The organism is Actinacidiphila epipremni, assembly GCF_012034175.1.
Classification (GTDB): Bacteria; Actinomycetota; Actinomycetes; order Streptomycetales; family Streptomycetaceae; genus Actinacidiphila; species Actinacidiphila epipremni.
The window spans coordinates 229,637-286,494 of sequence record NZ_JAATEJ010000005.1 but is presented as its reverse complement, the minus strand read 5'-3'; the positions used below and the strand labels follow the sequence as shown (position 1 = coordinate 286,494).

Genomic DNA, 56,858 nt, shown 5'->3' with positions numbered 1-56,858 from the left:
CTGGTACTGCGGCATGTCGTCGACCAGGTCGCCGCGGGCGCGCACGGCCCGCTCGGCTGGTGGATCGCGCTGCTCGCCGGCCTCGGCGCGGTGCGCTTCCTGGCCGGCTTCACCCGCCGCTACCGCGCCGGCCGGCTGTCGCTCGGCGTGCAGTACGACCTGCGGGGCGACGCCTTCGCCGCACTGCTGCGGCTCGGCGGCCGGCAGCAGGACGACCTGCGCACCGGGCAGATCGTCAGCCGCTCCATCTCCGACATCACCCTCATCCAGACCCTGCTGCAGTTCCTGCCGAACATGACCGGCAACGCCCTGATGTTCGTGGTCTCGCTGGTCTTCATGGCGCTGCTGTCGCCGCTGCTGACGCTGGTGGCGCTGGTCGTCGGCCCGCTGCTGTGGCTGATCGCCCGGCGCAGCCGCAAGCACCTGTTCCCGGCGAACTGGCACGCCCAGCAGGAGGCCGCCGAGGTCGCCTCCACCGTCGAGGCGGCCGTCACCGGCGTACGCGTCGTCAAGGGCTTCGGGCAGGAGCAGCGCGAGCTGACCGGCCTGGAGGGGCGCGCCCGCAGGCTGTTCGCCTCCCGGCTGCGGGTCGTGCGCTACACCAGCCGCTACACCCCGGCGCTCCAGGCCGTGCCCGCGCTCGGCCAGGTCGCGGTGCTGGCGCTCGGCGGCTGGCTGGCGCTGCACGGCGAGATCTCCCTCGGCACGTTCCTGGCCTTCACCAGCTACCTCGGCTCCTTCGTCACTCCCGTCCGGCAGGTCGCCACCCTGCTGACGGTGTGGCAGCAGGCCAGGGCCGGCACCGAGCGGGTCCTGGAGGTCATCGACGAGGCCCCCGCCATCACCGACGCCCCCACCGCCCTCGACCTGCCGCCCGGCCCGCCCGCGCTGAGCTGGCGCGATGTCACCTTCGGCTACGGCGACGGCGGCACGCCGCTGCTGCGCGGCTTCAGCCTCGACATCGCCCCCGGCGAGACCGTCGCGCTCATCGGCCCGGCCGGCTCCGGCAAGTCCACCGCCGCGGCCCTGCTGCCGCGCTTCTACGACGCCGGCGCCGGCTCGGTGTCCGTCGGCGGCATCGACGTACGGGACCTGCGGCTGGCGTCGCTGCGCTCGGCCATCGGCTACGTCTTCGAGGAGAGCCTGCTGCTGTCCGACAGCGTGCGGGCCAACATCGCCTACGGCGCCCCCGGCACCCCCGAGGAGCGGATCCGCGAAGTCGCCGCGATCGCCCGCGCCGACGAGTTCGTCAGCCGGCTGCCGCAGGGCTACGACACCGTCGTCGGCGAGCAGGGCCTGACCCTGTCCGGCGGGCAGCGGCAGCGCATCGCCCTGGCCCGGGCGCTGCTCGGCGACCCGGCGGTGCTGGTCCTCGACGACGCCACGTCCGCGATCGACGCCCGCGTGGAGTCCGAGATCCACCGCGCGCTGCACGCCGCGACCCGCCGCCCCACCACGCTGATCATCGCCCACCGCAGGTCCACCCTGGAACTCGCCGACCGCATCGCGGTCCTCGACGGCGGCCGGGTCGTCGACACCGGCACCATGGACGAACTGCGCTCCCGCTCCGCCCTCTTCCGCACCCTGCTGTCCGCCACCGACGTCACCGACACCGGCGAGCCCGCGCAGCCGCCCGCCGACCGCCCCGCCGAGGACGTCCCCGCCGCCGAGGACGACACCGCGCCGCCCGCCGTCACCGCGCACCTGTGGCGGCGCAGCCCGCAGGCCGCCGCCCCGCGCTCCGGCAGCGCCGACCTCAAGGCCGCCCAGGCCCTCGCGCTCAACGCCGCGACCGCCGGGCCCGGGCGCGGCCCCGGCGGCGGGGTGCTCGGCGCGGCGCCGCCCACCCCCGAGCTGCTCGACGGCCTGGCCCGGATGCCGCTGCCCGACGCCGACCCCGAGGTCCCCGCCGACCGCGCCCGCGCCGCCGACCCGCACTTCGGGCTGCGCGCCCTCATCCGGCCCTTCCGGCTGCCGCTGCTGCTCGGGCTGCTGCTGGTCGCCGCCGACGCCGTCGCGCAGATCGCGGTGCCGATCCTGGTCCGGCACGGCGTCGACAACGGCGTGGCCCGGCACTCGGCCGCCGCGCTGATGCTCGCCGCCGCCCTGGCCGCCGCCGTCGTCGGCACCGACTGGCTCGTCGGCGTCGCCCAGACCCGGGTCACCGGCCGCACCGGCGAACGCCTGCTCTACACCCTGCGGGTGAAGACGTACGCCCAGCTCCAGCGGCTCGGCCTGGACTACTACGAGCGCGAGCAGGCCGGCCGGATCATGACCCGGATGACCACCGACGTCGACGCCCTGTCGAACTTCCTGCAGACCGGCCTGATCACCGCGGTCGTCAGCCTGCTGACCGTACTCGGCGTGCTGGTCACCCTGCTGGTCGTCGACGCCGGGCTCGCCGTGGTCCTGCTGTGCGCGCTGCCGCTGCTGGTCGCCGGCACCGTCCTGTTCCGCCGCTCCTCGGTGCCCGCCTACCACGAGGCCCGCGAGCGGGTCAGCGCCGTCAACGCGTGCCTGCAGGAGAACGTCAGCGCCATCCGGGTCACCCAGGCGTTCCGCCGCGAGGAGCGCAACGCCCGCGACTTCGCCGCCCTGGCCTGGGCCTTCCGCGACTCCCGGCTGCGCGCCCAGCGCAACATCGCCGTGTTCTTCCCCTTCGTGGAACTGCTCGGCGTGCTGTCCACCGCGGCGGTCCTGGCGGTCGGCGCAGGTCACGTGCGCTCCGGCACGCTGACCGCCGGCACGCTCATCGCCTTCCTGCTCTACATCGACCTGTTCTTCTCACCCATCCAGCAGCTCTCCCAGGTCTTCGACGGCTACCAGCAGGCCGTCGTCGGCCTGTCCCGGCTGCGCACCCTCATGCGCACCCCCACCGGCACCCCCGCCGCCGCCGACCCGCTGCCGGTCGGCGCGCTGCGCGGCGAGATCGTCTTCGACCGGGTGTCCTTCGGCTACGCGGGCGGCGGCGGCCAGGAGGTCCTGCACGGGGTGCAGCTGCGGATCGCCCCCGGCGAGACCGTCGCCCTGGTCGGCGCGACCGGCGCCGGCAAGTCCACCGTCATGAAGCTCATCGCCCGCTTCTACGACCCCACCTCCGGCGCCGTCCTCGTCGACGGCCGGAACCTGCGCGACCTGGACCTGGCCGGCTACCGCGCCCGGCTCGGCGTCGTCCCGCAGGAGGCGCACCTGTTCAGCGGCACCGTACGGGACGCCATCGCGTACGGCCGCCCGGACGCCGGCGACGCCGAGGTCGAGGCCGCCGCCCGCGCGGTCGGCGCGCACGAGATGGTCGCCGCCCTGCCGCTGGGCTACCTCCAGCCGGTCGGCGAGCGCGGCCGGAACCTCTCGGCGGGGCAGCGGCAGCTGCTGGCGCTCGCCCGCGCCGAACTCGTCGACCCCGACGTGCTGCTGCTCGACGAGGCCACCGCCTCGCTGGACCTCGCCACCGAGAGCCGGGTCGCCGCCGCCACCGAGGCGCTCAGCCGGCGCCGTACCACCCTGGTCGTCGCCCACCGGCTGACCACCGCCGCGCGCGCCGACCGGATCGTGGTCCTGGACCGCGGCAGCGTCGTCGAGACCGGCACCCACACCGCGCTGCTGGCCGCCGCGGGACCGTACCGCCGGCTGTGGGACGCCTTCCGGCAGGCCGGCGCCGCCGCGACCGTCGACCAGCTGGCCCCCGCGGCCGGCACCCACCCCGACCCCACCCCCGACCACCTCGTCAACGGGAGAGCACGATGACGCAGTACCGCCCCTTCGGCCGCACCGGCGTGCAGGTCAGCCCGCTGTGCCTGGGCGCCATGATGTTCGGGCCGCGCGGCAACGCCGACCATGCCGACGCCGTGCGGATCATCCACCACGCCCTGGACTCCGGCATCAACTTCGTCGACACCGCCGACGTCTACTCCGCCGGCGAGTCCGAGACCATCGTCGGCAAGGCGCTGGCCGGCGGGCGCCGCGACAACGTCGTGCTGGCCACCAAATTCCACGGCAGCCTCGGCGACGACGTCAACGAGAAGGGCAACTCGCGCCGCTGGATCATCCGCGAGGTCGAGGCCAGCCTGCGCCGGCTCGGCACCGACTGGATCGACCTCTACCAGGTGCACCGCCCCGAGCCCGGCACCGACTTCGACGAGACGCTGGGCGCGCTGACCGACCTCGTCCGGCAGGGCAAGATCCGCTACATCGGCACCTCCACCTTCGAGCCGTCCGCGATCGTCGAGGGCCAGTGGATCGCCGAGCGGCGCGGCCGTGAGCGCGTGGTGGCCGAGCAGCCGCCGTACTCGCTGCTCGCCCGCGGCATCGAGCGCGAGGTGCTGCCGGTGGCGCAGCGCTACGGGCTCGCCGTGCTGTCCTGGAGCCCGCTGGCCGGCGGCTGGCTGTCCGGCCGCTACCGCAAGGGCGCCGAGCAGCCCACCTCCAGCCGCGCCGACCGGCAGACCGCCCGCTTCGACATCGGCTCGGACGAGAACGCCGCCAAGCTCGCCGCCGCCGACGCCCTCGCGCAGCTCGCCGACGAGGCCGGGCTCACCCTGGTGCAGCTCGCGCTCGCCTTCGTCCTGGAGCACCCGGCGATCACCTCGGCGATCATCGGCCCGCGCACCTTCGAGCAGCTGGAGGGCGCGCTCGGCGCCGACAAGATCACCCTGGACCGCGACGTGCTGGACCGTATCGACGAGATCGTGCCGCCCGGGGTGAACCTGGTGGCCCGCGACGGCGGCTACACCCCGCCCGCGCTCACCGACCCCGCGCTGCGCCGCCGCTCGCACCGGTAGCCCCGCCCTTCCGCCCTTCCCGGAGCCGTCCCCGCCCCCGGGCGTGTCACAGCCGGCCACGGCTGTCTCGTCTCGGGGGTGCGGGGCGACAATGGAGATCCGGGAAGGTGTGAGGACATGCGGGTGTTCGTGGCAGGCGGGTCCGGAGTGCTCGGGCGGCGGCTGGTGCCGCAACTGGTGGCCCGGGGGCACCAGGTCACCGCGACGACGACGAGCCCGGCCAAGCTCGGCCTGCTGGCGGAGCTGGGCGCCGAGGGCGTCGTCATGGACGGCCTGGACGCGGCCTCGGTACGCGAGGCGGTCGCCGGCGCCCGGCCCGACACGGTCGTGCACCAGATGACGGCGATCTCGGTCGCGCACGCCGGCAAGCCCGACATCAAGCACCCGGACAAATGGTTCGCCACCACCAACCGGCTGCGCGCCGAGGGCACCGACCACCTGCTCGCCGCGGCGGAGGCGGCCGGCGCCCATGTCGTCGCGCAGGGCTACGCCAGCTGGAACGGGCGCCGCGAGGGCGGCTGGGTCAAGACCGAGCAGGACCCGCTGGACCTGATGACCGGCACCGCCGCGCAGCACGGCATGGAGGTGCTGGCCCGCGTCGAGCGGCTGGTGCTCGCGGCCGGCGGCGCGGTCCTGCGCTACGGCGCCTTCTACGGGCCCGGCGCGATCGACGACCAGGTCACGCTGCTGCGCAAGCGGCAGTACCCGCTGGTCGGCAAGGGCCAGGGGTACAGCTCGTGGATCCACCTCGACGACGCGGCGAGCGCGACGGTGCTGGCGGTGGAGCGCACGGCGCGCGGGGTGTTCAACATCGTCGACGACGAGCCGGCGCCGGCCGCCCAGTGGCTGCCGTACCTGGCGCGGTGCGCGGGCGCCAGGCCCCCGCTGCGGGTGCCGGTGTGGCTGGCCCGGATCCTCGCCGGCGACCAGGCGGTGGTGATGATGACCGAGGGCCGCGGGTTCTCCAACGCCAAGGCGCGGCGCGAACTCGGCTGGGAGCCGCGGTACGCCTCCTGGCGGCAGGGCTTCGCGGCGGAGCTGGCATGAGCTCCCCGGACGGCTTCCCGGACGGCTCCTCGGACGACGCTGCGGACGGCCCCGCGGACCGGGCTGCGGAGGGTTTCCCGGACGACGCTGCCGACCGGGTCGCGGAGTTCGAGGAGCTACGGCCGCTGCTGTTCTCCATCGCCTACCGCATCCTCGGCAGCGTCAGCGAGGCCGAGGACGCCGTGCAGGAGGCATGGCTGCGGCACCAGGCGTCACCCGTCCGCCCGCGCTCGCCCAAGGCGTTCCTGTCCGCGGTGGTGACCCGGGTCGCGGTCGACGTGCTGCGCTCGGCGCGGGTGCGCCGGGAGGCGTACGTCGGGCCGTGGTTCCCCGAGCCGCTGCTGGAGGACCCCTACCAGGACCCGGCGCGCTCGGCGGAGCTGGCGGACTCCGTGTCGATGGCGGCGCTGCTGCTGCTGGAGCGGCTCAGCCCGCTGGAGCGCGCGGTGTTCGTGCTGCACGAGGTCTTCGGCTTCGGCTTCCCGGAGATCGCCGCGGCGGTGGGCCGCTCGGAACCGGCCTGCCGGCAGCTCGCGGTGCGCGCCCGGCGGCACATGGAGGCCGGCCGGCCGCGTTTCGAGGCCGACCGCAGGGAGCGCGAGGAGCTGGCCGGGCGCTTCCTGGAGGCGTTCCGCGAGGGCGACGTCGCGGGCCTGCGGGAGCTGCTGGCCGCGGATGTGCAGCTGGTCGCGGACGGCGGCGGCAAGGGCCCGGTCTTCTTCGGCCCCGTCGCCGGTGTCGCGAAGGTCTCCCGGGTGCTGGGCGCGCTCGCCGCCGCCTTCGTCGCCGCCGGCGCAGAACTGGAGCCGCACCGGCTCAACGGCGAGCCCGGGGCGATCTTCCGGGACGGCGACGGCAGGGTCATCAACACCTGGACCCTCGACGTGCGGGACGGGCGGATCCAGACCGTCGCCACGGTCGTCAACCCCGACAAGCTCGGCCACGTCGGCCCGGTCGCCGACGCGTGGGCGCTGGTCCGGCTGTCCTTCCCCGGCGCCGCCACCCGCCCCGGCCCGCGCCCGGGCGGCGCGGGCTGACGGCCCTGCCACCGGCCGCGCCGCCGGGGGAGCCCGGCGGCGTCAGCCGACCGTGAGCGCGATCTTGCCGCGGACGTGCCCGTCCTCGATCGCCCGCAGCGCCTTGCCCGCGTCGGCCAGCGGGAAGACCTGGGTGACGTACGGGTCGAGGGCGCCGGCCACCACCAGGGCGGCCACCGCGTCCAGCACCGCCCCCGTGCGCTCACGCACGATGGCGGCGCCGCCCAGCTCGATGGCGCCGTCCTTGTCCGCGCCGCTGACCAGCCGGGAGCGGTCGGCCAGCAGCGCGGCGACCTCGCGCAGCGGCTCACCGCCCACCAGGTCCACCACGCCGTCCACGCCGTCGGGGGCCGCCGCGCGAATCCGCAGGGCCACCCCCTCGCCGGAGGGGACGTGCACCGCGCCGAGCGACTCGACGAACTCCCGCTTGCCCGAGCCGGCCGTGCCGACGACCTTCAGGCCCCGGTGCCGGGCGATCTGCACGGTGGCCGCCCCGACCCCGCCGCCGGCCCCGTTGACCAGCAGCGTCGCGCCCGGCGGGAGGGCGAGCTGGACCAGCGCGTCGTACGCGGTGCCGGCCGCGACCGGCAGCGTCGCCGCGTCGGTCCACGACAGCGCGGCCGGCTTGTGCGCGGTGCCTTCCGCGGGCAGCAGCGCCAGCTCGGCGAAGCCGCCCCGGTCGGCGTGCCCGAAGACCTCGTCGCCCACCGCGAAGCCCTCGACTCCCGGGCCGACCTCCTCGACGACGCCCGCGGCCTCGCTGCCGAAGACCGCCGGCAGCTCGGTCGGCGGGCCGCCCGCCCTGCGGTAGCCCTGCCGCCGCTTGAAGTCGACGGGGTTCACGCCGGCCGCCCGTACGGCGACCAGCAGCCGCCCGGGGCCGGGCACCGGGCGGGGCAGGTCGAGGAACGACTCGGTCTCGGGGCCGCCGAAGGCGGTGTGGACGTACGCGGTGGGCATGCGGCTGCTCCGAAGGTCAGTTGTGGGCGCGGTCGGTGGAAGGCGCGGCGGCGGGCCCGGCGGTTTCGGCCGGGACCTGGAGGAAGTGGAAGAGCACCCGGCGGCGCAGGGTGAAGCCCAGCGACTCGTACAGCCGGATCGCGCCGGTGTTGGCCGCCGCCGCGTGCAGGAACGGCGTGTCGCCGCGCGCGGCGATCCCGGCCGCCGTGTGCAGCACCAGCCGGGTGGCCAGGCCCTGGCCGCGGTGGTCCTCGTCGGTGCACACCGCGCTGATCTCCGTGTAGCCCGGCGGTCGTACCCGCTCGCCGGCCATCGCGACCAGCCGGCCCTCCCGGTGGATGCCGTAGTACGCGCCCATCTCCACCGTGCGCGGCATGAACGGGCCCGGCTTGGTCCGCGCCACCAGGTCCAGCATCTCGGGGACGTCGTCCGGGCCGAGCCGCCGGGCCTGCGGGTCCTCGCGGCCCTCGACGGCGGTCCCGACGAGCTGCACGCCCGCCGCGGACTGGCCCGTCGACCAGCCCTCGGGCAGCGTCTCGGGCCCGGCGAGCGCGAAGGAGTTGCCCGCGCCCACCAGCACCGCGAGGTCAGCCCAGCAGCGCGGGTCGGCCAGGTCGGCGACCGCCACGAACGGCGACACCTGCGGCTGGTAGCGGGCGGCGGATCCGGTGAATTCGGCGAAGCGGCGGTGCGGGCCGGTCAGCGCGGCCCACCCGGGGTTGTCCAGCGGGTGCGGTACGGCTGACGGCGCGGGGGATCCCTGCGCGGGCGACGGTGCGGGCTGCTGCCCTGCCGGCTCGGTGCTGGTCGACATGGTGACGGTGCTGCTCCGTTTCTGCGCCGGCCTGCTCGGCGCTCACCGTAGCCAACCCGATCGGCGCGCGGGATCATCCCGTACCGTCGGCGCCCGCGCGTGTCACAGCCGCAGGCCCGCGGCCAGCTGCGCGAACTGGCGGTCGTAGAGCGGGACGAGGTCCACCTTCCCGTCGTGCTCCACCCAGTACCGCACGACCGCCGTGGACACCGCGATGAGCGCGGCGGCGGCGCAGTGCGCGTCCAGGTCGCCGGGGTCGCGGCCGGTGCGCTCGCAGATCAGCGCGGCCACCACGTCCTGGCTGCGCTGCATCTCGTCCCATGAACGGGCCCGCAGCGCGGGGTCGGTGAAGCCCAGCCGGGTGCGCAGCAGCAGGTCCTCGCGGTCGGCCTCCAGCTGCCGGCCCAGGGAGTCGGCCAGGCCGTGCCGCAGCGACTCGATGACCGGTTCGCCCGGCGGGCGGGAGCGCAGGGCCGCCGCGAGCGTGTCGTCGTAGTCGTCGTCGAGGACGACGTCCTCCTTCGTGGGGAAGTAGCGGAAGAAGGTGCTGGGGGAGACCTCGGCGGCGTCGGCGATCTGGTCCACCGTGGTGGCCTCGTAGCCCTGCGCGGCGAACAGGCGGTAGGCCTCGCGCCTGATGGTCTCCATCGTGCGCAGCTTCTTGCGTTCCCGCAGGCCCATCTCGGGGGCGGCCGGGGTCTCCTTCGCGTTCATGCCGGTGATTGTCCGTGCCCGGGGGCCGCCGTGGCCAACTCCGGCGCGCGCCGCGCGCCGGTGCCGGCGGACCGGGCGGGCAGGAAGAGCGCGGCGAGCACCGCGCCGGCCACCGCGATGGCGCAGCACACCAGCAGCGCCAGGCCCATGCCGTGCAGGAAGGCCCGGTGCGCGGTGTCCGTCAGGTCGGGGCGGGCCAGCCGCGCGGCGACCTCGTCGGCGCCGCTGACCGAGTCGCGGGCCTGCCCGGCGTCCGGCCCGGACAGGCCCGTCAGGCGCAGCCGCGCCAGGTAGCCGGCGCTCAGCAGGCTGCCCAGACCGGCGACGCCGAGCACGCCGCCGACCTGCTGCACGGTCTCCAGCAGGCTCGTGCCGCGCCCCGAGCCCTCGGCCGGCAGCGAGGCCATCACCAGGCTCGTCGCGGGGACGACCGCGAGCCCGAAGCCGAGGCCGGTCACGGCGAGCCACACCGCCGCGTAGCCGTATCCGTCGCCGCTGCCGGTGGCCGCGCCCAGCAGCGTGCCGGCGGCGAGCACCAGCAGCCCGGCCGGCACCACCACCCGGGCGCCGAGCCGCGGGACCAGCTGCTCGCTGAGCCCGGCGGCGGCCATCAGCCCGGCGATCAGCGGCAGCACTCGCAGCCCGGTGCCGAAGGCGTCGTGCCCGAGGACGGCCTGGAGGTACTGCGGGACGACGAAGAGGATGCCCATCACGGCGAAGTTCACGAAGACCGCCACGAGGGTGCCCCAGCCGAAGCGCGGGTCGGCGAACAGCCGGATGTCGACCAGCGGGTGCGGGTGCCGCCGCTGGTGGGCGAGGAACAGCCCGAGCAGCAGGGCGCCGCCGAGCACCCCGGCGAGCACCTTCGGGTCGCCCCAGCCGTCGCCGGGCACCAGGATCGTGCCGTAGACCAGGCCGGTGATGCCCAGTGCGCTCAGCAGGGTGCCGAGGACGTCGAAAGGCGCGGCGGGCGCGGCGCCGCGCGGCGGGTCGGCGGGCAGCAGCAGGAGGCAGGCGGCCAGCGCCACGGCGAACAGCGGCACGTTGAACAGGAAGACCGAGCCCCACCAGAAGTGGCTCAGCAGCCAGCCGCCGACCAGCGGCCCGACCGGCATGCCGAGCGCGGTGGCGGCCGTCCACACGCCGATCGCCTTGGGCACCTCGTCGGCGTCGAAGACCCGCGGCAGCACCGCCATCGACACCGGCACGATCATCGCGGCGGCGAGCCCCAGCACGGTGCGCACCGCGATGAGCTGCCCCGGGCTGCCCGCCTGCGTGCCGGCCAGCGACGCCAGGCCGAACAGCGAGACGCCCGCGAGCAGCGTGCGGCGGTGGCCGTAGCGGTCGCCGAGCAGCCCGATCGGGAGCATCGCCACCGACAGCGCCAGCAGATAGCCGCCGTTGATCCACTGGAGCTGGGCGCTGTCGGCGCCCAGGTCCCCGGCGAGCGTCGGCAGCGCCACGCTCACGACGGTGCTGTCGAGCGCGACGGTCAGCACGCTGAGCGTCAGCGCGGCCAGCACCCACCAGCGGCGCGGCGAGCGGGCGGGCGGGGGAGGGGTGGGCGCGGACACGGCGGCCTCCATGGGAGTCGACTGGATAATGACAGTAGACTCCCATGAGGGAGGGCGATGTCAAATGAGGGTTGGCTTCCGCTTTTCTGCCCGGGTCTCAGTTCGCCTTGCGCTGCCGGCCCGTCGTCTTCTTCGCGGCGGTCTTCTTCGCCGTCTTCTTGGCCGGGGTCTTCTTCGCCGCCGTCTTCTTGGCGGTGCGCTTGCCGGTGCCCGTGCCGCCGCCGGACCTGCCGGAGCGGCCGATGTCGTGGACGGTCGCGTCCCGGTCCCCGCCGCCGCGGCCCTCCTGGGCCTGGTCCACCGACGCCTGGAGGGCGGCCATCAGGTCCACCACCTGGCCGCCGCCCGCCTCACGGCCGGCCGCGGGCGGCTCGGCGCCCTCCAGCTTGGCGGTGACCAGCGCCTCGACGGCCGCCGCGTACTCGTCGTGGTAGGCCGTCAGATCCGCCTCGCCGAGCGCCTCGATGAGGGTGTCGGCGAGCTGCAGCTCGTTGTCGCTGATGTTGACCTTGCCGCGCGGCGCCGCGTCGGCGGCCGAGTTGAGCTCGTCCGGCCAGCGCAGCGTCTGGAGCAGCAGGATGTCGTCGCGCGCGGTGATCAGCGCCAGGTGCTCGGAGTTGCGCATCGCGAACTTGCCGACCGCCGCCTTGCCCGAGCGGGCCAGCGCGTCGCGCATCAGGACGTACGGCTTGTTCGCGGTCGGCGAGGAGGGCGCCAGGAAGTAGGGGGTGTCCAGCTGCATCCGGTCGACCTTGGCGGTCTCGACGAAGCCGCTCACCTCGATGGTCTTGGCGGTCGGCAGCGGCAGTGCCTGCAGGTCGGCGTCGGTGATCTCGACCAGCCGGTCGTCCGGGGTCTCGAAGGCCCGGCCGATGTCGGCGGAGGTCAGCACCTCCTCGTCCAGCTCGCAGGTCTTCTGGTAGCGGACCCGGCCTTGATCGGCCAGATGGATCTGGCGGAAGCTGATCTTGTGGCTGGACACCGCAGAGCCCAGCTTCACCGGGATGGAGACCAGGCCGAAGGCCAGGTTCCCGCTCCAGACACTGCGCATGGCATGTCCCTTTTGTCGGACTATGGGATCTTTATGGTATGCCGATCACCGAGGTCGAGGGCCGCCGGATCACCCTCAGCCACCTCGACCGGGTCCTGTGGCCGGACACCGGCACCACCAAGGGCGAGCTGCTCCACTACTACGCGATCATGGCCGACGCCCTCATCCCGTACTGCGCGGGCCGGCCGGTCAGCTTCGTGCGCACCCCCGACGGTGTGCAGGGGCAGCGCTTCTTCCAGAAACGCCCGCCCGCCGGTACGCCCGACTGGGTGAGGACGTCCGAGACGCCGCGCAAGAGCGGTGAGCTGATGCCGCAGGTCCAGGTCAACGACCTGGCGACGCTCATGTGGGCGGCCAACCTCGCCTGCGTGGAGATCCACACCCCGCAGTGGCTCGCCGCCGACCCCGGCACCGCCGACCGGCTCGTCGTCGACCTCGACCCGGGGCCGGGGCGCACCGTCGTGGACTGCTGCCGGGTCGCGCTGCTGCTGCGCGACCGGCTCGCCGCCGACGGCCTGCACGCCTGGGCCAAGACCAGCGGCTCCAAGGGCCTGCACCTGTACGCCCCGCTGCGGGGCGCCGACTCCGAAGGGGCCTCCCGCTACGCCCGCCGCGTCGCCCAGGAGCTGGAGCGCGCCCACCCCGGCGAGGTCGTCTCCACGATGGCCAAGGCCGCCCGCGAGGACCGGGTCTTCCTGGACTGGTCGCAGAACTCCCGCAAGAAGACGACGGCGACCCCCTACACCGTACGGGCCAGGTCCGCGCCCACCGTCTCCACGCCGCTGGCCTGGGACGAGGTGGAGTCCGCGGCCTCCCCCGCCGACCTGGACTTCACGATCGCCGACGTCCCCGGCCGGCTGGCCGCCCACGGCGACCTGCTCGCCCCGCTCCTGGACCCCGCCGCGGCGGCCCCGCTGCCCTGAGCCGCACCGGGCGGCACCCGGCTCACCGGCCGCGCGGCTCCCCGTACCAGCGCCACTTCTCCTGCCGCGCCCGGCCCGGCAGGGCCACCCGGCCCGCCGACCACAGCAGCGCCGGCCACGGCTCGGCCTCGGCGGGCGCGCCGGGGAAGAGGCGGTGCAGGGTCCGCGCGCACAGGTCCGCGGGCGGGTCCAGCGGCGGCAGGCCGAGCCCTGCGGCGAGGTCATGGGTGTGGACGAGCGTCTCGACGACGCCCATCGCGCCGAAGCCCTCGGGATCGGCGGCGCCGAAGACATGGTGGGAGCGCACCTGCGGCGGGGTCACCCGCACCATCGCCGCCAGCAGCGCGCCGCAGCCGTCCAGCACCTGGAGCAGCCCCGCCGTGCCCTCCGTGCGCTCGACGAAGATCGTGCCCGGCGGGCCGTCCGGCGTCGCGCGCCGCCAGCTGACCGGCACATGCGTCGTCAGCGGCGGGCGCCGCGGGCCGATCTGCACGGCGTACGCGAACAGGTCGTCGGCCAGGTGCTCGGCGGTCTGCCAGCACGTCCAGGCCAGATCGCCGGCCGGCGCGTCCCACGCCCCGTCGGGCACGCCCTCCAGGGCCGCCACCGCCAGCCGTACGGCCTCGGTGACGTCGTCGGCGGTGACCGGGCCCGGGGCGGATGCTGCTGCTGAGGTCATGCCCGGCACCGTACCGCCCGGGCCGTGGGCGGCCGTACTGGATGGCGCGTTGGAATCTGTTGACCATGGAGGGAAAAGCGCTCTAGATTCACCACAATCGAACGAGAGGATGCCGTCATGCCCCGCACCCACGCCCGCACCCTCACCCTGCGGGCGGCCGGCACCGCCTTCGTCGTGGAGCTGACCGAGCCGGTGCCGCGGGTCCTGCACTGGGGCGCCGACCTGGGCGATCCGGCCGAGGCCGCCGCCGCGCTCGCCCTGACCGCCGACGCCGCGGTGCTCGACAACGCCCTCGACGAGCCCCGCCGCTTCACCGTCTGGCCCACCGAGCGCGACGGCTGGTCCGGCACCCCCGCCCAGGAGGGCCACGTGGCCGGCGGCGGCGCCGCGCCCGGCCCGCTGCTCACCGGCAGCCGCCACGAGGAATTCCCCGGCGGCGGCGGCGAGATCGGCCTCACCCTCACCGACCCCGGCACCGGCCTGGACGTGGAGCTCACCTACCACCTGGAGCCCTCCGGCGTCCTCGCCGCCGGCGCCGCCCTCACCCGCGCCGCCGGCGCCGGACCGCAGCCGTACGACCTCGCCCGGACCACCACCCTGCTGCCGCTGCCGGGCCGGGCCACCGAACTGCTCGACTTCACCGGCAAGTGGAGCCGCGAGCGCCAGCCGCAGCGCCGCCCGCTCGGCCACGGCGGGCACGTCCGCGAGGTGCGGCGCGGCAAGCCCGGCCTCGACTCGCCCTACCTGCTGGTCGCCGGCGTCCCCGGCTTCGGCTTCCGCGGCGGCGAGGTGTGGGCCGTGCACATCGCCTGGAGCGGCGACCAGCGCTACCTCGCCGAGCGGCTGCCCGAGGGCGCGGGCGCGCACGCCGCCGTCCTGGGCGGCGGCGAACTGCTGCGGCCCGGCGAGATCCGGCTCGCCCCCGGCGACACCTACCGCACCCCCGTATGCCACTTCGCCTGGTCCGACGCCGGGCTCGACGGCCTCGCCGACCGCTTCCACGCCCTGCTGCGCGCCCGCCCCGGCCACCCGCGCACCCCCCGGCCGGTCGTCCTCAACAGCTGGGAGGCGGTCTACTTCGACCACGACCTCGACCGGCTGCGCCGCCTCGCCGAACGCGCGGCCGAGGTCGGCGCCGAGCGCTTCGTCCTGGACGACGGCTGGTTCACCGGTCGCCGCGCCGACACCGCCGGGCTCGGCGACTGGTACGTCGACGCGGACGTGTGGCCGCGGGGGCTCGGCCCGCTCGCCGACCACGTCCGCTCCCTCGGCATGGACTTCGGGCTGTGGTTCGAACCGGAGATGGTCAACCCCGACTCCCGGCTCGCCCGCGCCCACCCCGACTGGATCCTCGGCCCCGCCCGCGGTCGCGGCCCCACCTCCCGCCACCAGTACGTCCTCGACATCGCCCACCCGGACGCGTGGGCGTACCTGCTGGAGCGGATCGACACCCTCGTCGGCGAGTACGGCATCGCGTACCTGAAGTGGGACCACAACCGCGAGCTGCACGAAGCGGTGCACGGCCCGCACGACCGGCCCGCCGGCCACGCCCAGGTCGACGCCCTCTACCGGCTGCTCGACGAACTGCGGGCCCGCCGGCCCGGCCTGGAGATCGAGAGCTGCGCCTCCGGCGGCGGCCGGATCGACCTGGGCATCCTGCAGCGCACCGACCGGGTGTGGACCTCGGACTGCAACGACCCGGTCGAGCGGCAGGCCATCCAGCGCTGGACCGGCCAGCTGCTGCCGCCCGAGCTGATGGGCACCCACGTCGGGGACGCCGAGAGCCACACCACCGGGCGCGTCACCGACGCCGGATTCCGGCTGGCCACCAGCCTGTTCGGGCACGCCGGCATCGAGCAGGACCTGACCCGCTGCACCCCGCAGGAGCTGGCGCGGATCACCGCGTGGACCGCGCTGCACCGCGAGCTGCGCCCGCTGCTGCACTCCGGGCGGCAGGTCCGCGCCGACCTGCCGGACGACGCGGCGCTGCTGCACGGGGTGGTCGCCGCCGACACCCGCGCCGCGCTCTACTGCTGGGCCCGGGTCGCGACCTCGCCCGACGCCCAGTCCGGCCGCGTCCCGCTGCCCGGCCTCGACCCGGCCCGCGCCTACCGGCTGCGGGTGCGCACCGAGCTCGGCCTGCCCGCGCTGCACCAGACCGCCGGGCCGGCGTGGTTCGAGGCGGCGCTGGCGGGCTGGGTCACCGTGCCGGGCGCGGTCGCGGTACGGGCCGGGCTGCCGATGCCGCAGCTGAACCCCGGGCAGGCGCTGCTGATCGAGGCCCGCGCGGCAGGCTGACCGCGCGGCCCGGGCGGGCCGCCACCGGCGGCGCGCCCCCGGGCACGTACGCTCACCGTGTCGGATGGAGACCAGGCGCCCGGGGTCCCGGGCCGGCAGGGAGTGCGCACCGATGGACCTCGCCAGGACCGTGGACGGGCTGATGGACGGCCTGACCGCCGACCTCGTACGGCTCGCCGAGATCCCGTCCATCGCCTTCCCCGGCTACCCGCCCGCCGAGCTGGAGCGCGCCCACGACCTGCTGGTGGAGCTGCTGCGGGACGCCGGCGTCGGGCACATCGAGCGGCTGGAGCTGCCCGGCACCGCACCGGTCGTCTACGCCGAGGTCCCGCCGCCGGGCCCGGACGCGCCGACCGTACTGCTCTACGGGCACTACGACGTCCAGCCGCCCGGCGACGTGTCGCTGTGGTCCTCACCGCCCTTCACGCCCACCCCGGTCGAGGGCGGCCTGCGGGCCCGCGGCATCGCCGACGACAAGTCCAACGTCATCGCGCACATCGGGGTGCTGCGCGCCTACGGGGGCCGGCCGCCGACCGGGCTGAAGATCGTCCTGGAGGGCCAGGAGGAGTACGGCAGCGTCTTCGACGACTATCCCCCGACCGACCCCGGCCGGTTCGCCTGCGACGCCATGGTCATCGCCGACATGGGCAACCTGCGCCCCGGCACCCCCACCCTGACCACCGGGCTGCGCGGGGTGTGCGAACTCCTCGTCGAGGTCCGCACGCTGGCCGAGGCCCGGCACAGCGGGGCCTACGGCGGCGCCGCCCCCGACGCGCTGCTCGCCCTGGTCCGCGCGCTCGCCGGGCTGCACGACGAGCACGGCGACGTCGCCGTTGCGGGGCTGCGCCGCGAGGAGTGGCGGGGCGCCGCCTTCACCGAGGAGGAGTTCCGGGAACTGGCCGCCGTCGCCGACGGGATGCCGCTCCTGGGCACCGGCAGCCTCGGCGAGCGGCTGTGGAGCGGCCCGGCGATCACCGTCGTCGGCCTCGACGCCCCGCCCGTGGACGGCGCCGCCTCCGCCGTCGTCCCCTACGCCCGCGCCAAGCTCAACCTGCGGGTGCACCCGCGGCAGGACCCGCGGGAGGCGGCCGACGCGCTGGTGCGGCACTTGCGCGCGCACCGCCCGTACGGCATCGACCTGACCGTCACCCTCGGCGACACCGGGCCCGGCTTCGAGCCGGCCACCGGCGGGCCCGCCTATCGCGCCGCCCGCACGGCGCTGCGCGAAGGGTGGGGCAGCCAGGCCCGGTCCGCGGCCAGCGGCGGTTCCATCCCGCTGGTCAACGGGCTCGCCAAGGCCGCGCCGCACGCCGAGGTGCTGCTCTTCGGCGCCCAGGACAGCATGTGCAATCTGCACGCCCCCGACGAGCGGGTGCTGTTCTCCGAACTGCGCGGCGCGGTGATCGCCGAGGCGGCGTTCCTGCGCGAATACGCGGCCGGCTTCAGCGCGGCCGACCGCCCGCGCTGAGCCACCCGGGCGCCCGGGAAGGCCCGAATACCCCTGGTCGGCGCGGTTTTGTCACGCTCGGTACGATTACCACCCGATGCCCTTTCTGCTCTCTTTTCCGCCCCCTTCCCGCAGCGCCGAATCGGCGGCGCACACAACAAATGCAATTGCATCGGGAATTGCAGCTGCACTTGCCGGGTAGAGAACCCCGGTGAGTGCCGCGGCCCGCGGTACCGGAGCGGCTGTCGAGCCGACGAGATGGGAACGGAAGGACGGCAAGCGATGGAGCAGATCGACAACGGCGTCCAGGCCAGCGGCATTCCCGGCGTGGAATGGATCAAGAGCGCCCGCAGCAACCAGAGTGGCAACTGTGTCGAGGTTGCCCAACTTCCCGGCGGGGGCGTGGCAGTTCGCAATTCCCGCTATCCCGACGGCCCGGCTCTGGTATACACACGGGAAGAGATGGCCGCATTCGTCGAAGGCGCCAAGGACGGCGACTTCGACGCCTTTACGGTGTGAAGCCGGCGGTGTGACGTCCGGAGGGCGGACCCGCGGGCTTCGCGGTGCAATACTGGCCTGTCCAGTATCTTTCGGGAGCCCACATGTCCGCTTCTCCGCAGCCCGCGTCGCCGTTACCGCTGTTCGAACGACGCCCTGACATGGGCGCGCGGGCGATGTCCCGGGTGCTGGGCAACTACCTGCGCGCCCTGCGGGAGAACAGCGGCTGCTCCCCGGCCACCGCCGGCGCCCACATCCGCGCGCACGCCTCGAAGATCAGCCGGATGGAGACCGCGCACGTCTCCCTCAAGGCCCGCGACGTCGACGAACTGCTCCAGCTCTACGGCGTCGACGACGCCGAACGCGCCGAGATCGCCCAGCTCGTGCAGCGCTCCGCCAAGCCCGACTGGTGGCAGTCGTACGGCGAGGTCGTGCCCGACTGGCTCCAGCAGCTCATCGGCCTGGAGCGGGACGCCCACCTGGTGCGCACCTACGAGACGCAGTTCGTCCCCGGCCTGCTCCAGACCGAGGACTACGCCCGGGCCGTCGTCCAGAGCGGCCACCGGCTCGCGCCGCCGCAGGAGAACGCCAAGCGCGTCGCGCTGCGGCTGGAGCGGCAGCGCAGGATGACCGAGCCCGGCGCGCCCGTGCTGTGGGCGCTCGTCGACGAGGGCGTGCTGCACCGCCCGGTCGGCGGACCCGCCGTGATGCGGGCGCAATTGCGGCATCTGCTGGACATGCTGCGCCGGCCAGGCGTCCGGCTGCAGATCGCCTCCTACACCGCGAGCGCCGCCGCCACACCGGGCACCGCCGTCACCTATCTGCGCTTCGGCCAGGGCTTCCTGCCGGACATGGTCTATCTGGAGCACATGACCAGCGCGGTCTACCTCGACCGGCTCGACGACGTCGACCACTACCGTGCCGCGCTGGACGAACTCAGCGCGCTCGCCGCGACACCGGCCGCGAGCCGGGTGCTCCTGGAGCAGGCCCTGCAGCGCTACCAGTGACCCGCGCCGGCGACACCCGCGCCGCCCACGACGGCCGAGGGGCCGCCGCCGGAATCCCGGCGGCGGCCCCTCGTCGTCCGCTCTCGGTCCGTTCTGCGTCCGTTCTCCGTCCGTCCGGGCGGCTCAGACGATACGGCCGACGCCGCCGAACTCGATCCACTCCAGGCTCGGCTGCTTGGGCACCAGATCGGTGTCGGGGCGCCATGTGGAGACCTCCACCAGGCCCGGCTCCAGGATCTCCGTGCCCTCCAGGAAGCGCCGCACGTCCTCCTCGCGGCGCACCTCGCCCCAGTTGCCGTTGGTGCTGCGGGCCATGAACTCGGTGACGCCGCGCCGGGTCTCCTCGTCCTCGCTCACCAGCTGGCACACCACCAGGAAGCTGCCCGGCGGCACCTTGGCCGCCGCGCGCCGCACCACACCCGCCGGGTCGTCACGGTCCGGGATGCAGTGCAGCACCGACACGAACAGCACACCCACCGGCTCGTCGGTGTGTATCAGCCGCTTGACCTCGTCGTGCGACCAGATCGCCTCGGTGTCGCGCATGTCCGCCTGGATCACCGCGGTGTTCTCGTTCTGCTCCAGCAGCGCCCGGCCGTGGGCCAGCACGATCGGGTCGCTGTCGATGTAGACGACCCGGCACGCCGGATCGACCCGCTGCGCCACCTCGTGGACGTTGTCCTGCGTCGGCAGGCCGGAACCGTGGTCGACGAACTGCCGGATCCCGTAGTCCTCGGCGAGCCGCCGGACCACCCGGCGCAGGAAGGAACGGTTGTTCAGGGCTAACACCTTGGTGCTGGGCACCTGTTTGAGGAGTTCCTCGGTGGCCGCCCGGTCGGCCGGGTAGTTGTCCTTCCCGTCCATCAGGTAGTCGTACATGCGGGCCACGCTGGGCACCGTCACGTCGATCCGTTCCGTCAGCGGCACATCCCCGTCGTCCATCGGGTTCCTCACGGCATCGTCGGCCCGGCACTCCCGGGTCAGGAGTGTTCTGGAGCACACTCATCCTAGGCAGCCGCCGCCCCCCGGTCGATACCGACGGCTCGTCAGGTGGCCGGGTAGGCCACGACGTCGACCGGTACGGTGGCCGTGCCCTGCGCCGGGCCGCCGTGGTCGTTGATGACGTGGTCGATGACGCCGGCGCCGTTGAGCGAGACCGTCAGCAGGTCGTGGAAGCGCACCCCGTCCCTGACCGGCGCCTGGAAGCCCTGCGCCACACGGATCGTCGGGTCGACGGTGAAGAAGCAGTAGCTGCCCAGGCCCCACGCCTCGTGGTGGCGCACCGACTCGGCGACCTTGTACGCCGGGTAGCCGTCGGCGCCGTGCCGGCGGTAGGCGGCCTGGTTCGGCGGGTCGTAGGGCAGCTCGTTCTGGAACATCACGGTCCGGCCGTGCTCGCCGTTCCAGAGCACGTTCTCCTTCTGGAAGTGCTCCACGAACAGCCCGGTGGCCAGCACATGGTCGCCGTTGACGACGACGCCGTGCTCGGCGGTGTTGACCGTCCAGCCCACCCCGCTGCCGTGGTCGGCGCGCCATGCCCAGATGTGGTCCAGCAGCACGTTGTCGCTGTTGACGACCAGCGCGGTGCCGGTACGGCCGGGGCCCGCGCCGCCGATCCGGAAGAACACGTCCTGCACCGACGTCGGGTCCAGCGGGTCGCTGCGCCGCCGCCCGCTGCCGATCTCCAGCAGCGCCTTGGACTCCGCCTCGGCCGCGTCGAAGAGCAGCCCGGCGATCCGCACCCCGCGCACGTCGTCCACCCGCATCGCGACCGCGCCGGTGACCGGCGTGAGGGTCGCGAACCCCAGGCCCAGCACGACCGTGCCGGCCCACTTGACCTTGACGGTGCCGGTCAGCTTGTAGATGCCGGGGGTCAGCAGCAGGTGCTTGCCCTGCGCCAGCGCCTTGTTGATGGTGCGCACCGAGTCCGAGGGCCGGGCGATGAAGAACTGCTCGATGGGGATGGAGCTGCCCGGCGTGTGGCCCGCGCTCCAGGTCGCGCCCGCGGTGTCGTGCCGCAGCGCCGGCAGGAAGACCCGGTAGCGGCCGGTCGCGTCGACGTACAGGAACGGCTTCTCACGGCTGACCGGGGTCGTCGGCAGCGTCGTGTAGGGCGGGTCGGGGAAGGATTGCTCGGGCGCGCCCTGGACGCCGGCGAAGACCTGGTTCCACACGCCGTTGGACCAGCTCGCCACCGCGCTGTTGCGGGTCAGCCACTGCTGCTGCGAGGCGTTGACGACCTGGCCGTCGACGACTGAGTCGGCCATGAAGCCGCCGCTGGAGAAGCCGCCCTGGCGCGGGAAGAGGAAGAGCTGCCCGCGGATGTGCACCCGGCGCAGCGGCGCGGCCTGCGACACCGCCCACCAGTTGACGCCGTCGGTGGGGGTGACCGACAGGTTCTCCGCCGAGCGCCAGAAGTTGGTGAGCGCGCTGTCGCCGCCGCCGGGCTGCGGCTGGCCCTCGACGCGCACGGCGCCGTTGACCGTCACGTCGTCGGGGGACAGGCCCAGGCCCGCCACCGAGGTGTAGTAGCCCAGTTGGGCGTCCACGTCGTAGCTGCCGGGCTTGAACAGGAAGGCGAACCGGCCGGTGCCGAACTCGCTGGCGACCTGCTGCTGGGCGGCGGCGTCGAGGGCGGCCTGGATCTCGGCCGTGGGGGTCGTGGGCCCGAAGACTCGCACGTTCGGGCCGAAGTCGGGCTCGGGCGGGGCCGGATGGCGGTCCTGGCCGCGGGCCGCCGCCGGCGCCGCGGCGGTGCCCAGCGGCACGGCCGACGCCAGGGCGGCGGTGGTGATGAACGAACGGCGGCTCAGGCCACCGCCGTCGGTGGCCTCGTGCGGTTCGGTGTCCGGGAGTTCACTGCCAGCGGCCCTGAACGACGACATGCGATGACCACCTTCTGCAACCCGAGGTCGGCTGCCCCACGGAGAGTGTGGGCGCGATTGAGAGCGCTCTCTCGGAGACGTACCCTGCGGGCTCCGGCAGGCGGTGTCAAGATCTTGTGAGAGCGCTCTCGGCGCGGGCTGACACCCCTGCTCACAGCCGTACCACCCGCCCCGATGCGCCCCGCGGGCCGGCCGGCGCGCGCGGGCGGCACCCGGCGTGCGCGCTGCCGCGCGCGGGCTGCCCTCCCGCCGGTGCGGCGCGCTGACCTGCTGCTTCGCCGGCGGAAGCCGCCCGTCCCCGGCGGCGGGCAGCACCGGGCGCGGAGCGTCGCCGGACGGACGCGGGGCGCGATTACGGTGTCGTAACTGTTGCGTGTGCGTCAGGTCGCGGGAGCCTTACGCGCAGGTGGGCGCGGCGGCTGCTGCGCGAGCGGGCCGGGGCCCCGGTCAGACGGTGACGACCTCGACGCCGGCCTCGGCGAAGCCGGCGAGCGCCTGGCGGGGGGCGGCGGCGTCGGTCACCAGGGTGTCGACGGACTGCGTCGCGCAGATCCGGGCGAAGGCGCGGCGGCCGATCTTGGAGGAGTCGGTGGCCACCACGACCCGGCGGGCGCGCTCGGCGAGCAGCCGGTTGGTGCTCGCCTCGTCCTCGTGGTGGGCGTAGACGCCCTCGGCCGGGTCGATCGCGTCGATGCCGAGCACCGCGATGTCCAGGGTGATCTCCCGCAGCACCCCGCCGGCCAGCGGGCCGGTCAGCTCGTAGGACTGCGGGCGGGCGACACCGCCGGTCAGCACCAGCTTGATCTGCGGGCGGATCACCAGCTCCGCCGCGATGTTGAGGGCGTTGGTGACCACGGTGAGCAGCGGCGGCCGGACCGTGCCGCCGGCCCCCGGCGCGCCGTCGGTGAGGTCGCCGCGCAGCGCCAGCGCCCGGGCGACCTCGGTCGTCGTCGTGCCGCCGGTCAGCCCCACGACCTCGCCGGGCCCGACCATCGCCGCCACCGCCGCCGCGATCCGCTGCTTCTGCGGGGCGTTGCGGGCGGTGCGGTAGCGCAGCGGCAGCTCGTACGACACGCCGTGGGCGACGGCGCCGCCGCGGGTCCTGATGAGCATGTGCTGCTCGGCGAGCTGGTCGAGGTCGCGGCGGATGGTCGCCGCCGACACGTGCAGCGCCTCGGCGGCCTCCTCGACCTCGACCCGGCCGTGCGCGGCCAGCAGGTCCAGCAGCGAGGTCCACCGGGCGTCCCGTGACACGGAAGGCCACCCCTTTCCACCGCGTGACCTGCGGGCGCCGTCCGCCCGTGCGTGCCGCAAGACTCGCATACCGGCGCCCGGCCGGACGACCCGGCGCCGGGGGCCGCGCTACGACGCGGGCGCGGCCTGCTCGCTGCGGGACCTGATGCCCTGCCCCTCCAGCGCGAGGTAGCGGCGGATGGTGCCGCCGAGCAGGAAGGCCAGCGGCCAGGCCAGCACGCCGGACTGCTCCAGGCCGAGCGTGAGCGCCGTGCCGTCGCCCGAGGGCTCCAGCAGGTGCCGGGCCCGGGAGACGACGCCGGGGGCGCGGGACTCCCAGGTGAAGGACGTGCCCTCGACGAGCCCGGTGACCGTCCACACCGCCGGGCGCAGCCGCGGCTGGCGCACCTCGAAGCGGGCGCCGACCGCCAGGCCGGGCCCGTCCAGGCCGCGGACCGACGTCATGGACTCGGCCAGGCTCGGCCAGTCCTCCACCGCGGTCAGCACCTGCCAGACCCGCGGGGCGGGTGCGGCGGCGGTGACGGCGTACGAATAGCCGGGCATATGTGCTCCTCCTTCCGACCGGGGGAAGCCAGCGTAGCCACCCCTCACACCCCGTCAGTCGGCGGCCGTCCTCGGCGGCGGCAGCTCCGCCTGGGCCCGCCGGTAGCGGCCCGGGGCCTGGCCGCGCCACCGCTTGAAGGCGTGCGCGAAGGCGAACTCCGAGGTGTAGCCCACCCGGGAGGCCACCGCGGCCAGCGGCAGCGCCGAGTCGGCCAGCAGGCGCGCCGCGAGCGTCATCCGCCACCAGGTCAGATACGCAAGCGGCGGCCGGCCGGTCAGGGCCGCGAAGCGGCGGGCGAACGCGGCCCGGGACAGCCCCGCCTCGCGCGCCAGCCGCTCGACGGTCCAGGGCGCGGCGGGGGAGCGGTGCATCGCCCGCAGCGCCGCGGCCACCGGCGGGTCCGCCAGCGCCGCCGCCCAGCCGCCGGTACGGTCCACCGCCCCGCCGGGCCCGGCCGCCTGCTCGGCCCGCCGCGCCCGGTCGGCGTACCACGCGCGCAGGACGTACGGCAGCAGCGCGTCCAGCAGCGGCGGGACGAGCACGTCGGTGCCCAGCCGGGGCCGCTCCAGCTCACCGGCCAGCAGCCGCACGGCGGCGGCGACCTCGGGGTGCCGCGCGGGCGCCGCCGGCAGGTGCAGCACGGGCGGCAGCTCGGCCAGCAGCGGGTGGACGTGCCGCGGGTCGTAGCGGTAGCCGCCGCTGAGCAGCGCGGTCACCTCGCCGCCCGGGGCGGGGCCGGGCTCGTCGGCGTACGGCGTCGCCGGCGCGGGCACGTGGGCCCGCGGGCGCTCGCCTGCCGCGTCCTGCCCACCTGCCCGGGGGACGTCGCCCAGCGCGTACCCCAACCCGTGCGGCACCACCAGCACGTCCCCCGGCCCGGCCCGCGCGGTGGCCGCCGCCTCGGCCGCGCCGCGGCCGGCGGGGCGCAGCACGCAGGTGCCGGAGAGCACCACGTGGACGGCCGCGGTGCCCGGCGCGGGCGCGAACTCCCGCGCCCACGGGGCGGCGTGGCGCACCAGCCCCCAGCGGGGCCGTCCGGTGCGGGTCGCGGCGACCGCGTCGCTGAGGATGTCCACGTCGGGACGCTACCCAGCGCCGAGACGCGCACGCAGACTGCCGGCGCGCCCGGGCACGGGACGTCTCCGCCGGCGGTCCGCCCCGCGCCGCCCGTACGCCTTGCGCGCCGGTCGCGCGCTGCCCCGGTCCACCCCGGAGCGGCGGGTTCCGCGGTCGGTCCCAGCTCTTGACTTTCCGTCAGCCGCCAGTACCTTCATGGTGCTTAACCGGTACAGCCCAAGAGTCGCCATCCGGCTCCGCTGTCACCCGCAACAGCCTTCCTGTCAGGGAACGTCCACACATTCCGAGGAGAATGCATGACACTCCCAGCACGGCGCGTCTGGCTGGCGGCCCTCGCCGCGGTGACGACGGCACTGATGGCGGCGCTCCTGGCCATCGCCGCCCCGGGTCCCGCCCGCGCCGCCGCGGCCACCGGCTTCGTCCAGCGGTGCGGCACGCACTTCTGCGTCGACGGCAAGACCGCCTACTTCGCCGGCGCCAACTCCTACGACCTGTTCACCTTCGGCAGCGGCTCGGGCGACACCGAGACGCAGTACATGGACAAGGCCGCCATCGACAGCGAGATGGCGAACATGGCGGCGGACGGCGTCACCGTCGTGCGCACCTGGATGTTCGACCACGAGCAGTGGCACGGCTTCGAGCCCGCCAAGAACACCATGAACGAGCAGGAGTGGGCCGAGTTCGACTACATCCTCTACTCCGCCGCCCAGCACGGCCTGCGCGTCGTCCCGGCGCTGGAGAACTACTGGACGGCCTACGGGGGCGTCAACACCGTGCTCGGCTGGGAGGGCGTGTCCACCGCCAACTCCGGCTACTTCTTCGACTCGACCAAGTGCCCGGGCTGCCTTGCCGATTACGAGTTCTACGTCGACTACGCGCTCAACCGCGTCAACCACTACACCGGCGTGGCCTACAAGGACGACCCGACCATCTTCTCCTGGGAGTTGATGAACGAGCCGCGCTACCAGGACGTCAACCCGGCCGACAACACCGTCGGGGCGACCTTCCGCGCCTGGGAGGACACGGTGGGCGCGCACATCAAGAGCATCGACTCCCACCACATGGTCGACAACGGCATCGAGGGGCAGGGCAGTTCGTACGGCTACGGCAGCGACAACGGCGTGCCGTTCACCTACGAGTGCCAGTCGGCGTACATCGACTTCTGCTCCGCGCACATCTACCCGACCGAGGGCTGGGCCAACCTGTCGGTGAGCGCCACCCAGGCGCTGGTCGCCAAGTACGTCAACGACGCCCACACCGGCGCCGGGAAGCCCTTCTTCCTGGGCGAGTTCAACACCTCCACCAGCACCCGCAGCACGTACTGGCCGGCCATCTACAGCACGTTGGAGGCGAACAACGGGGACGCCGACGCCTTCTGGTGGTACATGAACAGCAGCAAGGACGGCAACTACGGGGTGATGCACGGCGATTCGGTGCTGAGCTACTTCACCGCGCACTCCAACGCCGACAAGGCCAAGAGCGGCGGCGGCACCACCCCGCCGACGACGCCCCCGACGACCCCGCCGACCACGCCCCCGACAACGCCCCCCACGACCCCGCCCACCACGCCCCCGACCACTCCGCCCACGACGCCGCCGACCACGCCCCCGACGACGCCGCCGGCCGGCAGTTGCTCGGTGAACTACCACATCGACGACTGGGGCACCGCCTTCAATGCCAACGTGACGGTCACCAACGGCAGTTCGGCCGCGCTCAACGGCTGGTCGCTGGTCTTCTCCTTCCCCGGCGCCCAGAAGATCACCAACATCTGGAACGCCGTGGCCACCCAGAGCGGCAAGCAGGTCACCGCGACCAACGCCGCCTACAACGGGTCCGTCCCGGCCGGCGGCACCGTCAGCTTCGGCTTCAGCGCCTCCTCGACCGCCGGCACCAACGCGGTCCCGGCGTCCTTCACCCTCAACGGCAAGGCGTGCGCGGTTTCCTGACCCCGCAGCGCCGGTGCCGCGCGGTCCCCCGCCGCCTCCCCGCGGCGGGGGACCGCGCACGTCCACCGCAGGGCACAACCGCTTACCCGGTTCAGCCCTGGCCGCCGGGACGTCACAACTGCCGGTCGCCGACCGTTGACGCGGCACATCGGCGCGGTAAATATGGGAGCGCTCCCATTCCCCCCACGTCAAGGAGCCGTCCATGCGCGCACCCGCGCAACCCCGACGCCGGCCGCCCCGCAGACTCCTGCTGGCCCTCGCCACCGCCTTCGCCGCGGCCCTGGCCTACGTCCTGACGATGCTGCCCGCCCCCGCCGCCACCCCGCAGTCCCTCCCGGCGGCCCCGGCCGCCGCCCAGGCCGACGTCACCGGCAACGCCACCCACTTCGACGGCCTCGGCCAGCCCTACGGCGGCTGCGGCATGCCGCAGGCCGACCTCGACTCACCGGACTTCGTCGCGCTCAACGTCTTCGACACCCCCGGCGACTACACCATGTACCCGCGCCCGGTGCCCGCCTCGCAGAGCTCGATCATCGGCGCCTGGGACAACGGCCACAACTGCGGCCGGTACGTGCAGGTCACCATCGGCGACTACTGCACCGGGACCAACGACGGCGCCCCCGGCCAGCCCTTCTGCCGGGGCGGCAGCTGGACGCAGGACTCCTACGACGGCGCGACCCTCACCATGCTGGTCGCCGACAGCTGCGCCGACGCCAACGCGTGGTGCCGCGACGACCCCAACCACCTCGACCTCGACACCGCGTCGCTGGGCCACTTCACCCAGAACGGCGCCCCCGTGACCGGCCTCGCGGACCACTGGAACAACCGCCATGTCTCCTGGCACTACGTACCCGCGCCCGGCTACACCGGCGACATCAAGATCGGCTTCCTCCAGGGCGCCCAGCGCTACTGGGGCGCGGTCTCCGTCTCGCACCTGCCCAACGGCATCCACGGCGTGGAGTTCTACGCGGCCGGCGCCTGGCACGACGCGCAGATGAACAGCGACATGGGCCAGTCCTTCATCCTCGACCCGATCACCACCGGCGGCACCGACTTCCGCATCCGGGTGCGCGACGTCACCGACGCGTACGTCTTCGGCGGTCGCACCTACGACTTCTCGCTGCCGGCCTCCTGCTCGGGCACATGCGCCGCCGCCTACACGGGCGTCACCTACACCGCCTCCGGCGGCGACGGCACGACCCCGCCGACCACGCCGCCGACCACGCCCCCGACCACCCCGCCGACGACCCCGCCCACCACGCCGCCGACAACCCCTCCGACGACGCCGCCGACCACCCCGCCCGCCTCCGGCGGCTGCTCGGCGGCCGTGCACATCACCAGCTCCTGGTCCGGCGGCTTCCAGGCCGACGTGACGGTGCAGAACACCGGCACCCGGCAGATCGGCGGCTGGGCCGTACGGCTCACGCTGCCCTCCGGCGTCCAGGTGAGCAACATCTGGAACGCCGCCGTCGACACCTCGGCCCCGGCCACCACCGTGCGCAACGTCTCCTACAACGGCACCCTCGCCCCGTCGGCGAGCACGTCGTGGGGCATGACGCTCAGCGGCTCGGGCCAGGACCTCGGCACCCCGGTGTGTACGGCGTCGGGGTGACGCGCGGGGTATCGGTGTGAACCCTGCCGACTTCCCGGCGCGCCCCCGGTGATGACGGACCGTGACCGCCACCATGGGCATCACCGGACGGCCGCCCCGTGGCTGCGTACGGGACGGCCGTCCGGCCTCCCCGGATGACGGAGCACGAATGGCGCGCCGACCAGGGCGGAAATAGCGTCGAGAAGCGTTCGCCGCCCCCTGCCGGAGGGGGCGTTCGCGAGCGCGATCCGATCAGCGTCCTGGGACCTCGGGCAGTGCTGTCGCTCTGCCGGGTCGACGAAAGGCAGGTCAGAGCGATGCTCGTACGTCACACCAAGTACCTGGCGGGAGCCATGACGGTCGCGGCGCTCGGCGCCGGGGCCGTCGTGGCGCCCGCCGCCCACGCGGCGTGGAATGTGCATGTCGTCCGCGAGGGGCAGTCGATCCAGGCCGCGGTCGACGCCGCCGCCCCGGGCAGCACCGTCCTGGTCATGCCCGGCACGTACCGGGAGAGCGTGCAGATCACCCGCAACGTGACCCTGATGGGCTCGGCCACCGGCCAGGTCGTGCTCACCGCCCCGGCCGGCGCCGGGAACGCCGCCGCCGGCGGCGAGGCCGGCGCGACCGGCTACGCGCCCGCGCCCGGCAACACCAAGACCTCCACCACCGGCGCCGACATGGGCGCCGCAGGTGCCCAGAGCGCCGCCGCGCAGCCCGAGCAGGGCACCACCGTCACCGGCACCACCACCCAGGCCGCATGCGCCGCCGCCGGCCACGGCGTCTGCGTGACCGGCCCCGACGGCCACCCGCTGACCGCCGTGCGGATCGAGCAGCTCACCGTCACCGGCTTCCGCACCGACGGCATCGACGCCTCCGGCACCGACGGCATGGTCGTACGCCATGTGGCGGTCACCGACAACGGCTCCCAGGGCATCAGCCAGGAGAAGTCCACCCGCGCGGTGCTGCGCGACAACCGGGCCACCGGCAACGGCCAGTCCGGCATCTTCGTCGCCAACCTGGTCAACGCCGAGGGCGGCGCCCTCGACACCCGCGGCACCGTCATCGCCGGCAACACCCTGTCCGGCAACCGCATCGGCGTGACGATCCGCCGGGCACGCGTGCTCCAGGTCCAGGACAACACCGTCACCGCCAACTGCGGCGGCGTCTTCGTCGTCGGTGACGAGAACAACCCGAAGGCCGGCGACCTCGACATCCGCCGCAACAAGATCACCGACAACAACAAGTTCTGCGCCGCCAACGGCCGGCTGCCGGTCATCCAGGGCACCGGCGTGCTGCTCACCGGCGCCGAGGACACCCGCATCACCGACAACACCATCAGCGGCAACGCCGGTACCTCCCCGATGTCCGGCGGCGTCGTGCTGTACCCGAGCGAGGTCGGCGTCGCCGACCGGCGCGACCAGGTCAGCGGCAACACCCTGTCCGGCAACAAGCCCGCCGACCTCGCCGACCGCGACACCAAGGGCGACGGCAACACCTTCAGCGCGAACTCCTGCGCCGTCTCCGAGCCGGCCGGCCGGTGCTGACCGGCCGGCACGCCGGTCCGCCGCGGAACCCCCGCCCCCGCCCGCTCCCGATCCCGCCCCCGACCCGGCACGACCGAAAGGGCCGACCATGACCATGACCCAACCGGCCTCGGCGCCCCAGGCGGAACCGCCCGCCACCCCCGCGCCGCCGCAGCATGCCCCCGACCAGTCGGTGATGCGGCTGCGCGAGCTGGTCTTCGGCGCCGCCTGCGCCGCGGCGATCCGCGCCGCCGCCCGGCTCGGCGTCGCCGACGCGCTCGGCGAGGAGCCGGCCGGCACCGAGGAACTGGCCCGGACGGTACGCACCGAGGCCCGGCCGCTCGGCCGGCTGCTGCGGGCGCTGGCCAGCTACGGAATCTTCGCCGAGCAGCCCGACGGCCGCTTCGCGCACACCGCCATGTCCCGGATGCTGCGCGAGGACGCCCCCGACTCGCTGCGCAACATCGCCCTGTGGTGCACCGAGCCGTGGACGTGGGAGGCCTGGCCGCGCCTGGACGACGCGGTACGCACCGGCAAGGACGTCTTCGGCGACCTGTACGGCAAGCGCTTCTTCGAGTACCTGCACGACGACGCGCCCGAGTCCGCGGCGGTGTTCGACAAGGCGATGTCCCGCTCCAGCACGCAGTCCGCCCGCGACGTGGTGGACGCCCTCGACCTCACCGGGGTCGCCACCGTCGCCGACATCGGCGGCGGCCAGGGCCGGGTGCTGGCCGGGCTGCTGGAGCGCCACCCCGACCTGCGCGGCACCCTCCTCGACCTGCCCAAGGTCGTCGCGGGCGCCGACCCGCGGCTGCGCGAGGGCGGTGCGCTCGCCGACCGCGCCACCCTGCTGCCCGGCGACTGCCGCAAGCAGGTGCCGGTCCAGGCGGATCTGTACGTCATCAAGAACATCCTGGAATGGGACGACGACAGCACCCGCAGGACGCTGCGCAACGTCGTCGCCTCCGCCCGCCCCGGCGCCCGGGTGGTGGTCATCGAGAACCTGGTGGACGACAGCGTGTCCATGCGGTTCACCACCGCCATGGACCTGCTGCTGCTGCTCAACGTCGGCGGGCAGAAGCACACCAGGGAGAGCATGGTGACCCGGATGACCGAGGCCGGCCTCGTGGTCGGCGAGGTACGCCCGGTGGGCCCGTACCTGCACTCCTTCGACAGCGTGGTGCGCGGCGCCTGACCCGGCGTCGGACACCGCGCACGAACCGGCGGCCGGCCCGGGGACATCCGGGCCGGCCGCCGGTCGGCGCTGCGGGTCAGCCCTTGCGGGACGACGTCAGATGCGCGAAGACCACGACGTTGTCGGTGTAGTCGCGCTTGGTGCGGTCGTAGGAGCCGCCGCAGGTGATGATCCGCAACTGCGGGTCGGGCGTGCTGCCGTAGACCCGGTCGTTGGGGAAGTCGCCCTTGGAGAACTCCTCGACGGAGTCCACGGTGAAGGTCGCCACCGTGCCGTCCGACCGGGTGATCTCCGCGGTCTGGCCGGGCTTGACCAGGCGCAGCAGCAGGAAGACCGCGGGGCCGGTCTTGGTGTCGACGTGCCCGGCCACGATCGCCGGCCCGCGCTCGCCCGGGGTCGGGCCCTCGGCGTACCACCCGACGAGGTTGGTGTTGCCGGCCGGCGGGGCGTTGAGGTTGCCGGCGGCGTCCAGGTGCAGCGGGGTGAAGGGCGCGTTCACCGCGATGCTCTTGATGACCAGCCGGGTGGGGTCGGCCTTCGCCAGCGGCGGCACCGTGACCATCGGCACCGGGGCGACCACGCCCGGGGCGGTGGCGGTGGCGGAACTGCTGGGCGGCGCGGCGGCGGAGGCGGGCGGGGCGGGCAGGCCGCGGCCCGAGGAGTCGACCGAGTTGTAGATCATCAGGGCGCCGATGGCCGCCGAGGCGACCGCCCACCGCAGCGTGCGCGAGCGTGCGGGGGGTGCGGCGTCCGCCGTGCCTCGTGGCGTCGGCGGGTACTGCTGGGACATGGGGCGATGCCTTTCATCGGCTCGCGGACAAAAGCTTCCGGCGCGGGAGCCGGATATGCCGTGGCCACCGCCGCGGGAAGCGACGGTGGCCACGGCAGGAGACAGCGTGGAACGTGCCGGCCGGTGATTCAGCCGCTCACCGGCCCGGCGGCCCGGTCCGGCCGGAACCCGGCCGGATCAGGCCCGGTCAGGCCCGGTCGGACCGGGTCAGGCCAGGCCGCCGACGGTGGTGCGGCGACGGCGCAGCGCCACCGCACCGGCGCCGAGGCCGCCGAGCAGCAGGACGGAGCCGGCCGCCATGCCGCCACCGGTCAGCGCCATGCCGCCGCCACCGGTGTGCACACCGCCGTGCGGGCGGTGGCCGTGCCACGAACCGGCGTCACCCTGCTGGGTGGTGGCGTCGTCCGAGCTGACGGCGGAGCTGTCGGAGCCGGTCGCCGAGCTGTCGTCGGCGGCGCTGTTCTGCGTGCTGTTCTCGGCGCCGTTGCCGGTGGCGGCCGAGGACGAGCTGTTCTGGTGGGCGGAGTGCGACGAACCGTGGCTGCTCGGGTCGTACGCGTTCACGGCACCCGTCGCGTGGGCGGCCGGGGCGGCGATCGCGAGGACTGCGGTGAGTGCAGCGCCGGCGAAGAGGGTGCGGGCAGTGCGCATGGTGAGGGTTTCCTTCCGTCGCGTCTGCGTCGGCCGACAGGCGGTCGGTCGAAGCGAAGCGCAGGAGCGACGTCTTCACCGTCAGTCACTCGCACCACACGCGCCACCGGAGGAGGCCGCAAGGGGGTGATCCTTGGGCCCTCCGGGTGGTGGGCTGCGCCGTACGGAGGAGGGCGCGGGGTCCGCGGGCGGTCAGAGCGCGGCGCGGTCCCAGCGGTAGAACTCCTTGGCCATCGCGTCCTTGGGGGAGCGCCAGGTCGCCGGGTCGTAGGCGCTGACGTGCGACGACAGCCGCTCGCTGATGTCCTGGAACTCCGGGTGCGAGGCGTGCTGCGCGACCGAGGGCCCGGGCGGGGAGTCGGCCTCGATCAGATGGAAGTAAAGGTCGCCGAACTGGAAGAGGCTGCGGCCGGTCACCCCGATCAGCCGCGGCAGTTCGCCGCGGTCGGAGGTGCGGAAGACCTCGGCGATGTCGTCCGCGGAGCCGGGGGCCATCCGGGCGACGATCAGAGCGCGGTGCACGGTGGACGTCCTTCCCTGGGGGAGTGCTGCTGGGGGTGCTGGGGGGTGCTGTGGAGGTGGGGGAGGCTGCGGCGGCCCGGGCGGGGCGGACCCGCCCGGGCACGGCGTCAGTTGGGGACGGCGACCTGCTCGCGGGCGCGCTTCTCGATGGTGTCCCGGATCAGCTCCAGCTGGACCACGGAGTTCGCGTTGATCCGGGCGGTCATCCCGGCGTCGTCCACCGGGGCGTCCGGCTTCATCGCGAAGTCCTGCACCCAGCGCATCCGCGTCCCGCCGGGGACCTCGTGGTAGCTCCAGAAGATCTCCATGAACTCGAACGGCCCGGTCTCCACCCGGCGCGCGGTGACCGTACGGGTCTCGGGCACCGGCTCGCGCTCGGACACCCAGCTCCACACGGTGCCGTTCTCGTCCGGGTGCATCGTCAGCCGGAAGGTGGTCTTGCGGCCCTGGCGCTCCAGGATCTCCACCGACGCGTACTCGCTGAACAGCTGCGGCCAGTGCTCCAGGTCGTTGGTCATGTCCCACACGACGTCCATGGGGGCGCCGATGACGATCTCGTTCTCGGTGTGCGCGGCCATGGCTCAGGCCCTCGCCTTCAGGACGTTGTTGACGACGTCCAGCAGCTCCCGCGGGGTGCGGCAGGCGTCGGCGTCGGCGGGGATGGTCGCGCCGTGCTCGTTCTCCAGCGCGCCGACGATGCCGAGCAGGCCCAGCGAGTCGAGGCCGAAGTCGGCGAACGGCGTGTCGGACTGCAGCTCCAGGTCCGCGGGGTCGACGATGACGCCGGCCCGGCGCTCCATGAGCGCGGCCAGTTCGGTGTAGCTCAGTTCGGTGTGCATTGCGGCTCCTTGCCTGGAAGGGGGAGTGGGACCGTGGCAGACGTACGGCCAGGGCGTGTGCGGGTGCCGGCCGTCACGGCCGGGCGTCGGCGCCGTGCCGCAGCAGCAGCGCGGAGTTGGAGCCGAGCAGGCCGCGGCTGAGCACCAGCGCGGTGCGCAGATCGGCGGGCCTGGCCCGGCCGGTGACCAGGTCGAGGCCGTCGCGTACGTCGGTGACGTTCGGCGTCGGCGGGACGACCGCGTGTTCCATGGCCAGCACCGCGCAGGCCACGTCCAGCGCCGCGGCGCCGCAGAAGGCGCGCCCGGTACCGGTCTTGGGGGCGGTGACCGGCACCCGGGCCGCGTGCCGGCCCAGCGCGTCGGCCAGCGCCAGCGCCTCGGCGCGGTCGGCGGCCGGCACGCCGAGCGCGTCGGCGAAGACCACGTCGACCTCCTCCGGCGCCATGCCCGCCTCGTCCAGCGCGCCGCGGACGGCACGGGCCAGCCCCTCGCGGGAGGCCGCCCAGTCCCCGGACCCGGTGAAGGTCGCCGCGTGCCCGGCGACCACCGCCCGTGCGGTGACCCCGCGTTCGTGCGCCGCGGTCTCCTCCTCGGCCACGAACATCGCGCCGCCCTCGGCGGGCACGAAACCGCACGCCCGGTCGGTGAAGGGCAGATACGCCCGCAGCGGATCGCGCTCCAGGCTCAGCTCGGGATAGCCGAGCTGGCACACGATCGAGTAGGGCGCGAGCGGCGCCTCGGTGGCGCCGACCACCATCGCCGCGGTGCTGCCCCGGATGCCGCGCGCGGCGTGCGCGAAGGCGTCCAGACCGCCGGCCTCGTCGGCGGCGACCACCCCGCAGGGGCCCTTGAAGCCGCCGCGGATGGATATCTGGCCGGTACTGGCGGCGTAGAACCACGCGATGGACTGGTACGGGCCGACGAACCGCGGCCCGCTGCCCCACAGCTGCTGCAGCTCGCGCTGGCCGAACTCGCCGCCGCCGGAACCGGCCGCGGTCACCACGCCGATGCCGTACTCGCCGGCCGACGCCGCGTCCAGCGCCGCGTCGCGCAGCGCCATGTCGGCGGCGGCCATCGCGAAGTGGCTGAACCGGTCGGTCTGCACCAGGAAGCGCTCCTCGACCAGCGAGGCCGGGTCAAACCCGGTCACCTCGCCGGCCACGGCCAGCGGCAGCCCGCCGCAGCCCTCCCGGGTGACGGCGCCCAGGGCGCTGACGCCCTCCTCGGTCGCCTTCCAGTACGCGTCGGCGCCGACGCCGGTCGGCGCGACCACGCCCATCCCGGTGATGACGGTACGGCGCCGCTGCCGCGCCGCGGCACGCCCGGTGGTCTTCGCGGTCATCGGCTCGCCTCCTCCCGGTTGAGGACCACGGCGGACTGGAAGCCGCCGAAGCCGCTGCCCACGGACAGCACCGTCCGCAGGTCCCGCTCCCGGGCGACCTTGGGCACGTAGTCCAGGTCGCACTCGGGGTCGGGTGTCTCGTAGTTGGCGGTGGGCGGCACCACGCCGTGCTCCATCGCCAGCGCGCACGCGGCCAGTTCGATCGCGCCGATCGCGCCCAGGGAGTGCCCGACCATGGACTTGATCGAGCTCATCGGGGTGCTGCGGGCGTGCTCGCCCAGCGACCGCTTGACGGCCGCGGTCTCGTGCCGGTCGTTCTGCTTGGTGCCCGAGCCGTGCGCGTTGACGTAGTCCACGGCGGTGCGGTCGGTACGGCCGTGCGCGAGCGCGTGGTCGATGGCCCGGGACATCTCCAGGCCCTCCCGGGTGAGCCCGGTCATGTGGTGCGCGTTGCCGAACGAGGCGTAGCCGGTGACCTCGCAGTAGATGTGGGCGCCGCGGGCGCGGGCCCGCTCCAGCTCCTCCAGCACCAGCACCGCGCCGCCCTCGCCGAGGACGAAGCCGTCCCGGTCGGCGTCGAAGGGGCGGGAGGCGTGCTCCGGGTCGTCGTTGTTGGGCGAGGTCGCCTTGATCGCGTCGAAGCAGGCCACCGTGATCGGCGATATGGGGGAGTCCGAGGCGCCCGCTATGCAGATGTCGGCCCGGCCCTCCTCGATGCTCTGGAAGGCGTAGCCGACCGCGTCCAGGCCCGAGGTGCAGCCGGTGGACACCGTCTGGACCGGGCCCCGGGCGCCGATCTGCTCGGCGACCTCCGCGGTCAGCGCGCTCGGCGTGAACGCCCGGTGCAGATGCTGCTGCGCCTGCCGGTGGTCCACGTCCCAGCGGTCACCGCCCGCGCTGACCAGCGCGTAGTCGTGCTCCAGCCGGGTCGTGCCGCCGACGGCGGTGCCCAGCGACACCGCGATACGCCACGGGTCCTCGGCCGCCGGGTCCAGCCCCGCGTCGTGCAGCGCCTCGTCGGCCGAGGCCATCGCGAACTGCACATAGCGGTCGGCGCGGGCCAGCCGCACCGGGTCCAGGCCGCACGCGGCCGGGTCGAAGTCGCACTCGGCGGCTATTCGGGAGCGGAAGCCCGAGGCGTCGAAGCGCGTGATGCGCCGGGTCGCGGTGCGCCCCGCGGTCAGCAGGTCCCAGAACGCCGGCACGCCCACCCCGCCGGGGGCGACCACCCCGACGCCGGTCACCGCCACACGCCGGGTCACGAGACCGCCCCCGCCGCCTCCGGCGGCCGGCCCGCGCCGGCCTTCGCGCGGTCCGTGTCCAGCGGGTTGCCCGCGGCGTCCTCGGTGTCCACGTGCCCGAGCTCCGGGCGCGGCGCGAGCGGGCCCAGGTGGAAGACCATCCGGGCCTCGCCGCCGCCGACGTTGCGGAACCGGTGCCGTACGTCCTTCGGGATCAGCAGGCCGTGGTCGGCGGACAGGGCGTACGCCGTGCCGTCGAGGTCGACCTCCAGCTCGCCGCTGACGACGAACACGAACTCCTCGGAGTAGGGGTGGTAGTGCTCGGCGATCCGCTCGCCGCGCTGCATGATCGCCACGCCCATGAACCCGCTGGTCGACCCGCTGACGGTCGGGGTGAGCATGGCGCGCAGATCACCACCGCGGCGCCGGTTGGGCTCGATGTCGTCGACGTGCACGATCCGTGGGGGCTGAGCGGTCATGTCGGGTGCCTCCTGGGGGAATCACAGCGGGTGGCCGCGGGGGTTCCGCGGCCGTGACGCGGCCTGCGGGAAGGACGGGAAGGGGCTCGGGAGCGGCTCAGGAGTCCTGCGCGTGGCGGTCGGTGATCGGGGTCATCTCGCAGTGCGCGAGCAGTTCGCCGCGGCCCCGGTCGGTGGCCAGGTCCCGCTCGGCGCCGGGCAGTTCGAGCAGCCGGCCGAGCTCGGCGGCCAGGTCGCGGTCGGCGGTGCCGGTGGTCAGCGCCAGGTCCTGGTCGGCGGGCGCTGCCAGGTCGATCACCCGCACCACGACGTCGTCGCGCTGGAAGACCGTGCTGCGCACCAGCGGCCCCGTCGGGTCGGCCGCCGCCAGCTCGTCGGACCTGGCCAGCACCCGGGCGGCAGCCGCGCCGCTGCCCGCGCGCACCGGGTAGCGCAGCGCGTAGCGCCGCGGCTGCCCGTGCCGCTCGGCCTCGGCGACCGCCTCGTGCACCGCCGGCAGCGAGGCCCGGCTGAAGAACGCCCGCGCCGCCTCCGGGTCGTTCAGGTCGCGCTCCTCCTCCAGGTACGGGTTGATGGCCTCCTCGACCGCCCGCACCTCCGGCTGCTGCGCCACGTGCCGCAGCGCCGCCGCCAGGTTGCCGCGCACCTCGACCGCGCGCACCACCCGGTTGCCGTGCATGAACAGCGTCGTCCTGCACAGCCGGGTGGCCGAGTCGACCCGGGCGGCCGGCGAGGCGTACTCGCTCAGCAGCTTGGCGACGTGCTCCTCGCTGCCCGGGCGGACGGTGAAGGTGATCGCGTGCCGGATGCGGCCGTCGCCGGCCCGCTCGGGACGCGGCGCCCGGCTGCCGGTGTGCCCGGCCGCGGACGTCTCGCGCAGCACGTCGAAGCGCAGCGAGCGGGTGTCGTTGACGCACTCGTGCATCGGCTTGACCATCTCCCGGTGCTCGGGGCTGTCCACCCACGCCAGGAACGGCTCGGCGCTCTCCCACTCGCTGGTGATCAGCCACTGCGAGGGGTCCTCGATGGACTGGCACAGCTGGTCGCTGACGTGCCCGGGCACGGAGGCGACCTGGTCGCGCAGCAGCTGGTAGGCGTCCAGGAAGCGCTGCTGCGCGCCCCGCTTGACGTCCAGCAGCAGCACCACCCGCAGCGGCGACGTCTGCGGCGCGGTCGCGGTGCCCGCCGTCCCCGGCTCTTCGGACAGGGTCGTCATCTTGCGTTTCTCCTTCGGCTTCGGCGTCGGCTGCCGGATCTGCGAGGGATCCCGATCTGCGTTGATCGTCCGTCGATGCCGCCAACGACGCGAGATCTGCGGTCCATGCGGGCGAATGCGCCGCCGCCGCACCGGCACGAGGGGCCCGTCCGGGCAAAGGAGGAAGGCGGGACCGGACGACGGCGTGCCGGGCCCCGGGCCCGCGCCGAAGGCGGCGCGGGCCCCGCGAACCGGCGGCGCCCCGCCGCGCCCCGCGCCCGTACAGGCAGGAGCAACACATGCAACCGACGCCCCACGACCCGGCCGGCGCTCCCGCCGGTACCCCCGCCCCCACCGCTGCCCCCGCCGATGCCCGGGCCACCGACCGCGTGCCGGTCCTGGTCGTCGGCGGTTCCCTGGTGGGGCTGTCCGCCTCGCTCTTCCTCGGCCGGCTCGGCGTACGCCACCTGCTGGTCGAGAAGCACGCCGCGACCTCGCACCACCCGCGCGGGCGCGGCAACAACGTGCGCACCATGGAGCTGTTCAGGACCGCGGGCGTCGAGCCGGCGATCCGGCGGGCCGCCGCGGTGCTGGCCCGCAACCACGGCATCCTGCAGGCCGAGTCGCTCACCGGCGACAACCAGCGCTGGCTGTTCCGCGAGATCGACCCCGGCGGCGGCCTGGCCGCCTGCAGCCCGACCGGGTGGTGCCTGTGCAGCCAGAACGACCTGGAGCCGGTGCTGCTGGAGCACGCCCGGGCGCTCGGCGGCGACATCCGCTTCGGCACCGAGCTGACGTCCTTCCGGCAGGACTCCGGCGGGGTGACCGCCGAGCTGCTGGACCGCGAGTCGGGGCGCACCCGCACCGTGCGGGCCGACTACCTGGTCGCCGCCGACGGGCCGCGAAGCCCGGTCCGGCACGCCCTCGGGATCGGCCAGACCGGCGCGGGCGAGCTGTTCCACAACGTCAGCGTCACCTTCCGGGCCAAGCGGCTCGCCGAGGTCGTCGGGGACCGGCACTTCATCGCCTGCTACCTCACCAACCCCGACGCCGACGGGGCGCTGCTGCCGGTCGACAACGAGGCGGAGTGGGTCTTCCACCTGCCGTGGCACCCCGAACGCGGCGAACCGCTGGAGGCGTTCACCGACGAGCGGTGCGCCGCGCACATCCGCACCGCGGTCGGCGTGCCGGGCCTGGAGATCGAGATCACCGGAAAGGCCCCCTGGCACGCCGCCGAACGGGTGGCCGAGCACTACGTCGAGGGCCGGGTGCTGCTCGCCGGCGACTCCGCCCACGAGATGTCGCCCACCGGCGCGTTCGGCTCCAACACCGGCATCCAGGACGCGCACAACCTGGCCTGGAAGCTCGCCGCGGTGCTCGACGGCTGGGCGGGACCGGGGCTGCTGGACACCTACGGCGCCGAGCGGCGGCCGGTCGCGGTGGCCACCAGCGCCCGCGCCTCCGAGCGCTCCGCCGAGCACAGCCACCCCGGCTACGACGCGCTGCCCACCGGCGGCGGCCGGCAGAGCGGGGTGCTGACCGTGGCGCTCGGCTACCGCTACCCCGCGGGCGCGGTCGTCGGCGTCGACCCCGACCGCCCCGTCGTCCCGCGGCCCCCGGCCCCGCCCGCGGGCCCCGGCAACACCGGCGGCCCGGTCGCCCCGCACCTCCCCGGCACCCCGGGCGCCCCCGGCCCCACCCCGCCGCAGCCGGGCGGCCCGGCCCTGCCCGGCACCGCGCGGCCCGGCGCGGCCCCGCAGGCCCCGGCCCCGCAGGATGCCGCCGGGAGCCAGGGCGCACCGGCCGCGCAGCACTCACCGGCCCCGCAGGGCGTCGCCGCGCGCGGCAGCACGGCCGAGGACCGCGGCGGGCCCGCACCGCAGCGGCCCGCCGGACCCGGCGGCGCCGGGCCGCGGCTCTGGGTCGGCGACCCGGGCACGCGCGCCCCGCACCTGTGGGTGACCCGGCGCGGTGAGCGGGTGTCCACCCTCGACCTGTACGAGCGGCGGTTCGTGCTGCTCACCGGCGTCGACGGCGGCGCCGCCTGGCACGAGGCGGGCGGGCGCGCCGCCCGGCGGCTCGGCGTGCCGCTGGACCGCTACCGGCTGGGCGCGGAAGGCGGCGCCGACCTCGTCACCGAGCCGGGCGCGGACTGGGCCGCGGCCCACAGCGCGGGCCGGGACGGCGCGGTGCTGGTACGCCCCGACGGCTTCGTCGCCTGGCGCGCCACCGGCGCCCACCGCGACCCCGAGGCCGAACTGACCGACGTGCTGCGCCAGGTGCTCTGCCTGACCTGACCGCCGGAGAAGAAGCGCGGCGGCGGACGGCCCGCCACCCGGGCCGTCCGCCGCCGCTGCCTGCTCCCGCCCCGCCGGTCAGCCGACCGGCACCGGCTCGGGCTCGGGCTCCTGCTCCTGCGACGTGGTGAACGTCGCGTGCAGCCGGCGGGTGTGGTCGAGCTCGCGCACCTGGCCGGTGAGCGTCGCGATCACCGTCAGCCGCAGGTCCGTGGAGGACGCGCCGAGCCGCAGCTCCAGCTCGCCGGGCTCCACGATGCGGCGGCCGTCGCGCCCGGTGAAGGACGCCAGGTCCGCGGGCACGGCGACCTCGACCCGGGCCGACCGCCCCGGTTCCAGGTCCACCCGGCGGTAGCCGATCAGCCGCTGCACCGGCTGCACCACCGAGGCGACCGGGTCGTGCAGGTAGAGCTGCACGACCTCGGTGCCGGCCCGCTCACCGGTGTTGCGGACGGTGAAGGCCAGCCGGATCTCGCCGTCGGTGCCGGTCTGCAGGTCCGGCACGTCGAGGTCGGTCCACTGGAAGGTGGTGTACGTCAGGCCGTGACCGAAGCCGTACGCGGGCGTCGGGTCGATGTTGGACGACTCGCTCGCGTGCGACAGCTTCGCCACCAGGTACGTGGACGGCTGGGTGCCGGGCTGCCGGGGGATGCTGACGGGCAGCCGGCCCGAGGGCGCGACCCGGCCGGACAGCACACCGGCGACCGCCCGCGTGCCCTCCTCGCCGGGGAAGAACGTCTGCACGATCGCCGCCGCCTCGCCCACCGCGCGGCCCAGCACGTACGGCCGGCCCGCGAGCATCGTGACGACCACCGGCGTGCCTGCGTCCAGGACCGCGTCGAGCAGCTGCTGCTGCACGCCGGGCAGGGTCAGCGACTCGGCGTCGCAGCCCTCGCCGCTGGTGCCGCGGCCGAACAGGCCGGCCCGGTCGCCGAGCGCCAGGACAACGATGTCCGCCTCGGCGGCCACCCGCACCGCCTCGGCGATGCCGCTGGTGTCGTCGGTGTCGACGTCCGCGCCGCGGGCGGTGACGATCTCGCTGTCCGGGAACTCCTCGGCCAGCGCCTCGCGCAGCGTCGGCAGTTCGATGCCGACCGGCACCTCCGGGTGCTGGCTGCCGACGTGCACGGGGAAGGAGTAGCAGCCCAGCACCGCGGTCGGGACCTCGGCGTTGGGGCCGATGACCGCGATCCTGGCCGGGCGGCCCAGCGGCAGCGTGCCGCCCTCGTTGCGCAGCAGCACCACGCCCTGCTCGGCGATCCTGCGGGCGATCTCCCGGTTCTGCGCCGAGTCCAGGTCGACCGTGCCGCGCAGCGCCGCGGTGTCGTCCAGGTCCCGGCCCGCCAGTGCCTCGGGCACCGGGTTCCAGTCCGGGTCCAGCAGGCCGAGCTGCACCTTCTGCACCAGCACCCGGCGCAGCGCGCGGTCGATGTGCGCCTCGGGCACCTGGCCGTCGGCGACCGCCTTGAGCAGCGGCTCACCGAACGCCTTGACGGTGGGCAGCTCGACGTCCACGCCCGCGTTCAGCGCGGCCCCGGCCGCCTCGCCGAGGGTGCCGGCCACGCCGTGCAGCGTCTTGAGGAAGGCGATGCCGAAGTAGTCGGCGACGACGGTGCCGGTAAAGCCCCAGGTCTCGCGCAGCAGCCCGGTCAGCAGCTCGGCGTCGGCGGCCGAGGGAAGGCCGTCGGTGTCGGTGTAGGCGTGCATGACCGAGCGGACGCCGCCCTCGCGGATCGCCATCTCGAACGGTGCCAGCATGATGTCGGCGCGCTCCCGGGCGCCCATCGACACCGGAGCGAGGTTGCGCCCGGCGCGCGAGGCGGAGTAGCCCACGAAGTGCTTGAGCGTCGCCACGATGCCCGCGGACTCCAGGCCCTGGACGTAGGCGGTGGCGACGGTGCCGATGAGATACGGGTCCTCGCCGATCGTCTCCTCCACCCGGCCCCAGCGGGCGTCGCGCACCACGTCGAGCACCGGGGCCAGGCCCTGGTGGACGCCGACGGCGCGCATGTCCTGCCCGATCCGGGCCGCCATGGCGCGTACCAGCTCCGGGTCAAACCCGGCGCCCCACGACAGCGGCACCGGGTAGGCGGTGGCCCCCCAGGTCGAGAAGCCGGCCAGGCACTCCTCGTGCGCGAGCGCGGGTATGCCGAACCGGTTCGCCGCGGCGATGGAGCGCTGGGTGCGCAGCAGCGACAGCGCGCCGAGCGCGGGGTCGACCGGCGCGGTGCCGTACGACCGGGTCAGCTGGCCGAGACCCTGCGGCAGCAGGCTCTCCAGGGTGACCGGTTCCTCCATCTCGTGCTGGTACGGGGCGACCTCGCCGCCTTCGTCGGACGCACCCACCCAGATGCCGAACAGCTGCGCGACCTTTTCCTGCAGGGTCATCGCGGCGATCAGCGCGTCGGCCCGGTCTTCCGGGGCGAGGGTGGTGTTCCTCCACGGGGGAGTAGCGGACTTTGTCTCTTCGGCCACGGTGCCGGTCACTTTCCTCCGACGCCCATGAGTCCCTGGACCAGGGCACGGCGGGCGAACAGGTAGACGATGAAGATGGGCAGCATCGACAGCACGACCGCGGCCAGCAGGCCGGGGACGTCGATGCCGTGCTCGGTCTGGAAGTTGAACAGGCCCAGGGTGATGACCTTCGACGGTTCGTTCTGGGTGAGGACCAGCGGGAAGAGGAAGCCGTTCCACGCCTGGAGGGCGGAGAAGACGACGATGGTGGAAAGCCCGCTCTTGGACAGCGGCACCACCAGCTGGAAGAACGTCCGGGCCGGCGAGGCGCCGTCCATGGCCATGGCCTCGTACAGCTCGGAGTTGATCTCCCGCATCACACCGGTGAGCACCAGCGCGCAGACCGGCAGCGAGAAGGCCGCGGTCGGCAGGATCACGCCGATGAGGTTGTCGTACAGGCCGGCCTTGGTGATGAGGTAGAACATCGGCACGATCACCGCCTGCGACGGGATCGCCAGGCCCAGCAGGAACAGCCGGAAGACCCCGGTGGTGGTGCGGCCCTGGCTGCGCACGATCGCGTACGACAGCGGCGGGATCAGCAGCAGCACGATCGCCACCACCGCCGCCGTCACCAGGACGGTGTTGAGGAAGTAGTGGCCGAAGCCGTTGGAGAAGTCCTGGGTGTAGTTGGACAGCGTGAAGTGCTTGGGCCACGACAGCGGGCCGTTCGAGGAGTAGTCCGAACGGCTCTGCAGGGTCGCGGCGAGCATCACGTACAGCGGCAGGCCGATCAGCACCAGCCAGACCAGCGAGCCGAGACCGGCGAGGTAATTGGGACGGCGCTTCATCACAGTCCCTCCGACGAGCTGCGCATCTTGTCGTAACCGGAGAACTTGACGATGACGAGCGAGATGATCGTGGCGACGACCACCAGGATCAGCGCGATGGCCGAGGCGTAGCCGAACTGGAAGTCCTTGAAGCCCTTGACGTACGAGTAGTACGGCGTCGTCGTCGTGTCGGTGCCGGGGCCGCCCTGGGTCAGGATCAGCACGGTGTCGAACACGGTCATGCCGCCGACCACCATGAGGATCATCGAGGTGACCATGGTGGTGCGCAGCTGCGGCAGGGTGATGGACCAGAACTGACGCACCCGGCCGGCACCGTCGATCGCCGCGGCCTGGTAGAGCACCTGCGGGATCGCCCGGGTCGCGCCCTGGTAGATCAGGGTGTGGAACGGGGTGTACTGCCACGCGCCGACGAAGATCAGCACCCCGATCGCGGTGCTCTGGTGGCCGAACAGGTTGCCGTCCCCGAACAGCCACCTGGCCTGCGAGGGCACGCCGAAGTTCGGGTCGAGCAGGGCCCGCCACAGGATTGAGATCGCCGTCGCCGACAGCAGCAGCGGGATGAAGTAGATGGCGGACAGCACCGCCCGGTTGCGCTGCTTGCCGGCCGCCCACACGCCGAGCAGGATGCTCAGCGGGGTCTGGACGACGACACCGAGGACCGTGGTCAGCAGCGTGAGCCAGATGCTCTGCAGCATGACGTGGTCGTGGAAGAGCGTCTTCCAGTTGTCCACGCCGGTGAAGGACAGCGCGTCGACGCCGTCCCACTCGGCGAAGGACAGCACCGCCACCATGATCAGCGGCACGACGGCGAACAGAGTGAAGAACAGAGTGGCGGGCGCCGCCCAGGCAAGACCTGGGCGGGCCACGGAGGCGCCGGACCTGCGGCCCGGCCGGCCGGCGCCGGCCCGTGGAACGGGCCGGCGCTTCTCCACCCTGGGTGAATCAGTGGTGGTCATTTCTGGATCCCGGTTCAGGACGTGGGCAGGGCCTGCATGGCCTTGATGAACCCGTCGGCGTCGAGCTTGCCGTCGAAGAACTGCTGCACCGCGGTGTGCATCGCGTTGCTGGCCGACTGCGGGTAGGCCTGGTCCCACGACAGCTGGAACGACGGGGCGGCCTTCACCAGGTCGTACTGGAACTTGGAGTAGGCCGGGTCGGCGGCGGTGTCCAGGAAGTTCGTGGTGTTGGTGGTGGTCGGCAGGTTGCCGATCGCCATCTGGGCCTTCACGAACTCGTCGCTGTACTGCAGCTTGAGGAACTGCGCGATGGCGTCCGGGTACTTGGTCTTCTTCAGGACCGAGTAGTAGTTGTTGGTGTTGCCGACGATGTCGCTCTGGTCGCCCTTGCCGTCCGAGACGGTCGGGAAGGTGCTGTAGCCCAGGCCGGTCTTGGCGAAGTCGGGGTTGTCCTGCTGCTGCTGCGAGTAGTACCAGGAACCCATGAGCTCGAAGCCGGCCTTGCCCTGCGCGACCAGCGCGACCGAGCCGCCGTCGGTGTACTTGACCGAGTCGAAGTTGGTGCCGAAGGCGCCGGCGTCGATCAGCTGCTTGAGCTTGTCGAGCGCCGCGTGGCTGTCGGGGGAGTCCCACGCGGTCTTGTCGCCGCCGAGGGCCTTGTCGAACAGGCTCGGGCCCGCCATGCGGTCGTACATGTACTCGTACCACATGAGCGTCGGCCACTGGTCGCCGCCGCCGAGCGCGATCGGGGTGATGTGCTTGTCCTTGAGGACCTTGACCGCGTTGAGCAGGTCGTCCCAGGTCTTCGGGGCGGTCAGGCCGTTGTCGGCCAGCACCTTCTTGTTGTTGAACAGCAGGACGGGCTGGGTGCCGCGCATCGGGATGCCGTAGGACTTGCCGTCCAGGACGGCGCCGTTGAAGACGGACGGCAGGAAGTCGGACTTGAGCGCCGGGTCCTTGGCGATCATGTCGTCGAGGGGCAGGAGGAGGCCGGCCTTGACGAAGGGCGCGATGCTGCCGCCGCCCCAGTTGAAGAAGACGTCCGGCGCCTGCTTGGTGTTGATGATCGTCTGCAGCTTGGTCTGGTAGTCCGCGCCGGGGATCGTCTGCAGCTTCGCCTTGACCTTCGACGTCTTGTTGAAGGTGTCGACTATCTGCTTCTCGACCTTGTTGCTCGCGTCGCCGTAGACGAGCACCGTGAAGCTGCCAGAGCCGCTGCTGCTGGAGCTGCCGCCGCCGCACGCGGCCAGCGTCAGCCCGAGGGCGAGTACCACGCTGCCGGCCACAGCACGGGGAAGCCATCTCTTCTTCATCGTCCAGCCTTTCGAAATATTTCGGCACCCTCGCCGAAAATTGCTGCGCGGTGTGACGCTAAGGTGCGGCCCCGAAACGGTCAACCCTCGTGGTCCGGGTTATCAAAGCGTTACGCGCAGATGTGTCGTACGCTGCGCTCTTATGGATGCAGAGGCGGACGAGAGTCGGGTCACACTCGCCCAGGTCGCCGAAACTGCCGGGGTCTCGGTCTCGACAGTTTCGAAGGTGTTGAACGGTCGTCAGGATGTCTCGGCCCTGACGAGGTTGAAGGTGGAACGGCTCCTGGAGCTGCACGGATACCGCCGCACGACCCGTGGCGGGTCCGAGGCACCGCTGATCGAGATCGTCTTCCACGAACTGGACGCGATCTGGGCGATGGAGCTGATCCTGGGCGTCGAGAAGGTCGCCAAGGAGATCGGCGGCAGTGTCGTGCTCACCGAGAGCGGCACCCGGCACTCGCCGGACAACGAGTGGATCGAGGGCGTGCTGCGGCGCCGCCCGCTGGGCGTGATCCTGGTCTTCTCGGCGCTGCCGCACGAGTTCAAGCAGCAGCTGCGCAGCCGGTCGATCCCCTTTGTGATCATCGACCCGGCCGGCGACCCGGAACCGGACGTGCCCTCGGTCGGCTCGGCCAACTGGTCCGGCGGGCTCGCCGCGACCCGGCACCTGATCGAGCTCGGGCACCGGCGGATCGGCATCATCACCGGGCCCGAGGACATGATGTGCTCGCTCGCCCGGCTCGACGGCTTCCGCTCGGCCATGACGACCGCCGGCCTGGAGATCGACCCCGACCTGATCGCGTTCGGCGACTTCCACGTCGAGGGCGGCTACGAGCAGGCCATGCGGATGCTCTCCCGGCCGGACCGGCCCACCGCGATCTTCGCCGGCAGCGACCTGCAGGCCATCGGCGTGCTGGAGGCGGCCGGCGCGCACGGCCTGCGCACCCCCGCCGACCTGTCGGTGGTCGGCTACGACGACGTCGCCGTCGCCCAGTGGTCCCGCCCGGCGCTGACCACCGTGCGCCAGCCGCTGCGCCGGATGGCCGAGGAGGCCTCCCGGATGATGCTGCGGCTGCGGGCGGCGCCCGCCACGACCTCCACCACCCGGATGGAGCTGGCCACCAGCCTGGTGATCCGCCGCAGCACCGCTCCGCCACCGGCCTGAGCTGCCCCGGGCGCCGGGCCGTGCGCGGGTGACCGGGGACGTCCGGCGGTATTTTGGGCTTATGACCTCACCTGGTGCGTCGGAGGACCCGCACCTGCCGAGGTTCGTGCGCTCGGCGGCGTCCCGGCTGGTGGCCGCCCTGCTGCTGCTCGTGCTGCTGCTGGTCGTCGACGTGGCCGCCGGCCCGCAGATCCGGATCGGCGGGATCATGGTCGGGGTGCCGGCGCTCTCGGCGGTCTTCCTCGGACCGGCCGCGGTGCTCATCGTCGTCGCGGCCACCTTCCCGTGCCTGGCCCTCGCCGCCGCGAGCAACCACCAGCTCGACACCGCCAACTTCCCCGTCGTGCTGGCCACCGTGACCTTGATCGGCGCCGCCTCCGTCATGGCCGCCGCGGTACGGCAGCGGCGCGAGCACGAACTGGCCCAGGCCCGCTGGGTCGCCGCCATCACCCAGCGGGCGCTGCTGCGCCCGCTGCCGACCCGGCTCGGCCCGCTCGCCATCGCCTCGGCGTATCTGGCCGCCGACCGCGAGGCCGCCATCGGCGGCGACCTGTACGCCGCGGCCGACCTCGGCGGCGGCCGGATCCGGGTGCTGGTCGGCGACGTCCAGGGCAAGGGCATGGCCGCGGTCGAGGTCACCGGCATGCTGCTGGCCGCCTTCCGCCGTACCGCCCGCGGCCGGGTCCCGCTGCGGGAGCTGCCCGCCGCGCTCGACGAGAGCCTGCGCGACGACCTCGCCGACCCCGCCGAGGCCCCGCAGGCGCCCCCGCCGCCCCCGCCGGAGCCCGGGCTCGGGCTGGGCCTCGGGGCGGAGCCCGGGCCGGCCGGCGGCGCGGACAAGGCCGTCTCGCCGGCCTTCCTGGAGCGCTTCGTGACCGCCGTGCTGGTCGACGTCGCCCCCGGCGGCGAGAGCATCAGCGTCGCCAACTGCGGCCACCCGCCGCCGATCCTGCTGCACCGCGGCCAGGTCCTGCCGCTGGAGTGCGGCCGGCCGGCCGTACCGCTGGGCCTCGGCGACCTCACCCCGGAGACCCAGCACCTGGACACCTACGACCTCGACATCGGCGACGTACTGCTGCTCTACACCGACGGCGTCATCGAGGCCCGCGACGGCGAGGGAGCCTTCTACCCGCTCACCGACCGGCTCGCCGACTGGCGCGATCTCGCCCCCGCCGACCTGCTGCTCGCCCTCACCGCCGACCTCGCCCGGTACGTCGGCAGCCGCCTGGGCGACGACGTCGCCGTGGTCGCCCTCCAGCGGGTGGCCTGAGCCCCCCACCGGGCGGTTTTCCCCGCTCCGCCGCGCGCCCCGGCCCGCCCCCGCCACCATGGCGGTTAGTGTGCGCTGACCGCCGCGGCGGGCCGTGCCGCCCGGCCCGTTCCGCGCGCCTTTCGTATACGGGCCGGCCGCCGCGCCGGACGGCGTTCGTATACGGGCGGGCCGTGCGCGGGCGCCGAGCCAGGAGGGGACCATCAGCGAGCAGACACCGCCCGGCACCCCACCCGCCACCGGAGCCGCCACCGGACGCGCCACCGGACCGGCCGACGGAGCGCCCGGCGGCCCGCCGCACGAGGCGGACGCGCTGCGCGCCATGCTGCGCCGCCCCGGCTACCGCAAGGCGCTGGTCCTCAGCGGGCTCCTCGGCATCCCGGTCTCGCTCGTGGCGTTCTTCTTCCTCGCCGCGCTGCACGAGCTGGAACGCCTCCTGTGGACCGACTGGCCGCACCACATGGGCCACGACAAGCCGCCGTGGTGGTGGTCGCTGCCCGGCGCGCTGATCGCCGGGCTCGGGGTGAGCCTGGTCGTGCTGCGCTTCCCCGGCCGCGGCGGCCACATCCCCGCCGCCGGGCTGCACTCCGGCGGCCCGACCGCCGCCGCGCTGCCCGGCGTGGTGCTCGCCGCGCTGCTGTGCCTGCCCTTCGGCGCGGTGCTGGGCCCCGAGGCGCCGCTGATCGCCCTCGGCGGCGGCCTCGCGCTGCTCTTCCGCACCCTCGCCCGCGCCCCCGCGACCGAGGAGAGCAGCGCCCTGCTCGGCGCGGCGGGGTCGGCCGCCGCCATCTCCGCGATCTTCGGCAACCCGCTGGTCGCCGCGGTCATGCTGATGGAGGTCGCCGGCGTCGGCGGCCCGCGGCTGTTCGCGGTGATGCTGCCCGCGCTGCTGTCCAGCGGCGTCGGCGCGATCGTCTTCACCGGGTTCGGCCACTGGACGGGGCTGAAGACCGGCAACCTGCGGATCGGCCTGCCCGCGCCGCCGCTGCTGGACTGGGGCGACGTGCTGTGGTCGGTGCTCATGGCGCTGGCCATCGGGGTGGCGGTCCACTACGTGATGCGCGCCGGGCGGCTGACCGCCGTCCTCGTGGCCGCGCACCCGCTGCGCACCACCGTGCTCGCCGCGCTCGCCATGGGCTGCTGCCCCGCCGCCTACGCCGGCATCACCGGCCGCTCCCCGGCCGACGTCGCGCTGTCCGGCCAGGCGGCGCTGCCGCAACTGGCCGCGCACCCGCACTCCTGGCCGGTCGGCGCGCTGGTGGCCGTCCTGGCGTTCAAGGGCGCCGGCTATGCCTTCGCGCTGGGCAGCCTGCGCGGCGGCCCCATCTTCCCCGCGGTCTTCCTCGGCGCCGCCGCCGGCCTGCTGGCCTCCCCGCTGCCCGGCTTCGGCGTCGTCCCCGCGATGGCGGCGGGCATGGCCGCCGCCACCGCGGCGGCGCTGCGGCTGCCGGTCAGCGCGGTCGTGCTCGTCGCGCTGCTGCTGGGGCACACCGGGTCGCTGCCGGTGGTGGCGCTGGCCACCGTCGTCGCGTTCGTCACGACCGAGCTCCTTGCGGAGGGCCCGCCCATCCCGCCCTTCCGCAGCCGCGACCGCACGCGTACGGGCACGGGCACCGGCACACCGGCCGGCTAGGGCCTGTTTTAAAAGTAGCGTCGTCCCGCCCGTAAGGGCGGGGGCTGGCGGGGCTGGGTGCGTGCGATTGCAAGGCGGAGGGAGGAGAGCGCTGGGGGTACCTCCCGCCGAAGGCAGGGGGAGGGCTGCGCCGACGACCGACAACGCGGCTGGGGGCACCCCCACGCGCAGCCGTGGGGGAGTGCGTGCCCAGCCCCTCCGGGCAGACGGGACTTTTAAAACAGGCCCTAGGCGCCGCCGGTCGCGGGTGCCGCGGCGCACGGGGTCGGGGCGGGGCGGCGGCCCGCGCGGAAGGCGGCCGGCGTCACGCCGACGAGCATGCGGAAGTCCGCCGTCATGTGGGACTGGTCGTAGTAGCCGCGCTCGGACGCGAGCCCCGCGAGGTCCGTCCGGCCGGCACGCCCCGCGCCGCCCGTCTCGGCCAGCACCGCGCGGACCCGCTGGACCCGGGCGAAGTGCTTGGGCGACAGGCCGACCCGGTCGGCGAACAGCTCGCGCAGCCGCCGCTCGCTCACCGACAGCCGCCGGGCCAGCGCGGCGACCGGCTCCCCGCCGGCCGACAGCGACGCGACGGCCTCGCGCAGCAGCGCGTCACGCGGCTGCGCGCCGCGGCCCCCGCTGCCGGCCCCGTCGTCGGCCCCTTGGCCATCCAGCGCCGCCGGCAGCGCCCGCGCGACGCCCCGCAGCGTCGGGTCCGCGGCGGCCAGTTCGCCGAGCCGGTCCTCCCAGCGGGCCGCGCGGGCGCCCCACAGGTCGCCGAGCGCCACCGAGCGGTCCAGCAGCTCGCTGGCCGGCACCCCGAACACCGCCGCCGCGGCCCCCGGCCGCAGCCGGGCCCGTACGCACACCGGCGGCGTCTTGTCCGGGTGGTAGGAGGCGCGGCTGCGCGGGCCCACCACCCGCAGCTCGCCCGTGCCGGTGCCGTTCCGGCGGTAGACCACGGCGGTGGCGGCATCGGGCAGGAGCAGCAGCGACGCGGCGCCGCGGGGCCGGATCAGCGCCACGTCCGCGATCCACGGCCGGTGCGCGTCCGGCGGGGTCCTGGCGTCCACACCGGTCACTGTAACGAGACCGGCCGCCGTACGGGGCCGCCGGTTTCTCCTAGAACGCCGCGGCCGGGCGGTAGCACAGTTCCCGCCATGATCCTTGTCACCGGTGCCACGGGCACCATCGGTTCCGAAGTGGTCCGGGTCCTCGCCGAGCGCGGCGAGCAGGTCCGGGCGATGACACGCGACCCGGAGGCCGCCGTCCTGCCGCCGGACCTGCGGGCACACGTCCGGCTCGTCCGGGGCGACTTCGACGACCGCGCGTCCCTCGGCGCCGCGACGGCCGGCGCCGAGGCGGTCTTCCTGCTGTCCGCGCCGGGCGCGGGCCTCGCGCGGCACGACCGGGCGGCACTCGACGCGGTCCGCGAGCACGGCGTGGCCAGGGTGGTGAAGCTCTCCGCGATCGGCACCGGCGAGGACACCGGGCTGCGGGGCAACACCTGGCACCTCCCCGGCGAGCAGGGGCTCCCGGCCTCCGGCGCGGCCTGGACGGTGCTGCGGCCCACCGCCTTCGCCTCCAACACCCTGAGCTGGGCCGCCGACATCCGCGCGGGCCGGCCGGTCGCCAACCTCACCGGCAGCGGCGCGCAGGGCGTCGTCGACCCGCGGGACATCGCCGAGGTCGCCGCCGCCGCGCTGACCGCCCCCGGCCACCACGGCAGGACGTACACCCTGACCGGCCCCGAACTGCTGAGCACACCCGACCAGGTGGAGATCCTGGCCCAGGTGCTCGGCCGCCCGGTCGGCGTCGTCGACGTGCCCGAGGACGCGGCGAAGGAGCAGATGATCGCCGCCGGCTACGACGCCGAGCTCGCCGAGAGCGCGCTGGGCGGCCTGCGGTTCATCGCCGAGGGCCGCAACGCGCGGCTCACCGGCGACGTCGAGGCCGTGCTCGGCCGCCCGCCGCGCCGCTACGCCGACTGGGCCCGCGCGCACAAGGCCGCCTTCGACGGCTGAGCCGCGCGCGGAGCGCTAGCGTGCCGACCCGGCGAACGGGACGCCCACGGGCGCCGTCCGCCGGGCGCCGCCGTCCGCGTCCAGCGGGTGGGTCCACAGGCCGCGGGCCCCGAGCACCGGCAGCACGCCCTCGCCGAACCAGTACGCCTCCTCGACGTGCGGGTGCCCGGACAGCACGAACTCCTCGATGCCCAGGGCGTGGTATTCGGCGATCCGGTCGGCGACCTCGGTGTGGCTGCCGACCAGCGCGGTCCCCGCGCCGCCGCGGACCAGGCCGATCCCGGCCCACAGGTTGGGCGCGATCTCCAGGTCGTCGGCCCTGCCGCCGTGCAGGGCCAGCATCCGCCGCTGCCCCTCGGACTCGCTGCGGGCCAGCCCCGCCTGGATGCCCGCGACGACCTCCGGCGCGAAGCCGTCCAGCAGCCGCCGGGCCTCGGCCCACGCCTGCTCGGCGGTGTCCCGGGCGATGACGTGCAGCCGGATGCCGAACCTGACCTGCCGCCCCTCGGCGGCGGCCAGCTTCCGTATCCAGCCGATCTTCTCCGCCACGGCCGCCGGCGGCTCGCCCCAGGTGAGGTAGACGTCGCTGTGCCGGGCCGCGATCGTCCCGGCGGCGGGCGAGGAGCCGCCGAAGTAGACCTCGGGCACCGGGTCCGGCACCCTGCTCAGCCGCGCGCCCTCGACCCGGATGTGCTCCCCGGCCAGATCCACCGTCCGGCCCGCCCACAGCTCGCGCACCACGTGCAGGAACTCGCCGGTGCGGGCGTAGCGCTGCTCCTTGCCGAGGAAGTCGCCGTACGCGCGCTGCTCGTGGCTCTCCCCGCCGGTGACCACGTTGAGCAGCAGCCGGCCGCCGGAGTGCCGCTGGAAGGTCGCGGCCATCTGCGCGCCGAGCGTGGGGGAGACCGAGTCGGGGCGGAAGGCGACCAGGAACTTCAGCCGCTCGGTGGTCTGGCTGAGCATCGCCGTGGTGAGCCAGGCGTCCTCGCACCACGCGCCGGTCGGGGTCAGCGCGGCGACGAAGCCCAGATCCTCGGCGGCCCGCGCGACCTGCGTGAGGTAGCCGAGCGTCGCGGGCCGGTCGCCGGCCGCCGTGCCCATGGGGGTGCCGTGGCCGCCGCCGACGACGTTGCGGCTGTCGCCGTACGTGGGCAGGAACCAGTGGAAGGTGAGGGTCACAAGAGGTCTCCGTAAGGGGTGTCCGGGCGGCCGGCGTCAGAGCAGGCCGTGCCGGGGCGGGCGGGTGCCGCTGAGGACGTAGCGGCCGATGTGCTGCACCTTCCAGCGCGCCGGGTCGTGCAGGGTGTGGGTGCGCGCGTCGCGCCAGTGCCGGTCCAGGTGCAGCGAGCGCAGCGCCGAGCGGGTGCCGCCCAGCTCGAACAGCGCGCCCGACACCTCCACCGCGGCGCTCGCCGCGTACGCCTTGGCCGCGGCCACCGCGATCGACGCCTCGGCGGCGCTGTCGTCGGTGAGGTCCGCGCGGGCGGCGTCCACCGCCCGGGCCGCGTCGCCGAGCAGCGCCTGCGCGGCCCGTACCCGGATCGCCAGTTCGCCCACCTGCTGGATCAGCAGCGGGTCCTGCGCGGCCGTCTCGGCGCCGCTCTCGAACCACGGCCGGCTCTTGGTGCGGACGAAGTCCACCGCCTCGGCGAGCGCGCCGCCGGCGATGCCGGTGTCGATCGCCGCGTGCAGCAACTGGGCGACGGCGCCGTGCAGTTGCGGGCCGGTGAAGGTCAGGTGGTGCGGGACGACCCGGTCGGCGGGCACCCGCACGCCGTCCAGCCGGACCGTGCCGCTGGCCGTGGTGCGCTGGCCCATGCCGTCCCAGTCGTCCACCACGGTGACGCCGGGCGCGCCGGCGGCGACGTACGCCACATGCAGCGCCCCGTCGTCGCCGAGCCGGGCCAGCACCGGGATCCAGTCGGCGAACAGCGCGCCGGTCGCGTAGTGCTTGACGCCGGTCAGGACGTAGCCGTCGCCGTCCGGGGCCGGCTCCAGGCGGGTGCGGATGTCCTGGACGTGCGTGGTGCCCGCCTCGGACTGCGCGTTGCCCAGCCGGCGGCCGGCCAGGACCTCGGCGAAGAAGAAGCGCTGCTGCTCGGGCGTGCCCTGGGCGCGCAGCACATTGACGTAGACGAAGTGGCTCTGCGGGATCTGCGCGAGGCTGCCGTCGGCGCTCGCCAGCAGCCGGAAGACCTCGGCGAGCGTCGTCATGCCGACGTCCGCCCCGCCGTGCCCGGCCGGCACGGTGACCGCGAGCAGCCCGGTGGCGGTGAGCCGGTCCAGCTCGGCGCGCGGCAGCTCCCGGCCGGCGTCGCGCCGTGCGGCGCCGGCCCGGAAGTCGGCGGCGAGCGCGGCGGCGACGGCCAGCGCCTCCGCCGCGCCGGTGATCACCCGGGCGGTACGGGGCTGCGGCCGGCCGTCAGCGGAGGGCCGGGGCGGGGCGGTCACGAAGGGCCTCCTGGGAGTCGAGGGCGGTGGAGAACTGCTGGACGACCTGGCGCAAGGGCCCGGCCGCCGCGGGGTCGAGGGTGACGGTGCCGTCGTCGCCGACCGCGATGTGCCGGTCGAGCACGAACCAGCCCTGCACGATGTGCGCGGCGCCCATCGCCGACAGCACCGGGCGCAGCGCGTAGTCGATGGCCAGCACATGCGCGGTCGAGCCGCCGGTGGCCAGCGGCAGCACCGTCTTGCCGGCCAGCGCGTACTGCGGCAGCAGGTCGAAGAGGCACTTGAGCAGGCCGGAGTAGGCCGCCTTGTAGACGGGGGTGCCGATGACGGCGCCGTCCGCCGCGGCGAACAGCTCCACGGCCCGGGCGATCGCCGGATGGCCGAGATCGCCCGACAGCAGCGCCGCCGGGGGCAGGTCGCGGACGTCCAGCGCGGTGACGGTGTGGCCGTCCGCGGTGAGCGCGGCGTCCAGGGTGCGCAGCATACGGGCCGTGCGGGAGGTGGCGGAGGGGCTTGCGGAGACGGACAGAACGGTGGCCATGCAACCTCGTTTCGTCGCCGGGCGGTGGTCAGCGGGCGGCGGCGGGGGCCGCCGTCGCGCTCTGGGACGCGGCGCAGGACGCGGATCCGGCCGCCTCCAGCTCGCGCACCAGCGGCAGCACGCGCCTGCCGAAAAACTCGACCTCCTCCTTGTAGTGCAGGAAGCCCAGCAAAAACAGGTCCACTCCCAGCCGCCGGTAGGCCACGACGCGCTCGGCGATCTGCTCGGGCGTGCCGATCAGCCCGGTGCGGAAGCCGTCGTTGTACTGCACCAGGTCCTCGAACGAGGAGTCCTGCCACATGCCCTTGCCGTCGCCCGTGGACTGCCCCGCCTGCCGCACCGCGGCGCCGAATCCGGCCACCGCGTCGGTGTCGGCCTTCGCGACGATCTCGCGCAGCGTCTCGCGCGCCTCGGCCTCGGTGTCGCGGGCGATCAGGAAGCCGTTCAGGCCGAACTTCGGTGCCCGGCGGCCGGCGGCTGCCGCGGCGGTGCGGATGTCGGCGAGCTGCTCGGTGACGCCGGCGAAGTCCTTGCCGTTGGAGAAGTACCAGTCGGACACCCGGCCCGCCATCGCCCGGGCGGCCGTGGAGTTGCCGCCCTGGAAGATCTCCGGATGCGGGCGGTCCTCGCTGATCAGCGGCTTGGGCTTGAGGGAGAAGTCGCGGATGCGGTAGAAGTCGCCGGCCAACTCGACATGGTCCTCGGTCCAGATCGCGCGCAGCGCCCGGATGAACTCCTCCGAGCGGCGGTAGCGCTCGTCGTGCTCCAGCCACGGCTCGCCCAGCGCGGTGAACTCGCCCTTGAACCAGCCGCTGACGACGTTGACGGCGAACCGCCCGCCGGACAGGTGGTCGGCGGTCGCGCCGAGCTTGGCCAGCACACCGGGGTGCCACAGGCCCGGGTGGACGGCGGCGATGACCTTCAGCCGCCGGGTGGCGAGCAGCAGGGCGAGGCTGAAGCTCGTCGACTCGTGCTGGTACTCGGCGCCGTAGCTGGCCATGTACCGCACCTGGCTGAGGGCGTACTCGAAGCCGTTGTCCTCGGCGAGGACGGCCAGTTCGCGGTTGTAGTCGTATCCCCAGTCGGTGCGCTGCTCGATCCGGCTGGTGACCAGGCCGCCGCTGACGTTGGGGACCCAGTAGGCGAACCGCGCGGGCGGGAGCGGCAGTTCGGCGGACGGCGGGGACGGCGGGGACGGCGGGAAAGCGGGCATGCGGGACTCCGAGGCAGGTGGTGGCCGGCACGCGGGACCCCGGGCCGCGCGGGCGCGCCGGGTCGCCGGCGGCGCCGGGAGACGGTGAGGGGGTGGTGCGGGGCCGCGCCGGAACCGGCCGTACGGCGGCGGGGGACGCGCGGGGGAGCGGGGCGCGGGCGGCCGGCGCTAGCGCGCGCGGGCGGCGCCCGGTGCGGGGAGGGCCCGGGTCAGCGGCAACAGAAGGCGCTGGCGACGCGTGCGAGGTCGATGTGCCGCCGCTTGGTCAGAATGCCGCGCACGTCGCCCACCTCTCCGCCTCATGGTCACGGCCCTGCGTTCGACAGCCAGCGTAGGCGTCGCACCGGTGAGCGGTCGAGACGGCACTGACGAACGGTTGATAGGGTTTCCCTACCACGTCACGGCCCTCCCGTGCCCCCTCCCCAGCCGCCGGAAGGGCGGGCCCGCATGCGGATCGAGCAGCTCGCGTACATCGAAGCCGTCACCCGGCTCGGCTCGCTGCGCCGGGCCGCCGAGGAACTGCACCTGTCGCAGCCGGCGTTGAGCGAGACCGTACGCAACCTGGAGCGCGAACTCGGGGTGGACCTGCTGGACCGCCGGCGCTCGGGCGCGAAGATCAGCGAGGGCGGGCGCGAGCTGCTGCCGCACATCATCGGCGTCCTGGACGCCGTGGACCGGCTGCGGCAGGCCGCCGACCACCAGCACCGCACCAGCCGCACGGTGCGCCTGGGCACCGTCAACGCCGCCACCGTGCCGCTGGTCGTGCCGACGATCCGGGCCTTCCGCGCCTCGCACCCGGTCACCCAGGTCGAGGTG

The 56,858-nt window shown here is 74.4% G+C and carries 49 protein-coding genes (2 of these 49 running past the window's edge); 19 read left to right on the top strand and 30 right to left on the bottom strand.

The genetic code is table 11. The features are described 5' to 3' along the window. The 4 genes from HCN08_RS09770 to HCN08_RS09755 all read left to right on the top strand — a co-directional run. Positions 1–3,744, top strand: the 3' portion of a protein-coding gene (locus tag HCN08_RS09770) for an ABC transporter ATP-binding protein (RefSeq protein ID WP_167982534.1). It extends 180 nt beyond the left edge of the window; the window shows 3,744 of its 3,924 coding nt (coding positions 181–3,924); the start codon falls outside the window, past its left edge; it ends in the stop codon at positions 3,742–3,744. Then, a complete protein-coding gene (locus HCN08_RS09765) occupies positions 3,741–4,778 on the top strand; it encodes an aldo/keto reductase (RefSeq protein ID WP_167982533.1) in 1,038 nt (345 codons plus the stop codon). Before HCN08_RS09770 ends, HCN08_RS09765 begins: the two co-directional genes overlap by 4 nt. A 117-nt stretch (positions 4,779–4,895) precedes the next feature. Beyond that, entirely contained in the window at positions 4,896–5,825 is a 930-nt protein-coding gene (locus tag HCN08_RS09760) for an NAD-dependent epimerase/dehydratase family protein (RefSeq protein ID WP_167982532.1), read from the top strand. Further along, complete coding sequence (locus tag HCN08_RS09755) at positions 5,822–6,862, top strand: RNA polymerase sigma-70 factor (protein WP_167982531.1); 1,041 nt, start codon at positions 5,822–5,824, stop codon at positions 6,860–6,862. The genes HCN08_RS09760 and HCN08_RS09755 overlap by 4 nt, the downstream gene beginning before the upstream one ends. 42 nt (positions 6,863–6,904) lie before the next feature. On the opposite strand, the gene HCN08_RS09750 is transcribed toward HCN08_RS09755, so the two are convergent. The 5 genes from HCN08_RS09750 to ku all read right to left on the bottom strand — a co-directional run bounded on the left by HCN08_RS09750 (position 6,905) and on the right by ku (position 11,975). Next, positions 6,905–7,822 (bottom strand): NADP-dependent oxidoreductase, encoded by a 918-nt coding sequence (locus tag HCN08_RS09750; RefSeq protein ID WP_167982530.1) that lies wholly within the window; start codon positions 7,820–7,822, stop codon positions 6,905–6,907. Between the two features lie 16 nt (positions 7,823–7,838). Next, positions 7,839–8,636 (bottom strand): GNAT family N-acetyltransferase, encoded by a 798-nt coding sequence (locus HCN08_RS09745; RefSeq protein WP_167982529.1) that lies wholly within the window; start codon positions 8,634–8,636, stop codon positions 7,839–7,841. 102 nt (positions 8,637–8,738) lie between these two features. After that, a complete protein-coding gene (locus HCN08_RS09740) occupies positions 8,739–9,350 on the bottom strand; it encodes an acyl-CoA-like ligand-binding transcription factor (RefSeq protein WP_167982528.1) in 612 nt (203 codons plus the stop codon). Next, positions 9,347–10,924 (bottom strand): MFS transporter, encoded by a 1,578-nt coding sequence (locus tag HCN08_RS09735; protein WP_206318567.1) that lies wholly within the window; start codon positions 10,922–10,924, stop codon positions 9,347–9,349. The genes HCN08_RS09740 and HCN08_RS09735 overlap by 4 nt, the downstream gene beginning before the upstream one ends. A 97-nt stretch (positions 10,925–11,021) precedes the next feature. After that, positions 11,022–11,975, bottom strand: a complete 954-nt coding sequence (ku, locus tag HCN08_RS09730; protein WP_167982526.1) for a non-homologous end joining protein Ku — start codon at positions 11,973–11,975, stop codon at positions 11,022–11,024. Positions 11,976–12,013: 38 nt separating this feature from the next. Between ku and ligD the strand changes: the two genes are divergently transcribed. Next, the gene (ligD, locus tag HCN08_RS09725; protein WP_167982525.1) at positions 12,014–12,898 is read left to right on the top strand and encodes a non-homologous end-joining DNA ligase; all 885 of its coding nucleotides are present in this window, start codon (positions 12,014–12,016) and stop codon (positions 12,896–12,898) included. A gap of 22 nt (positions 12,899–12,920) precedes the next feature. Here ligD and HCN08_RS09720 read toward each other — a convergent pair whose 3' ends face one another. After that, entirely contained in the window at positions 12,921–13,577 is a 657-nt protein-coding gene (locus HCN08_RS09720; RefSeq protein WP_167982524.1) for a DinB family protein, read from the bottom strand. Positions 13,578–13,694: 117 nt separating this feature from the next. Here HCN08_RS09720 and HCN08_RS09715 point away from each other — a divergent pair, with 117 nt between their 5' ends. The 4 genes from HCN08_RS09715 (at position 13,695) to HCN08_RS09700 (ending at position 18,827) form a co-directional block, all read left to right on the top strand. Further along, on the top strand, positions 13,695–15,875 hold the full coding sequence (locus HCN08_RS09715) for an alpha-galactosidase (RefSeq protein WP_167982523.1): 2,181 nt from the start codon (positions 13,695–13,697) through the stop codon (positions 15,873–15,875). A 112-nt stretch (positions 15,876–15,987) separates the two neighbouring features. Continuing rightward, positions 15,988–17,343 (top strand): M20/M25/M40 family metallo-hydrolase, encoded by a 1,356-nt coding sequence (locus tag HCN08_RS09710; RefSeq protein ID WP_167982522.1) that lies wholly within the window; start codon positions 15,988–15,990, stop codon positions 17,341–17,343. Between the two features lie 261 nt (positions 17,344–17,604). Then, entirely contained in the window at positions 17,605–17,841 is a 237-nt protein-coding gene (locus HCN08_RS09705) for a DUF397 domain-containing protein (protein ID WP_167982521.1), read from the top strand. Positions 17,842–17,924: 83 nt separating this feature from the next. Next, complete coding sequence (locus HCN08_RS09700) at positions 17,925–18,827, top strand: helix-turn-helix domain-containing protein (RefSeq protein ID WP_167982520.1); 903 nt, start codon at positions 17,925–17,927, stop codon at positions 18,825–18,827. A 123-nt stretch (positions 18,828–18,950) separates the two neighbouring features. Here HCN08_RS09700 and HCN08_RS09695 read toward each other — a convergent pair whose 3' ends face one another. The 5 genes from HCN08_RS09695 to HCN08_RS09675 form a co-directional block, all read right to left on the bottom strand. After that, positions 18,951–19,766: an SAM-dependent methyltransferase gene (locus tag HCN08_RS09695; RefSeq protein WP_167982519.1), complete on the bottom strand. Its 816-nt coding sequence runs from the start codon at positions 19,764–19,766 to the stop codon at positions 18,951–18,953. Between the two features lie 104 nt (positions 19,767–19,870). Beyond that, positions 19,871–21,709, bottom strand: coding sequence for a coagulation factor 5/8 type domain-containing protein (locus tag HCN08_RS09690; RefSeq protein WP_240969928.1), 1,839 nt, complete (start codon positions 21,707–21,709; stop codon positions 19,871–19,873). 447 nt (positions 21,710–22,156) lie between these two features. Further along, complete coding sequence (locus tag HCN08_RS09685; protein WP_167982518.1) at positions 22,157–22,963, bottom strand: DeoR/GlpR family DNA-binding transcription regulator; 807 nt, start codon at positions 22,961–22,963, stop codon at positions 22,157–22,159. A 108-nt stretch (positions 22,964–23,071) separates the two neighbouring features. After that, entirely contained in the window at positions 23,072–23,506 is a 435-nt protein-coding gene (locus HCN08_RS09680) for an SRPBCC family protein (RefSeq protein ID WP_167982517.1), read from the bottom strand. Positions 23,507–23,560: 54 nt separating this feature from the next. After that, entirely contained in the window at positions 23,561–24,583 is a 1,023-nt protein-coding gene (locus HCN08_RS09675) for an AraC family transcriptional regulator (protein WP_167982516.1), read from the bottom strand. A gap of 297 nt (positions 24,584–24,880) precedes the next feature. On the opposite strand from HCN08_RS09675, the gene HCN08_RS09670 reads away from it, so the two are divergent. The 4 genes from HCN08_RS09670 to HCN08_RS09655 all read left to right on the top strand — a co-directional run bounded on the left by HCN08_RS09670 (position 24,881) and on the right by HCN08_RS09655 (position 30,839). Beyond that, positions 24,881–26,530 (top strand): cellulose binding domain-containing protein, encoded by a 1,650-nt coding sequence (locus tag HCN08_RS09670; protein WP_167982515.1) that lies wholly within the window; start codon positions 24,881–24,883, stop codon positions 26,528–26,530. 202 nt (positions 26,531–26,732) lie between these two features. Next, positions 26,733–28,142 carry a cellulose binding domain-containing protein gene (locus HCN08_RS09665; protein ID WP_167982514.1) on the top strand — a complete coding sequence of 470 codons (1,410 nt, stop codon included), beginning with the start codon at positions 26,733–26,735 and terminating at the stop codon, positions 28,140–28,142. Between the two features lie 296 nt (positions 28,143–28,438). Further along, entirely contained in the window at positions 28,439–29,665 is a 1,227-nt protein-coding gene (locus HCN08_RS09660; RefSeq protein WP_240969926.1) for a right-handed parallel beta-helix repeat-containing protein, read from the top strand. A gap of 94 nt (positions 29,666–29,759) precedes the next feature. Beyond that, positions 29,760–30,839, top strand: coding sequence for a methyltransferase (locus HCN08_RS09655; RefSeq protein WP_407648724.1), 1,080 nt, complete (start codon positions 29,760–29,762; stop codon positions 30,837–30,839). A gap of 76 nt (positions 30,840–30,915) precedes the next feature. Here the strand turns inward: HCN08_RS09655 and HCN08_RS09650 are convergent, their stop codons facing one another. From HCN08_RS09650 to HCN08_RS09610, 9 genes are all read right to left on the bottom strand, one after another. Then, positions 30,916–31,629, bottom strand: a complete 714-nt coding sequence (locus tag HCN08_RS09650) for a class F sortase (protein WP_167982513.1) — start codon at positions 31,627–31,629, stop codon at positions 30,916–30,918. A gap of 207 nt (positions 31,630–31,836) precedes the next feature. Continuing rightward, positions 31,837–32,280 (bottom strand): hypothetical protein, encoded by a 444-nt coding sequence (locus HCN08_RS09645; RefSeq protein WP_167982512.1) that lies wholly within the window; start codon positions 32,278–32,280, stop codon positions 31,837–31,839. A 192-nt stretch (positions 32,281–32,472) separates the two neighbouring features. Next, the gene (locus tag HCN08_RS09640; protein WP_167982511.1) at positions 32,473–32,802 is read right to left on the bottom strand and encodes a TcmI family type II polyketide cyclase; all 330 of its coding nucleotides are present in this window, start codon (positions 32,800–32,802) and stop codon (positions 32,473–32,475) included. A 107-nt stretch (positions 32,803–32,909) separates the two neighbouring features. Next, positions 32,910–33,380 carry an SRPBCC family protein gene (locus HCN08_RS09635; RefSeq protein ID WP_167982510.1) on the bottom strand — a complete coding sequence of 157 codons (471 nt, stop codon included), beginning with the start codon at positions 33,378–33,380 and terminating at the stop codon, positions 32,910–32,912. A 3-nt stretch (positions 33,381–33,383) separates the two neighbouring features. Continuing rightward, positions 33,384–33,641, bottom strand: a complete 258-nt coding sequence (locus HCN08_RS09630; RefSeq protein ID WP_167982509.1) for an acyl carrier protein — start codon at positions 33,639–33,641, stop codon at positions 33,384–33,386. A gap of 73 nt (positions 33,642–33,714) precedes the next feature. Continuing rightward, positions 33,715–34,983 (bottom strand): beta-ketoacyl synthase N-terminal-like domain-containing protein, encoded by a 1,269-nt coding sequence (locus tag HCN08_RS09625; protein WP_167982508.1) that lies wholly within the window; start codon positions 34,981–34,983, stop codon positions 33,715–33,717. Further along, positions 34,980–36,245 carry a beta-ketoacyl-[acyl-carrier-protein] synthase family protein gene (locus tag HCN08_RS09620; RefSeq protein ID WP_167982507.1) on the bottom strand — a complete coding sequence of 422 codons (1,266 nt, stop codon included), beginning with the start codon at positions 36,243–36,245 and terminating at the stop codon, positions 34,980–34,982. The genes HCN08_RS09625 and HCN08_RS09620 overlap by 4 nt, the downstream gene beginning before the upstream one ends. After that, the gene (locus tag HCN08_RS09615) at positions 36,242–36,703 is read right to left on the bottom strand and encodes a cupin domain-containing protein (RefSeq protein WP_167982506.1); all 462 of its coding nucleotides are present in this window, start codon (positions 36,701–36,703) and stop codon (positions 36,242–36,244) included. Before HCN08_RS09615 ends, HCN08_RS09620 begins: the two co-directional genes overlap by 4 nt. Before the next feature lie 97 nt (positions 36,704–36,800). After that, entirely contained in the window at positions 36,801–37,919 is a 1,119-nt protein-coding gene (locus HCN08_RS09610) for a SchA/CurD-like domain-containing protein (protein WP_167982505.1), read from the bottom strand. 278 nt (positions 37,920–38,197) lie between these two features. Between HCN08_RS09610 and HCN08_RS09605 the strand changes: the two genes are divergently transcribed. Then, positions 38,198–40,195: an FAD-dependent oxidoreductase gene (locus HCN08_RS09605; protein WP_167982504.1), complete on the top strand. Its 1,998-nt coding sequence runs from the start codon at positions 38,198–38,200 to the stop codon at positions 40,193–40,195. A gap of 78 nt (positions 40,196–40,273) precedes the next feature. Here HCN08_RS09605 and HCN08_RS09600 read toward each other — a convergent pair whose 3' ends face one another. From HCN08_RS09600 to HCN08_RS09585, 4 genes are read right to left on the bottom strand one after another with little or no spacing between them, the layout of a single operon-like run. Continuing rightward, entirely contained in the window at positions 40,274–42,682 is a 2,409-nt protein-coding gene (locus tag HCN08_RS09600; protein WP_407648719.1) for a beta-xylosidase/alpha-l-arabinosidase, read from the bottom strand. Further along, positions 42,679–43,497 (bottom strand): carbohydrate ABC transporter permease, encoded by an 819-nt coding sequence (locus HCN08_RS09595; protein WP_167982503.1) that lies wholly within the window; start codon positions 43,495–43,497, stop codon positions 42,679–42,681. The genes HCN08_RS09600 and HCN08_RS09595 overlap by 4 nt, the downstream gene beginning before the upstream one ends. Further along, a complete protein-coding gene (locus HCN08_RS09590) occupies positions 43,497–44,453 on the bottom strand; it encodes a carbohydrate ABC transporter permease (protein WP_167982502.1) in 957 nt (318 codons plus the stop codon). Before HCN08_RS09590 ends, HCN08_RS09595 begins: the two co-directional genes overlap by 1 nt. Positions 44,454–44,467: 14 nt before the next feature. Continuing rightward, entirely contained in the window at positions 44,468–45,766 is a 1,299-nt protein-coding gene (locus HCN08_RS09585) for an ABC transporter substrate-binding protein (protein WP_167982501.1), read from the bottom strand. Positions 45,767–45,908: 142 nt separating this feature from the next. On the opposite strand from HCN08_RS09585, the gene HCN08_RS09580 reads away from it, so the two are divergent. The 3 genes from HCN08_RS09580 (at position 45,909) to HCN08_RS09570 (ending at position 49,834) form a co-directional block, all read left to right on the top strand. Next, entirely contained in the window at positions 45,909–46,931 is a 1,023-nt protein-coding gene (locus HCN08_RS09580) for a LacI family DNA-binding transcriptional regulator (RefSeq protein WP_167982500.1), read from the top strand. A gap of 61 nt (positions 46,932–46,992) precedes the next feature. After that, entirely contained in the window at positions 46,993–48,201 is a 1,209-nt protein-coding gene (locus tag HCN08_RS09575) for a PP2C family protein-serine/threonine phosphatase (RefSeq protein ID WP_167982499.1), read from the top strand. Between the two features lie 322 nt (positions 48,202–48,523). After that, positions 48,524–49,834 carry a chloride channel protein gene (locus tag HCN08_RS09570; RefSeq protein WP_167982498.1) on the top strand — a complete coding sequence of 437 codons (1,311 nt, stop codon included), beginning with the start codon at positions 48,524–48,526 and terminating at the stop codon, positions 49,832–49,834. A 227-nt stretch (positions 49,835–50,061) separates the two neighbouring features. On the opposite strand, the gene HCN08_RS09565 is transcribed toward HCN08_RS09570, so the two are convergent. Beyond that, complete coding sequence (locus HCN08_RS09565) at positions 50,062–50,886, bottom strand: helix-turn-helix domain-containing protein (RefSeq protein WP_322974349.1); 825 nt, start codon at positions 50,884–50,886, stop codon at positions 50,062–50,064. Positions 50,887–50,973: 87 nt separating this feature from the next. On the opposite strand from HCN08_RS09565, the gene HCN08_RS09560 reads away from it, so the two are divergent. Then, complete coding sequence (locus tag HCN08_RS09560) at positions 50,974–51,837, top strand: NAD(P)H-binding protein (RefSeq protein WP_167982496.1); 864 nt, start codon at positions 50,974–50,976, stop codon at positions 51,835–51,837. Positions 51,838–51,852: 15 nt separating this feature from the next. On the opposite strand, the gene HCN08_RS09555 is transcribed toward HCN08_RS09560, so the two are convergent. The 5 genes from HCN08_RS09555 to HCN08_RS36890 all read right to left on the bottom strand — a co-directional run bounded on the left by HCN08_RS09555 (position 51,853) and on the right by HCN08_RS36890 (position 56,323). After that, entirely contained in the window at positions 51,853–53,016 is a 1,164-nt protein-coding gene (locus HCN08_RS09555) for an LLM class flavin-dependent oxidoreductase (protein WP_167982495.1), read from the bottom strand. A gap of 36 nt (positions 53,017–53,052) precedes the next feature. Continuing rightward, complete coding sequence (locus HCN08_RS09550; protein ID WP_167982494.1) at positions 53,053–54,288, bottom strand: SfnB family sulfur acquisition oxidoreductase; 1,236 nt, start codon at positions 54,286–54,288, stop codon at positions 53,053–53,055. Continuing rightward, on the bottom strand, positions 54,260–54,829 hold the full coding sequence (gene ssuE, locus HCN08_RS09545; RefSeq protein WP_167982493.1) for an NADPH-dependent FMN reductase: 570 nt from the start codon (positions 54,827–54,829) through the stop codon (positions 54,260–54,262). The genes HCN08_RS09550 and ssuE overlap by 29 nt, the downstream gene beginning before the upstream one ends. Before the next feature lie 28 nt (positions 54,830–54,857). Beyond that, entirely contained in the window at positions 54,858–56,042 is a 1,185-nt protein-coding gene (sfnG, locus tag HCN08_RS09540; RefSeq protein ID WP_167982492.1) for a dimethylsulfone monooxygenase SfnG, read from the bottom strand. A gap of 209 nt (positions 56,043–56,251) precedes the next feature. Next, a complete protein-coding gene (locus HCN08_RS36890; protein ID WP_407648723.1) occupies positions 56,252–56,323 on the bottom strand; it encodes a putative leader peptide in 72 nt (23 codons plus the stop codon). A gap of 166 nt (positions 56,324–56,489) precedes the next feature. On the opposite strand from HCN08_RS36890, the gene HCN08_RS09535 reads away from it, so the two are divergent. Then, positions 56,490–56,858, top strand: the 5' portion of a protein-coding gene (locus HCN08_RS09535) for a LysR family transcriptional regulator (RefSeq protein ID WP_167982491.1). 585 nt of this gene lie beyond the right edge of the window; the window shows 369 of its 954 coding nt (coding positions 1–369); the start codon lies at positions 56,490–56,492; the stop codon falls past the right edge of the window.

Coding starts and splice junctions, on each gene's coding strand:
- HCN08_RS09765 (WP_167982533.1), top strand. CDS start 3,741: ATGACGCAGTACCGCCCCTTCGGCCGCACCGGCGTGCAGGTCAGCCCG.
- HCN08_RS09760 (WP_167982532.1), top strand. CDS start 4,896: ATGCGGGTGTTCGTGGCAGGCGGGTCCGGAGTGCTCGGGCGGCGGCTG.
- HCN08_RS09755 (WP_167982531.1), top strand. CDS start 5,822: ATGAGCTCCCCGGACGGCTTCCCGGACGGCTCCTCGGACGACGCTGCG.
- HCN08_RS09750 (WP_167982530.1), bottom strand. CDS start 7,822: ATGCCCACCGCGTACGTCCACACCGCCTTCGGCGGCCCCGAGACCGAG.
- HCN08_RS09745 (WP_167982529.1), bottom strand. CDS start 8,636: ATGTCGACCAGCACCGAGCCGGCAGGGCAGCAGCCCGCACCGTCGCCC.
- HCN08_RS09740 (WP_167982528.1), bottom strand. CDS start 9,350: ATGAACGCGAAGGAGACCCCGGCCGCCCCCGAGATGGGCCTGCGGGAA.
- ku (WP_167982526.1), bottom strand. CDS start 11,975: ATGCGCAGTGTCTGGAGCGGGAACCTGGCCTTCGGCCTGGTCTCCATC.
- ligD (WP_167982525.1), top strand. CDS start 12,014: ATGCCGATCACCGAGGTCGAGGGCCGCCGGATCACCCTCAGCCACCTC.
- HCN08_RS09720 (WP_167982524.1), bottom strand. CDS start 13,577: ATGACCTCAGCAGCAGCATCCGCCCCGGGCCCGGTCACCGCCGACGAC.
- HCN08_RS09715 (WP_167982523.1), top strand. CDS start 13,695: ATGCCCCGCACCCACGCCCGCACCCTCACCCTGCGGGCGGCCGGCACC.
- HCN08_RS09710 (WP_167982522.1), top strand. CDS start 15,988: ATGGACCTCGCCAGGACCGTGGACGGGCTGATGGACGGCCTGACCGCC.
- HCN08_RS09705 (WP_167982521.1), top strand. CDS start 17,605: ATGGAGCAGATCGACAACGGCGTCCAGGCCAGCGGCATTCCCGGCGTG.
- HCN08_RS09700 (WP_167982520.1), top strand. CDS start 17,925: ATGTCCGCTTCTCCGCAGCCCGCGTCGCCGTTACCGCTGTTCGAACGA.
- HCN08_RS09695 (WP_167982519.1), bottom strand. CDS start 19,766: ATGGACGACGGGGATGTGCCGCTGACGGAACGGATCGACGTGACGGTG.
- HCN08_RS09690 (WP_240969928.1), bottom strand. CDS start 21,709: ATGTCGTCGTTCAGGGCCGCTGGCAGTGAACTCCCGGACACCGAACCG.
- HCN08_RS09680 (WP_167982517.1), bottom strand. CDS start 23,506: ATGCCCGGCTATTCGTACGCCGTCACCGCCGCCGCACCCGCCCCGCGG.
- HCN08_RS09670 (WP_167982515.1), top strand. CDS start 24,881: ATGACACTCCCAGCACGGCGCGTCTGGCTGGCGGCCCTCGCCGCGGTG.
- HCN08_RS09665 (WP_167982514.1), top strand. CDS start 26,733: ATGCGCGCACCCGCGCAACCCCGACGCCGGCCGCCCCGCAGACTCCTG.
- HCN08_RS09660 (WP_240969926.1), top strand. CDS start 28,439: ATGCTCGTACGTCACACCAAGTACCTGGCGGGAGCCATGACGGTCGCG.
- HCN08_RS09655 (WP_407648724.1), top strand. CDS start 29,760: ATGACCCAACCGGCCTCGGCGCCCCAGGCGGAACCGCCCGCCACCCCC.
- HCN08_RS09650 (WP_167982513.1), bottom strand. CDS start 31,629: ATGTCCCAGCAGTACCCGCCGACGCCACGAGGCACGGCGGACGCCGCA.
- HCN08_RS09645 (WP_167982512.1), bottom strand. CDS start 32,280: ATGCGCACTGCCCGCACCCTCTTCGCCGGCGCTGCACTCACCGCAGTC.
- HCN08_RS09635 (WP_167982510.1), bottom strand. CDS start 33,380: ATGGCCGCGCACACCGAGAACGAGATCGTCATCGGCGCCCCCATGGAC.
- HCN08_RS09630 (WP_167982509.1), bottom strand. CDS start 33,641: ATGCACACCGAACTGAGCTACACCGAACTGGCCGCGCTCATGGAGCGC.
- HCN08_RS09625 (WP_167982508.1), bottom strand. CDS start 34,983: ATGACCGCGAAGACCACCGGGCGTGCCGCGGCGCGGCAGCGGCGCCGT.
- HCN08_RS09615 (WP_167982506.1), bottom strand. CDS start 36,703: ATGACCGCTCAGCCCCCACGGATCGTGCACGTCGACGACATCGAGCCC.
- HCN08_RS09610 (WP_167982505.1), bottom strand. CDS start 37,919: ATGACGACCCTGTCCGAAGAGCCGGGGACGGCGGGCACCGCGACCGCG.
- HCN08_RS09605 (WP_167982504.1), top strand. CDS start 38,198: ATGCAACCGACGCCCCACGACCCGGCCGGCGCTCCCGCCGGTACCCCC.
- HCN08_RS09595 (WP_167982503.1), bottom strand. CDS start 43,497: ATGAAGCGCCGTCCCAATTACCTCGCCGGTCTCGGCTCGCTGGTCTGG.
- HCN08_RS09590 (WP_167982502.1), bottom strand. CDS start 44,453: ATGACCACCACTGATTCACCCAGGGTGGAGAAGCGCCGGCCCGTTCCA.
- HCN08_RS09585 (WP_167982501.1), bottom strand. CDS start 45,766: ATGAAGAAGAGATGGCTTCCCCGTGCTGTGGCCGGCAGCGTGGTACTC.
- HCN08_RS09580 (WP_167982500.1), top strand. CDS start 45,909: ATGGATGCAGAGGCGGACGAGAGTCGGGTCACACTCGCCCAGGTCGCC.
- HCN08_RS09575 (WP_167982499.1), top strand. CDS start 46,993: ATGACCTCACCTGGTGCGTCGGAGGACCCGCACCTGCCGAGGTTCGTG.
- HCN08_RS09570 (WP_167982498.1), top strand. CDS start 48,524: ATGCTGCGCCGCCCCGGCTACCGCAAGGCGCTGGTCCTCAGCGGGCTC.
- HCN08_RS09560 (WP_167982496.1), top strand. CDS start 50,974: ATGATCCTTGTCACCGGTGCCACGGGCACCATCGGTTCCGAAGTGGTC.
- ssuE (WP_167982493.1), bottom strand. CDS start 54,829: ATGGCCACCGTTCTGTCCGTCTCCGCAAGCCCCTCCGCCACCTCCCGC.
- sfnG (WP_167982492.1), bottom strand. CDS start 56,042: ATGCCCGCTTTCCCGCCGTCCCCGCCGTCCCCGCCGTCCGCCGAACTG.